Annotated in this window: 35 protein-coding genes (2 of these 35 cut by a window edge); 16 read left to right on the top strand and 19 right to left on the bottom strand. The window is 69.3% G+C overall.

Annotated features, from left to right (window positions below; genetic code table 11):
- Positions 1 to 501, bottom strand: the 5' portion of a protein-coding gene (locus tag K340_RS0116810; protein ID WP_029137565.1) for a bifunctional 4-hydroxy-2-oxoglutarate aldolase/2-dehydro-3-deoxy-phosphogluconate aldolase. It extends 120 nt beyond the left edge of the window; 501 of the gene's 621 nt are visible here — the first part of the coding sequence; its start codon is at positions 499 to 501; its stop codon lies beyond the left edge, outside the window.
- 143 nt (positions 502 to 644) lie between these two features.
- Positions 645 to 1,652, bottom strand: coding sequence for a sugar kinase (locus K340_RS0116805; RefSeq protein WP_051266623.1), 1,008 nt, complete (start codon positions 1,650 to 1,652; stop codon positions 645 to 647).
- A gap of 124 nt (positions 1,653 to 1,776) precedes the next feature.
- On the opposite strand from K340_RS0116805, the gene K340_RS0116800 reads away from it, so the two are divergent.
- Positions 1,777 to 3,849, top strand: a complete 2,073-nt coding sequence (locus K340_RS0116800; protein ID WP_029137563.1) for a beta-galactosidase — start codon at positions 1,777 to 1,779, stop codon at positions 3,847 to 3,849.
- Positions 3,850 to 3,877: 28 nt separating this feature from the next.
- Here K340_RS0116800 and K340_RS0116795 read toward each other — a convergent pair whose 3' ends face one another.
- Both K340_RS0116795 and K340_RS0116790 read right to left on the bottom strand, forming a co-directional pair.
- Positions 3,878 to 6,262 (bottom strand): phosphoketolase family protein, encoded by a 2,385-nt coding sequence (locus K340_RS0116795; protein ID WP_037365197.1) that lies wholly within the window; start codon positions 6,260 to 6,262, stop codon positions 3,878 to 3,880.
- Positions 6,263 to 6,515: 253 nt separating this feature from the next.
- Positions 6,516 to 7,136, bottom strand: coding sequence for a DoxX family membrane protein (locus tag K340_RS0116790; RefSeq protein WP_084614565.1), 621 nt, complete (start codon positions 7,134 to 7,136; stop codon positions 6,516 to 6,518).
- A 260-nt stretch (positions 7,137 to 7,396) separates the two neighbouring features.
- Between K340_RS0116790 and K340_RS0116785 the strand changes: the two genes are divergently transcribed.
- From K340_RS0116785 to K340_RS0116775, 3 genes are read left to right on the top strand one after another with little or no spacing between them, the layout of a single operon-like run.
- Positions 7,397 to 7,864 carry a universal stress protein gene (locus K340_RS0116785; RefSeq protein ID WP_029137560.1) on the top strand — a complete coding sequence of 156 codons (468 nt, stop codon included), beginning with the start codon at positions 7,397 to 7,399 and terminating at the stop codon, positions 7,862 to 7,864.
- Between the two features lie 28 nt (positions 7,865 to 7,892).
- On the top strand, positions 7,893 to 9,809 hold the full coding sequence (locus K340_RS30880) for an ABC transporter ATP-binding protein (RefSeq protein WP_211229496.1): 1,917 nt from the start codon (positions 7,893 to 7,895) through the stop codon (positions 9,807 to 9,809).
- Entirely contained in the window at positions 9,806 to 11,791 is a 1,986-nt protein-coding gene (locus tag K340_RS0116775; RefSeq protein WP_084614563.1) for an ABC transporter ATP-binding protein, read from the top strand. Before K340_RS30880 ends, K340_RS0116775 begins: the two co-directional genes overlap by 4 nt.
- Positions 11,792 to 11,863: 72 nt before the next feature.
- On the opposite strand, the gene narI is transcribed toward K340_RS0116775, so the two are convergent.
- The 5 genes from narI to K340_RS30865 are packed head-to-tail and all read right to left on the bottom strand — an operon-like array spanning position 11,864 to position 19,914.
- Complete coding sequence (gene narI / locus K340_RS0116770) at positions 11,864 to 12,571, bottom strand: respiratory nitrate reductase subunit gamma (RefSeq protein WP_029137558.1); 708 nt, start codon at positions 12,569 to 12,571, stop codon at positions 11,864 to 11,866.
- Positions 12,568 to 13,284 carry a nitrate reductase molybdenum cofactor assembly chaperone gene (gene narJ / locus K340_RS30875; RefSeq protein ID WP_037365195.1) on the bottom strand — a complete coding sequence of 239 codons (717 nt, stop codon included), beginning with the start codon at positions 13,282 to 13,284 and terminating at the stop codon, positions 12,568 to 12,570. The genes narI and narJ overlap by 4 nt, the downstream gene beginning before the upstream one ends.
- The gene (gene narH / locus K340_RS30870) at positions 13,281 to 14,963 is read right to left on the bottom strand and encodes a nitrate reductase subunit beta (RefSeq protein WP_037365193.1); all 1,683 of its coding nucleotides are present in this window, start codon (positions 14,961 to 14,963) and stop codon (positions 13,281 to 13,283) included. The genes narJ and narH overlap by 4 nt, the downstream gene beginning before the upstream one ends.
- Positions 14,963 to 18,715: a nitrate reductase subunit alpha gene (locus K340_RS0116755; RefSeq protein WP_029137557.1), complete on the bottom strand. Its 3,753-nt coding sequence runs from the start codon at positions 18,713 to 18,715 to the stop codon at positions 14,963 to 14,965. Before K340_RS0116755 ends, narH begins: the two co-directional genes overlap by 1 nt.
- A complete protein-coding gene (locus K340_RS30865; RefSeq protein ID WP_084614571.1) occupies positions 18,712 to 19,914 on the bottom strand; it encodes an MFS transporter in 1,203 nt (400 codons plus the stop codon). Before K340_RS30865 ends, K340_RS0116755 begins: the two co-directional genes overlap by 4 nt.
- A 389-nt stretch (positions 19,915 to 20,303) precedes the next feature.
- Here K340_RS30865 and K340_RS30860 point away from each other — a divergent pair, with 389 nt between their 5' ends.
- From K340_RS30860 to K340_RS0116735, 3 genes are all read left to right on the top strand, one after another.
- Positions 20,304 to 24,863, top strand: a complete 4,560-nt coding sequence (locus tag K340_RS30860; RefSeq protein WP_154674313.1) for an isopeptide-forming domain-containing fimbrial protein — start codon at positions 20,304 to 20,306, stop codon at positions 24,861 to 24,863.
- Between the two features lie 65 nt (positions 24,864 to 24,928).
- Complete coding sequence (locus K340_RS0116740) at positions 24,929 to 27,754, top strand: ATP-binding protein (RefSeq protein WP_245599593.1); 2,826 nt, start codon at positions 24,929 to 24,931, stop codon at positions 27,752 to 27,754.
- 172 nt (positions 27,755 to 27,926) lie between these two features.
- Positions 27,927 to 28,682 (top strand): SDR family oxidoreductase, encoded by a 756-nt coding sequence (locus tag K340_RS0116735; protein WP_029137555.1) that lies wholly within the window; start codon positions 27,927 to 27,929, stop codon positions 28,680 to 28,682.
- Between the two features lie 48 nt (positions 28,683 to 28,730).
- Here K340_RS0116735 and K340_RS30855 read toward each other — a convergent pair whose 3' ends face one another.
- The 4 genes from K340_RS30855 to K340_RS30845 form a co-directional block, all read right to left on the bottom strand.
- The gene (locus tag K340_RS30855) at positions 28,731 to 29,072 is read right to left on the bottom strand and encodes a winged helix-turn-helix domain-containing protein (RefSeq protein WP_051266616.1); all 342 of its coding nucleotides are present in this window, start codon (positions 29,070 to 29,072) and stop codon (positions 28,731 to 28,733) included.
- Positions 29,069 to 29,704, bottom strand: a complete 636-nt coding sequence (locus tag K340_RS0116725; protein ID WP_029137554.1) for a hypothetical protein — start codon at positions 29,702 to 29,704, stop codon at positions 29,069 to 29,071. The genes K340_RS30855 and K340_RS0116725 overlap by 4 nt, the downstream gene beginning before the upstream one ends.
- Positions 29,705 to 29,784: 80 nt before the next feature.
- A complete protein-coding gene (locus K340_RS30850; protein ID WP_161632128.1) occupies positions 29,785 to 30,873 on the bottom strand; it encodes a HoxN/HupN/NixA family nickel/cobalt transporter in 1,089 nt (362 codons plus the stop codon).
- 129 nt (positions 30,874 to 31,002) lie between these two features.
- Positions 31,003 to 35,472 carry a LamG-like jellyroll fold domain-containing protein gene (locus tag K340_RS30845; protein ID WP_051266611.1) on the bottom strand — a complete coding sequence of 1,490 codons (4,470 nt, stop codon included), beginning with the start codon at positions 35,470 to 35,472 and terminating at the stop codon, positions 31,003 to 31,005.
- Between the two features lie 392 nt (positions 35,473 to 35,864).
- Here K340_RS30845 and K340_RS0116710 point away from each other — a divergent pair, with 392 nt between their 5' ends.
- Positions 35,865 to 36,686, top strand: coding sequence for a hypothetical protein (locus tag K340_RS0116710; RefSeq protein WP_029137553.1), 822 nt, complete (start codon positions 35,865 to 35,867; stop codon positions 36,684 to 36,686).
- Entirely contained in the window at positions 36,686 to 37,594 is a 909-nt protein-coding gene (locus tag K340_RS0116705) for a cobalt transporter (protein ID WP_037365191.1), read from the top strand. Before K340_RS0116710 ends, K340_RS0116705 begins: the two co-directional genes overlap by 1 nt.
- A 21-nt stretch (positions 37,595 to 37,615) precedes the next feature.
- Here K340_RS0116705 and K340_RS30840 read toward each other — a convergent pair whose 3' ends face one another.
- Positions 37,616 to 39,043: a DHA2 family efflux MFS transporter permease subunit gene (locus K340_RS30840; protein WP_084614561.1), complete on the bottom strand. Its 1,428-nt coding sequence runs from the start codon at positions 39,041 to 39,043 to the stop codon at positions 37,616 to 37,618.
- A gap of 71 nt (positions 39,044 to 39,114) precedes the next feature.
- Here K340_RS30840 and K340_RS34450 point away from each other — a divergent pair, with 71 nt between their 5' ends.
- On the top strand, positions 39,115 to 39,759 hold the full coding sequence (locus tag K340_RS34450; RefSeq protein WP_051266610.1) for a TetR/AcrR family transcriptional regulator: 645 nt from the start codon (positions 39,115 to 39,117) through the stop codon (positions 39,757 to 39,759).
- A 105-nt stretch (positions 39,760 to 39,864) separates the two neighbouring features.
- On the opposite strand, the gene K340_RS0116690 is transcribed toward K340_RS34450, so the two are convergent.
- Together K340_RS0116690 and K340_RS0116685 are read right to left on the bottom strand one after the other, a co-directional pair.
- Positions 39,865 to 47,328 carry a DUF5979 domain-containing protein gene (locus K340_RS0116690; RefSeq protein ID WP_161632127.1) on the bottom strand — a complete coding sequence of 2,488 codons (7,464 nt, stop codon included), beginning with the start codon at positions 47,326 to 47,328 and terminating at the stop codon, positions 39,865 to 39,867.
- Positions 47,329 to 47,459: 131 nt separating this feature from the next.
- Positions 47,460 to 48,698 (bottom strand): Nramp family divalent metal transporter, encoded by a 1,239-nt coding sequence (locus K340_RS0116685; RefSeq protein WP_029137550.1) that lies wholly within the window; start codon positions 48,696 to 48,698, stop codon positions 47,460 to 47,462.
- A 110-nt stretch (positions 48,699 to 48,808) separates the two neighbouring features.
- Here K340_RS0116685 and K340_RS0116680 point away from each other — a divergent pair, with 110 nt between their 5' ends.
- The 4 genes from K340_RS0116680 to K340_RS0116665 all read left to right on the top strand — a co-directional run bounded on the left by K340_RS0116680 (position 48,809) and on the right by K340_RS0116665 (position 53,492).
- Positions 48,809 to 49,960 (top strand): Gfo/Idh/MocA family protein, encoded by a 1,152-nt coding sequence (locus K340_RS0116680; protein ID WP_029137549.1) that lies wholly within the window; start codon positions 48,809 to 48,811, stop codon positions 49,958 to 49,960.
- 183 nt (positions 49,961 to 50,143) lie between these two features.
- On the top strand, positions 50,144 to 50,848 hold the full coding sequence (locus K340_RS30830) for a TetR family transcriptional regulator (protein ID WP_161632126.1): 705 nt from the start codon (positions 50,144 to 50,146) through the stop codon (positions 50,846 to 50,848).
- A complete protein-coding gene (locus K340_RS30825) occupies positions 50,845 to 51,822 on the top strand; it encodes an ABC transporter ATP-binding protein (protein ID WP_037365189.1) in 978 nt (325 codons plus the stop codon). The genes K340_RS30830 and K340_RS30825 overlap by 4 nt, the downstream gene beginning before the upstream one ends.
- Positions 51,819 to 53,492: an ABC transporter permease gene (locus tag K340_RS0116665; protein ID WP_029137548.1), complete on the top strand. Its 1,674-nt coding sequence runs from the start codon at positions 51,819 to 51,821 to the stop codon at positions 53,490 to 53,492. Before K340_RS30825 ends, K340_RS0116665 begins: the two co-directional genes overlap by 4 nt.
- A 350-nt stretch (positions 53,493 to 53,842) precedes the next feature.
- On the opposite strand, the gene K340_RS34445 is transcribed toward K340_RS0116665, so the two are convergent.
- Positions 53,843 to 55,735 (bottom strand): HNH endonuclease signature motif containing protein, encoded by a 1,893-nt coding sequence (locus K340_RS34445; RefSeq protein ID WP_051266606.1) that lies wholly within the window; start codon positions 55,733 to 55,735, stop codon positions 53,843 to 53,845.
- A 140-nt stretch (positions 55,736 to 55,875) separates the two neighbouring features.
- Between K340_RS34445 and K340_RS30815 the strand changes: the two genes are divergently transcribed.
- Positions 55,876 to 56,211, top strand: a complete 336-nt coding sequence (locus K340_RS30815) for a hypothetical protein (protein ID WP_037365186.1) — start codon at positions 55,876 to 55,878, stop codon at positions 56,209 to 56,211.
- Between the two features lie 30 nt (positions 56,212 to 56,241).
- Entirely contained in the window at positions 56,242 to 56,463 is a 222-nt protein-coding gene (locus tag K340_RS0116650; RefSeq protein WP_029137547.1) for a hypothetical protein, read from the top strand.
- Between the two features lie 50 nt (positions 56,464 to 56,513).
- Here K340_RS0116650 and K340_RS30810 read toward each other — a convergent pair whose 3' ends face one another.
- Positions 56,514 to 57,326, bottom strand: a complete 813-nt coding sequence (locus tag K340_RS30810; protein WP_051266604.1) for a class I SAM-dependent methyltransferase — start codon at positions 57,324 to 57,326, stop codon at positions 56,514 to 56,516.
- 29 nt (positions 57,327 to 57,355) lie between these two features.
- A protein-coding gene (locus tag K340_RS0116640) for a dihydrolipoyl dehydrogenase family protein (RefSeq protein ID WP_051266601.1) crosses the window boundary here: on the bottom strand, positions 57,356 to 57,671 show its 3' end. It continues 1,115 nt past the right edge of the window; only the last 316 of its 1,431 coding nucleotides appear in the window; its start codon lies beyond the right edge, outside the window; the stop codon is at positions 57,356 to 57,358.

Here is a 57,671-nt window from a genome sequence, read left to right as displayed (position 1 = left end):
GCGGGCGTTCTCCGGGGTCACCCCGCCGGTGGGCACGATCGGCAGCTGCGGCAGCGCCGCCCGCACATCGCTGATCCAACGCGGGGTGTAGTTGGACGCCGGGAACAGTTTCACCGCGGCGGCGCCGGCCTCCAGCGCGGTCAGCATCTCGGTCGGGGTCGCGGTGCCGACCACCGTCGGCACGCCGTACCTGGCCGCCGCCCTGATCGTCTCGACGGACAGCGTCGGCGAGACCAGGAACCGCGCACCGGCCCGCACCGCTGCCACCGCTGACGGGCCGTCCAGCACGCTGCCGGCGCCGATCAACGCATCCGGGTGCGCGCCGCGCAGGTTTGCGATCGCCTCCAGTGCCGCGGGATTCGTCAGCGTCACCTCGACCGACTCCAGGCCGGCGCGGAGCAAGGTCTCGGTGGCCGCGACCGCCGATGCCGCGTCGGCGGTCCGCACGATGCCGATCACCCGCTGTCGGGTCGCCTGCTCCATGATGTGCCACCCGAACACGCTGATTCCCTTCGCCGGCGGACGAGTTCGGTCCCGAGAACCTTCCCAGAACCCTTTGCCAAGACTAGGCGGCGCCTCACCCGCACCCCGGCGGCGGGCCGGTGGGAGCGAGGGTCCCCAGGCGATCGAACTTCGGGCAACCGTCAGCGCAACACCTGCTCGACGCCGCCGTCCAGCGATGCCAGGAAGCCGGCCAGCTCGGCCGGCGTCGGGTAGTCCTCGGTGTCCGACCAGCCGCCGACCGCGAACGCGGCCACTGCGGCTCCCTGCCGCAGGCACTCGGCCGGCCCGTCCCCGGCGAGGAAGCCGGTCAGGTACCCGGCCACCAGCCCATCCCCGGCACCGACCGGGTCGACCACCCGGCGGGCCAGCGGCGGCTGGGTCAGTACACCGTCTGCCGTCACCACCGTGCAGGTGTGGTCGGAGTTCTTCAGTACCACCGCCTTTGCCCGCCGCTCGCACAGGCCACGGGCCACCGCGAGCGGCTCACCCTGCTCCACAAGCGCCAGCTCCGCCTCCCCGGCGAACACCAGGTCGGCGCGCCCGGCGAGCTCCGGGATCACCGTCCGCCAGGCATCCAGCGGGGCCAGCCGGGTGCGCAGGTTCACGTCGAAGCTCACCGGCACCCCGGCATCGTCGGCCAAGGTCATCAGCTCCCGGACCGCATCCAGCGAGCTGCCCGACAGCAGCCCGGTGATTCCACTGACGTGTGCCGCCCGCGGTACCCCCTGTGCCCAGGCGCGCCGGACCAGGTCGGCATCCAGCCGTGACCCGGCGGATCCCGCCCGGTGGTAGCTCACCGAGATTGCCCCGTCGGCGGAGGAGTTGCGGATGAGCATCCCGGTGAAACCGTCCACCACCCCGACCCCGTCGACGTCCACCCCCTCGGCGCGTAGCCGCCGCAGCACATAACTGCCGGCGTCGTCGGTGCCGACGTTGCCCACCCACGAGGCGCGCAATCCGAGTCGGGCCACCGCGATCGCCACGTTGCCCTCGGCACCGCCGATGGACGAACGGAACCGTTCGGCCCTGGCGACCGCGTCGCCGGGCTCGGCGACGAATACCCGCATCACCTCGCCGAGGGTCAGTAGATCCGGCCCGGCGGGCGTAGCGCCCTCGGCAGCGGCGGGCAGGTCAGGCACAGTCGTCACCTTGGCTCCTGAACTGGTCGGGGGGTCGAGCCTAGCGATTGTCGCTACCCGCGGTGCGGCCGGCACCCGGGCCCGGATAGCCTGTCCCGCGGCGCGACGCCGGATCAACCTGGAAGGACGCTTCGTGGCACTGGACTTCCGGTCGGTCAGATACGGCGGCGACTACAACCCCGAACACTGGCCGGTCGAGAAGCTCGACGAAGACGTCGAGCTGATGCGACAGGCCGGGGTCAACCTGGTGTCGGTGGGCATCTTCGGCTGGGCCACCGCCGAACCCACGCCCGGCGCGTTCGACTTCTCCTTCTATCGCACCGTGCTGGATCGCCTGCACGCCGGCGGGATCGGCGTCTGCCTGGCCACCATGACGGCATCGCCGCCGCCCTGGCTGAGCCACCGCCATCCGGAGATGCTGCCGCAGCGGATCGACGGGGTCACCCTGTCACCGGGAGCGCGGCAGCAATACTGCCCGTCCTGCCCGGTGTTCCGCGATGCCGTCGGCTCGCTGGTCGAAGCACTGGCCGCCGAGTTGGGCGATCACCCCGCCGTGCAGCTCTGGCACCTGCACAACGAGTACGGCTGCCACCTCAAGGGTTGCTGGTGCGACGTGTCGGCGGCCGCGTTCCGGACCTGGCTGCAGCGCCGGTACGGCAGCATCCAGGAGCTGAACCGGGCCTGGACCACCACGTTCTGGTCGCAGGGCTACTCCGACTTCGCCGAGATCCTGCCGCCCCGGGTCGCACCGACCTTCCCGAACAACGCGCAGCAACTGGACTTCGCCAGATTCTCCAGCGACGAACTGCAGGACCTGATGCGGGTGGAGGTCGACATCCTGCGACGAGTCACGCCGAACGTCCCGCTCACCACCAACTTCGCCGCAGTGACGCCTTCGCTGGATCTGTGGAAGTGGGCGCCGGACCTGGACGTGGTCTCGTTCGACAACTATCCGGATCCGGCCGACCCGAGCTCGTTCCGGATCGCCGCGATGGACTACGACATCGTCCGCAGCCTGCGTCCGGACCGGCCGTGGCTGCTGATGGAGCAGGCGCCCAGCGCGGTCAACTGGCGGACGCGGAATGCGCCGAAGCCGGCCGGAAAGATGCGGACGAGCAGCTGGCAGGCGGTGGCACACGGCTCGGATTCGGTGATGTTCTTCCAATGGCGCGCCTCCCCCGGCGGCGCCGAGAAGTTCCACTCCGCGATGGTCGGGCACACCGGCCCGGACAGCCGGGTGTTCCGCGAGATCACCGCCCTGGGAAGCGAGTTGGCCGCACATCAAGAGCCCACCGGTTTGCGAACCCGGTGTGACACAGCACTTCTGTTGGACTGGGACAGCTGGTGGGCCGGCGAACTGGACTCGCACCCGACCGGCGACCTGAAGCTGCGGGACCAGATGCTGGACTGGCACACGGCTCTCGGCGCCAGTGCGGTGCCGACCGATGCCGTGCACCCCGGCGGCGACCTGTCGCGGTTCCGGCTACTCATCGCGCCCAGCCTGTATCTGATCACCCAGCGGTCCGCGGACAACCTGGCGGACTGGGTCGCCGCCGGCGGAACCCTGGTGCTCAGTTACTTCTCCGGGGTGGCCGACGAGCGGGACCGGATCCACCCCGGCGGCGCCCCTGGCCCGCTCCGGGACCTGGTCGGTGCGACGGTACAGGAATGGTGGCCGCTGCAGCCCGGCGAGCAGGTACGGGTCAGCCTGGACGGTTTGCCAGACAACAACAACGGCGCTGACGGCGCCCGGACCAGCACTGCCGCGGACCCCGCCGCGGCCGCCGGCGGGTACGCCGCGGAGGTGTTCAGCGAGGACCTGGTGCTCCGCGGTGCCGAGGTGATCGGCCGCTACGTCGACGGTGGCCTGGCCGGCGGCCCCGCAGTGCTGCGCAACAGGGTCGGCAACGGCACCGTCTATTACCTGTCGTGCCGACTGGACCCGGCGGGCACCCGAGCCGTGCTGGACGCCGCACGCACCGACGCCGGGGTGCGGCCGCTGCTGTCCTGGCTCCCCGACGGCGTCGAGGCGGTCCGCCGCGGGGACGGCGCCGACGCGTTGTTATTCGTCATCAACCACACCTCGGAGCCGGTCGCCGTGGCGCTGCCGGAGCCGATGTCGGATCTGCTCACCGACGCCTCCGGCCCGACGGACACGGTGCGGCTCAACGGATACGGCGTGGCGATGCTGCCCATGCCCAACTGACCAACCTGGACACTTCCGCGCGATCAGGTCAGTGCGGCCAGCTCCAGCCGGAGATCGCGGGATCGTCCTCGCCGTGTGCCCTGGTGAATGCCCTGGCGGCCAGCCGGGCATCGACCATCTGCTGGCGCAGCGTCGCCGCCCGTTGCCCGAGTTGTGGCACCCGGTCGATCACGTCCATCACCAGATGGAAACGGTCGAGGTCGTTGAGCATCACCATGTCGAACGGCGTGGTGGTGGTGCCCTCCTCCCGGTACCCGCGGACGTGGAAGTTCGCATGCCCGGTGCGCCGGTAGGTCAGCCGGTGAATCAGCGTCGGGTAACCGTGATAGGCGAAGATCACTGGCCTGTCGGTGGTGAACAGTGCATCGAACTCCCTGTCCGGCATGCCATGTGGATGTTCGGTGTCCGGCTGCAGGCGCATCAGGTCGACCACATTGATCACCCGCACCCGCAGTTCCGGCAGGTGTTGGCGCAGCAGGTCGACGGCGGCCAGCGTCTCCAGCGTCGGGATGTCGCCGGCGCAGGCCAGCACCACGTCCGGGTCGCCATCGCCGTCGTTGCTCGCCCAGTCCCAGATGCCCAGACCGCGGGTGCAGTGGGCGATCGCCGAGTCCATGTCCAGGTAGGTCAGCGCCGGCTGCTTGCCGGCCACGATCACGTTGATGTAGTTGCGGCTGCGCAGGCAGTGATCGGCCACCGAGAGCAGCGTGTTGGCGTCCGGCGGCAGATACACCCGCACCACCTCCGCCTTCTTGTTCACCACATGATCGATGAAACCCGGGTCCTGGTGCGAGAAACCGTTGTGGTCCTGCCGCCAGACGTGCGAGGTGAGCAGGTAGTTCAGTGAGGCGATCGGCCGCCGCCACGGGATGCTCCTGGTGGTCTTGAGCCACTTGGCATGCTGGTTCACCATCGAGTCGATGATGTGGATGAAGGCCTCGTAACAGGTGAACAGACCGTGCCGACCGGTCAGCAGATAACCCTCGAGCCAGCCCTGGCACAGGTGCTCGGACAGCACCTCCATCACCCGGCCGGTGGAGGCCAGATGGTCGTCACCGTCGACGATCTCGCCCTCCCACACCCGGTCCGTCACCTCGAAGACGGCGCCGAGCCGGTTCGAGTTCACCTCGTCCGGGCCGAACAACCGGAAGTTCTCCGGGTTGGCCGCAATCACGTCCCGCAGCCACACCCCCAACTGTCGGGTCGCCTCCGCCGTGGTGGTGCCGGGAGTCGGGACGTCCACCGCGTAGTCGGCGAAGTCCGGCAGCTCCAGCGGCCGCAGCAGCAGCCCCCCGTTTGCCCGCGGCGTCGCGCTCATCCGGAAGTCACCCGCCGGCGGCAGCTCGGCCAGCTCCCGACGCAGTCGACCGTCGGCCTCGAACAGATCCTCCGGGTCGTAGCTGCGCATCCAGGCCTCGAGCTGCGCCCGGTGTTCGGCGTTCGTGCGCACCTCGCTCAACGGCACCTGGTGAGCCCGGAACGTGCCCTCCACCGGCAGCCCGTCCACCACCTTCGGGCCGGTCCAGCCCTTCGGCGACTCCATGATGATCATCGGCCAGCGGGGCCGCTCGGTGTCGGTCCCGGCCCTTGCCCGCTGCTGGATCCCGGCAATATCGGCCAGTGCGTCGTCCAGTGCCGCCGCCATCTGGCGGTGCATCAGAGTCGGATCCGACCCGGCGACCAGGATCGGCCGGTAGCCCAGCCCGCGGAACATCGCCAGCTGTTCGTCCCGCGATATCCGGGCCAGCACCGTGGGATTGGCGATCTTGTAGCCGTTCAGATGCAGGATCGGCAGCACCGCGCCGTCGGTCACCGGGTCGAGGAACTTGTTCGACTGCCAGCCGGCCGCCAGCGGGCCGGTCTCGGCCTCACCATCGCCGACGACGCAGGCCACGATCAGCTGCGGGTCGTCGAAAGCCGCGCCGAAGGCGTGCACCAACGAGTAGCCGAGCTCACCGCCCTCGTGGATCGACCCCGGTGTCTCCGGGGCAACATGGCTGGGGATCCCGCCGGGGAAGGAGAACTGCCGGAACAACAGCCGAAGTCCCTCCAGGTCATGGCCGATGTGCGGGTACACCTCGGAGTAGGTGCCCTCCAGGTAAGCGTTGGCCACCGCGGCGGGGCCACCGTGACCGGGCCCGGCCATGAAGATCATGCTCAGCTCGCGGCGCCGGATCTGCCGGTTGAGGTGGGCGTAGACGAAGTTCAGTCCGGGGGTGGTCCCCCAGTGCCCCAGCAGCCGCGGCTTGAGCTGGTCGGGGGTCAGCGGGTCTCGCAGCAACGGGTTGTCCATCAGGTAGATCTGCCCGACCGACAGGTAGTTGGCGGCACGCCAGTACCTGTCGATAAGGGTGAGTTCCTCATTGTCGAGATGTGCGGTCGAATGGGCCGTCGCCTCGGTGATGTCGGACACTACGGGCTCCCTGAATGTCGGCGGAATTGTCTCAACCATCACCGCACTGATCCGACAGCGCAACCAGGGCCGATGGGATTCTGTCCGTGGGACTTCGGTCCCAACATCGGCGGAGTCGGTCGGTGGAGCCCGATCACGGCGATGGCGGAGAGCACGGCGGCGGCCGCGGCACTCCGGCTCCGACCTACAGCCGGGGCGCCGCGACCGGCGTCATTCTCGATACCGTCATTCTCGATACGTCGCGGGCAGCTCGTCAGAGCAGGAACTTGTGGTCGGCGACAACCTTCCGCTGGGACCACCAGTGGCCAAGGCCCCAGGTGGATGCGATGCCGAAGACGGCCACCGCGATCATCCCGAGCGCGTAGATCAGGTGGTAGTCGATGAACGGGTTGGTCGAACCGGACGGATCGCCGGCCGAGGTGAACCGTGCCAGTGGCCATTCGGCCGCCCACATCAGCACCATCAGGATGGAGCCGACGACGGCGGTGAGCCGTAACACGACACCGGTCAACAACGCGACGCCGACACCGAGTAGCGCCAGCATGAACAGCCAATCGACCAGGCCGTTGCCCGCCATCGAGCGGAACATCGACTGGGTCGGCCCGACCTCGACGTGGCCGAGGAAGCCGTTGGTCGGCGATCCACCGTTGAGCCAGGACCGCGCTCCCGCGGTCGAGTAGCCCAGTCCGAACAGTTTGTCCACGAAGGCCCACAGGAACACCAATCCGAGCGCGATCCGCAGGACGTCGATGATGCGATGACCCGGCACGGCTGCCGCAGCCGAGGCCTCGGTCGTCGCCGGAACCCGATCCGGCCGCGGCGAGACGACGTCGGCGGGCACGACTTCGCGGGCCCTCGGTGTGCTGGTGGTCATGGCTGTTCACTCCTTCCGATCGGGAGGCTCCCGGGCGCTTGTCGCCCGACGTTCTGCTCCCTCACCGCTGAGTCTGGGCGCGTACGCCGGGTCGTCACCAGGGCCATTGGTCGCCGCAAGACAGCCGACGGATGCACGAAACGCTGTCGACACCGGGACTTTCGGCCCTGTTGAGGGGCCGCTCCCCGCTCCTACAGTCAAAGTCTGGAACGCATCCGGTCGCCCCGGCCGATCGCGGACCTCCCGGAAAGGAAACGACCATGACGGACAAGCCCGCCCGCACCATTGTGATCGGAGTGGACGGATCGAATGCCAGTGTCGGAGCTCTGCGGTGGGCAATGCTCAAGGGCCAGGAACTCGACGCCACCGTGCAGGTCGTGCACTGCTGGTACCCGCATTCGTTGCCGGAACTGCTGTTGGGTTCGGTTCACGAGATGCGCACCGGGTCGGAGTGCATGCTGGCCAACGAGGTCACCGCGGCCCGGGCCGACACCGGCGTCTCCACCCAGGTGATCACCTCGAGCGTTCAGGGCCGGCCGGCGCCGGTGCTGTTGGCACACGCCGAATCTGCGTTGATGTTGGTACTGGGCACGCACGGCAAGTTCGGCCTCAGAGAGCTCGTTCTCGGGCAGACCGCGGCGCAGTGCCGGCGAAAGGCCAACTGCCCGGTGGTGATCGTCGACGCCGATGGCCGGCGGGTGCTGGACGAAGCTTTAACCGATCGCTGATCGACCGCCGGCCTCCTACAGTAGGTCGGTGATCCGCGACTTCCCGCCGGTGGTCGACGCCTACCGCCCGAACGCCATCGACCAGCCGGCCACCAGAACACCCGGTGCCTTCCTGCGCTGGCTGCTGCGATCACAGGCGGACGTGCTGGCCGCCAACGTCGTCGCCGGGGTGCTGTGGTACATCCCGGCAACCCTCGGGCCGTTGCTCCTCGGCAAGACGATCGACGAGGGAATCCTGCCGGGATCGACGTCCGGCACCATCTTCTGGGGAATGACGCTGCTGCTGGTGACGGTCCTCGGGTCGCTGTGCGGAGTCCTGTTCCACACCGTCGTGGTGCGCGGTTGGCTCATCGCGCTGTACGGGACCCTGAAGCTGGTCAACCGCAAGACCGTGCAGCTCGGTCACGTCCAGGCCCGCCGGTTGCCGACCGGTGAGGTGCTCAGCGTCGCCTCGTCGGACTCCGACATTTTCGGGTCACTGATCGAGGTCACCGGCCGCGCCGTCGCCTCGTTGATCGCCTTTCTCGCGGTCGGCGCCATCGTGCTCGGCATCTCGACCGACCTCGGTCTGCTGGTGTTGATCGGTCCGCCGGTGCTGGTGGCGGCCGCCTACCCGCTGCTCAAGCCGATGGCCAAGCGGCAGATGGTGGAGCGCAGCGCGAACGCCGAACTCACCGGCATGGCCACCGATATCGTTGCCGGCCTTCGCATTCTGCGCGGCATCGGCGGCGAGAAGACCTTCGGCGACAACTACGCGGGGCAATCGCAGCGGGTCCGATCCGCCGGTGTTGCGGCCAGGGTCTGGCAGTCGGTGACCGACGCTGTCGCCGTGTTGCTGCCGGGCATCTTCCTGGTGCTCCTGATGTGGCTGGGTGCCCGCGACGTCCTGCAGGGCCGTCTGCAGACCGGACAACTGGTCGCGCTGTTGGGCTACGCGATGTTCCTGACCGGCCCGGTCACCAACTTCTTCCAGTTCTTCCAACGCTGGACCCGTGGCATGGTCTCCGCGCGCCGTGCCGTTGCCGCCCTGCGGATCGACCCGCCGTGGCGCGATCCGGACCAGCCCCGCGCGCTGCCGGCCGGCGTCGCCGTCACCGACGAGGTTTCGGGCTTCGTGGCCCCACCCGGCGAGCTGACCATGGTGGTCAGTGCGGTGCCGGACGACTCGGCGGCGCTGGCCGACCGACTCGGCCGCTACCTGCCGACGCTGGCCGATCCGGTGCCCACCGTCGATGATGCGGCCAGCGGCCGTAAGGCCAAGCGCGAGCACCGCAAACGCCTTGCCGCGCAAGAGGAGATCGCCAAGGCCGACCGGGAACTCAGCGGCGGCCGATGGGGCGTCCGGGTCGGTGACGTCGACCTGGCGCAGGTACCGCTTGCCGAGGTCAGGAAGCACATCGTGGTCTCCGACACCGCCTCAACGGTGTTCTCCGGCACCCTGCAGGAACTCGTCGACCCGCACGCGGCACTGACCCGTCAGCAGGCGGAGGCGGTGCTGCACACGGCAGCCGCCGAGGACGTCTTCGACGCCGTCCCCGGTGGCTGGCAGGGCCGGATCGACGAACGCGGCCGCGGGCTGTCCGGCGGCCAGCGGCAGCGGCTGGTGCTGGCCAGGGTGCTGGGCCTGGACCCGGAGGTGCTCGTCCTGGTCGAGCCGACGTCGGCGGTCGACGCGCACACCGAGGCCGCCATCGCCGGTCGGCTCGCCGAGTTCCGGAAAGGGCGGACCACTGTCCTGATGTCGGCGTCCCCATTGCTGTTGCATCACGCCGACACCGTCGCGCTGCTGGCCGACGGCAAGATCAGCGCAGTCGGCAGCCACGAGCGGCTGTTGCGGACCACGCCGGCCTATCGCCGGGTGGTTGCCCGGGATCTCGATGCCCAGGACTCCGAAGCCGGGCACCCACCGTCGGATCGACCGTCGACCAACGGTGACCGGCGATGACCGCTGATCTCGACCGCGCCGGTCTCCCGCCCGGCGACCCGTCAGCGGAGACCGAGGAGTTGTTCGCCGGCTCCCGGCAGACCTGGCTCCAGGACCCCGAAGCCGCTGCGCCGCCGGTGATCCCACCGGAACTGATCCCGCCGACCGCCGGCACCACGACGGTCGAACGGGTCCGCGCCTGGCACCGCCGTCACCTGGTGCGCACCGAGCGGGCGGCCCGCTACTTCGCCGGCTCCCGCAACCCGGAGAACGGCCTGCCGGTCGCCGAGAACTCCGCGGTGCTCTCGTTCCTGCGCGGGCTGATCAGTACCCGCAAGGTCAAGTTCGGTGCGCTGATCGCTTTGAACATCGCCGCGGCAGTCACCGGGCTACTGGTGCCGCGGCTACTCGGGACGCTGGTCAACGCCACCACCACCGCGGACACGCCGATCAGCCACATCACCGGCATCGCCATGGTGGTGATCGGCATCGTGCTGCTGCAGAGCCTGTTCGTGTTCGCGGCGAACGTCAGTTCGGCGGTCTTCGGCCAGGATGTGCTGGCCGCCGCCCGCGAATATGTGGTGCGGGCCGTGCTCCGGCTGCCGCTCGGGACGGTGGAGCGGGCCAGTACCGGCGACCTGGTGACCAGAGTGACCCGGGATGTCGGGACGATGAGCGACTCGGTGCAATGGGCGATGCCGCAGGCAATCATCTCCGGCCTCACCGTGGTACTGACCTTCGTCGCGCTGCTGGTGAACGCGCCGATCCTGGCGGTGCCGTCGTTGTTGTTCGTCGGACTGGCCGTTCCCCGGGTCAAGGGCTATCTGCGCAGGGCACCGAAGGGCTACATCACCGAAGGCGGCACATACTCGCGGATCAACGCGACGATGACCGAGACCGTTGAGGGCGCACGGACTATCGAGGCGCTCGGCCTGCAGGAGCAGCGGATCGGACGCACCGACGACGACGCCACCGTCTCGGCACAGGCCGAGCGGTACACCATGTCGCTGCGGAACCTGCTGTTCATCGTGATGGACGTGGCGTTCAACGCGCCGCGCGGAGTGACCGTGCTGCTGGGCGCCTTCGCCTATGCCAAGGGGTGGGTGACGATCGGGCAGCTCACCGCCGCGATGCTGTACATCGAGGGCCTGTTCGGTCCGCTCGACCAGTTCATCTCGACCGTCGACCGGCTGCAGGTCGGGGCCGCGTCGACCACCCGGCTGCTGGGTATCGCCGGTGTTCCCGCCGACCGCACCCCCGGCGACCGGTTGCCCGCCGGCGACCATCTGGTGGGCGAGGATCTCCGGTTCGCCTACCGCCCGGACCACGACGTGCTGCACGGCATCGATCTGCATCTGGCCAGGGGCGAGCGGTTGGCCATCGTCGGACCGTCCGGCTCCGGCAAGTCGACCCTCGGCCGGCTGCTGGCCGGGATCAACGCGCCACGGACCGGGTCGGTGACGGTCGGCGGCGTGGACCTGGTGAAGCTGCCGCTGCCGGTGCTGCGCACCGAGGTCGCCCTGGTCACCCAGGAACAGCACGTCTTCGTCGGGACGGTGCGGGACAACATCGTGCTGGCCAAGGAGGGCTCCGACGACCAGGCGGTGCGCGCGGCGCTGGTCGCCGTGGACGGCTGGGACTGGGTCAGCCGGCTACCGGACGGCCTGGATACCAAGTTGGGGTCCGGGAACACCTCGCTCACCCCTGCGCAGATCCAGCAGATCGCCTTGGCCCGGTTGATCATCGCCGACCCGCACACGCTGGTGTTGGACGAGGCGACCTCGTTGATCGACCCGCGGACCGCCCGTCATCTCGAAGGATCGATGAACGCACTGCTCACCGGCCGGACCGTTGTCGCCATCGCCCATCGGCTGCACACCGCGCACGACGCGGACCGGATCGCCGTGGTGATCGATGGCAGGATCACCGAGCTGGGTAGCCACGACGAGCTGCTGGCGTTGAACGGCGAGTACGCCGCCCTCTGGCACGCCTGGACTTCCTGAGTCTCGCTCGCCGGCGCGCGGCCGGCCCGCACGCAGCCCTCGGCGATGTGCGCTGGGCGTCAAAGGGCTCGGTCACCAACCGCGGCGGGCCGGCCGGTTCCCGGCCGTTGACGGCTTCGCGCTGCGGTACACGATGTACGGCCGGGTCAGGTAGCCCAACGGCGCGCTGAAGACATGCACAAGGCGAGTGAACGGCCACAGCGCGAACAAAGTGATCGCCGCCAATCCGTGCGCCTGGAACGTCCAGGGCGCTGCGGCCATCAGCTCCGGGTAGGTCTGGAAGCGGAAGATGCCGCGGAACCAGATCGACACCCCCTCCCGATAGTCGTAGCTGCCGACCAGGTTGGCCACCACGGTGTTCGCCAGGCCGAGCACGATCACCAGGGCCAGTAGCGCGTACATCACCTTGTCCATCGACGTGGTCGCCGAGAACACCGGTCCGGTGGTGCGTCGGCGATAGATCAGGATGGACATCCCGACCAGCGTGCAGATGCCGGCAATCGCGCCGACCGTCACCGCGAAGAAATGGTAGAGCCCCTCCGAGATGCCCACCGCCTCGGTCCACGACTTCGGTACTCCCAGGCCCATCACGTGCCCGAGGAACACGGCCAGGATCCCGAAATGGAACAGCGGACTTCCCAACCGCAGCAACCGGTTCTCGTACAGCTGCGACGAGCGGGTGGTCCACCCGAACTTGTCGTAGCGGTAGCGCCAGATGTGCCCGACCACGAAGATGGTGAGACAGATGTAGGGGTAGACGACCCACAGGAACAGCGTCATCGGCCGGCTCCTTGGAACGACGGCATCGGCAGATCGACCGATCCACCGGCGGCCGGTGGTCGTTCCGGCATCGCATACGGGGACATCCCGACCTCCTCGTCCGGTGGACCCTCGGCGGCCAGCCGGCGGATGGCCTCGTCCTCGTCACCGCGGAGCGGCGGCAACGTCGCCGACACCGCCTCCAGCACCGGTGCCCAGCGCGAGTCGCTGTCCCGCAACGAGATCCGCAGCAGCTCCAGCCCGGCCCGGTGCTCGAGCAGCAGCTCACGGCCCCGGGTGCCATCCACCGTCGCCGCGTACTCCAGCACCACGCACAGGTGATCGGGCAGCTCGGCGTTCTCCCCGCTGTCCGGCAGGGCGAATCCGGACTCGCGGTAGGTCTGCTTGAAGCGCAGCAGCGCGGCGCCGCGTTTGCGGGTGTCGCCGTAGAGGAAATAGGTCAGGTAGAGATTGCACCGGCGACGGCTGTCGAAGGTCTCGACGTAGTCTGCCTGCAGCTCGGGCAGCGCCGCGGCGGTGAGCCGCTCGCACACCACCCCCAGCGGCTCGCCCAGCGGCCGGGCCAGCCGGGCAGCGGCCGCGGACACCACGGCTAGGTTGTCCAGCAGCGTCTGGTCCGGGTAGCCGAGCAGCAGCGACGCACACTGCCAGCCGGTCGCCAGCTGACCTGCACTCCACGGACCGGGAGCCCTCCGCGAAACGGTGCGTCTCACCGGCTCTCCCCTCCAGGACTGTCGGAGCCGCCGCGCCGCCGGCGGAACATTCCCTTCGGCGAGCCCTTGCCGTCCCAGCTGACCAGGGTCACTGCGTTCCCACCTGCCACCCCGCCCAAGGAGTCCGCCTGCTGTCGCTCCTGCAGCACGGCGAAGTTCTCCACCGCCACCGGCACCGACTGCTGCCCCGAGCCCTCGCCGAACGGCCCTGACCCGCCCATCCCCGGTCCACCGTCGAAGTCAAGTGCACACTCGGTGGCGAGTTCCTCCAGTCCATGCGCTTGCTCGGCGTGCGCGGGCGGGATCACGTACCGCTCGTCGTACTTGGCCAACGCCAGCAGCCGGTACATGTCGTACATGTCCTCCTCAGACATGCCGACCGCCGCCGGAATGCCGCCGTCCGGGTCCCGACCGAGGTTGATGTCGCGCATGTACGACCGCATCGCGGCCAACTTGCGCAGCACTCCGTCGACCACCGGCACCGAGCCGGCGGTGAACAGTTCGGCCAGGTACTCGATCGGGATCCGCAGCGCATCGATGGCGGCGAACAGGTTCCGGTGGTTCTCGGCGTCCTCGCCGGTCTCGGCCACCACATCCACCACCGGCGAGAGCGGCGGGATGTACCAGACCATCGGCATCGTGCGGTATTCCGGATGCAGCGGCAGCGCCACCTTGAAGGTGTTGATCAGGGCGTGGATCGGCGAACGCTGGGCCGCAGTGATCCAGTCGTTCGGGATGCCCTCCCGCTCGGCCGCCCGGATCACCTCGGGGTCATTCGGGTCCAGCAACAGCGACCGCTGCGCCTCGTACAGATCCTGGTCGTTCGGTGTCGACGCGGCCTCCAGCACCCGGTCGGCGTCGTAGAGGATCAGGCCGATGTACCGCAACCGGCCGACGCAGGTCTCTGCGCACACGGTCGGCATGCCGACCTCGATCCGCGGGAAGCAGAATGTGCACTTCTCCGCCTTGCCCGTCCGGTGGTTGAAGTACACCTTCTTGTACGGACAGCCGGAGATGCACATCCGCCAACCGCGGCAGCGGTCCTGGTCCACCAGGACGATGCCGTCCTCGGACCGCTTGTAGATCGCCCCGCTCGGACAGGAGGCCGCACACGACGGATTCAGGCAGTGTTCGCAGATCCGCGGCAGGTAGAACATGAAGGTCGACTCGAACTCCTGCTTCACCTGGGTGGAGACCTTCTTCAGGATCGGGTCGTTGGCGAAGGTCACCGCCGATCCGCCCAGGTCGTCGTCCCAGTTCGCCGACCAGGTGATCTTCATGTCCTTGCCGGTGAGCAGCGACTTAGGCCGGGCCACCGGCAGATGCTGCTGGGCCGGCGCGTCGGTGAGCGTCGAGTAGTCGTAGGTCCACGGCTGGTAGTAGTCGTCGATCGACGGCATGATCGGGTTCGAGAAGATGGTGGCCAGCTTCTTCAGCCGACCGCCGCCCTTGAGCGTCAGCCGGCCCCGGCTGTTCAGCGCCCAGCCGCCGCGCCAGCGTTCCTGGTCCTCGTAGGTGCGCGGATACCCCTGTCCGGGACGGGTTTCCACGTTGTTGAACCACACGTACTCGGTGCCGGCCCGGTTCGTCCAGGCCTGCTTGCAGGTCACCGAACAGGTGTGGCAACCGATGCACTTGTCGAGGTTCATCACCATCGCCATTTGCGCCATGACCTTCATCAGTACGTCACATCCTGACTGCGCCGACGGATCACGGTCACTTCGTCACGCTGGTTCCCGGTGGGCCCCAAGTAGTTGAACGCGAAGCACAGCTGGGCGTACCCGCCGATCAGGTGGCTCGGTTTGATCATCAACCGGGTCAGCGCGTTGTGGATGCCGCCGCGCTTGCCCGACGTCTCCGACAGCGGCACGTCGATCAGCCGGTCCTGGGCGTGGTACATGTACACCGTCCCCTCCGGCATCCGATGCGAGACAATGGCTCTCGCCACCACCACGCCATTGCGGTTCACTGCCTCGATCCAGTCGTTGTCGGCGATCCCAACCTTGGCCGCGTCCTTGTCGCTCATCCAGATGTTCTGCCCACCGCGGGACAGTGACAGCATGAAGAGGTTGTCCTGGTACTCCGAATGGATCGACCATTTGTTATGCGGGGTCAGGTATCTCACCGTCACACCCAGCTCGGAGACGTCGCCGAGCTCCGGCTCGGAGAACAGCGCTGCCATGTTCAGCGGTGGCCGGTACACGGGGAGCCCCTCGCCGAGCTCGGCCATCCAGTCGTGGTCGAGGTAGAAGTGCTGACGGCCGGTCAGCGTGTGCCAGGGCTTGTTCCGCTCCACGTTGACGGTGAACGGCGAGTACCGCCGCCCGCCGGTCTCCGAACCGGACCACTCCGGCGAGGTGATCACCGGGACCGGCGCCGCCTGGGTGTCGGCGAACGTCACCTGCTTACCCTCGTGCTCGGCGGCCAGGTCGTGCAATAGGGTGCCGGTACGTTTCTCCAGCGTCCGGAAGCCCTGGGTGGCCAGCAGGCCATTGGTGGTTCCGGACAGTGCCAGGATCGCCTCGCACACCTGGTCGGCGCGTTCGATCGACGGCCGGCCGTTCGCGGCGCCCCCCCTGGCCACCCCGTTCTTGTGGCGCAGGTATTCCAGCGGGGCGGTCAGGTCGTAGGTGATGCCCTTGGTGGTCGCGCCGAGGGTGTCCAGCAGCGGGCCGAGCGCGACCATCTTGTCCGCCACCGCACCGTAATCACGCTTCACCTCGACCAGCTTCGGCATGGTGGCACCTGGAATGGGTTCGCAGTCACCGTGTTTCCAGTCGCGGACCACGCCGTGCGGGTTGGCCATCGCGTCCGGGGTGTCGTGGGTCAACGGCAGCGCCACCACGTCGGTACGCTCCCCGAGCCGCTCGGCGGCAAGCTCGCTGAACTTTCGCGAGATGGTGAGCCAGATGTCCCAGTCGGTCCTGGTCTGCCACGGCGGCGCGATCGCCGGGTTGAACGAGTGCACGAATGGATGCATGTCGGTGCTGCTCAGGTCGTGCTTCTCGTACCAGGTGGCGGCCGGCAACACGATGTCGGAGAACAGCGTCGTGCTGGTCTGACGAAAATCCATGGTGAGCAGCAGATCGAGCTTGCCCTCCGGCGCCTTCTCCCGCCAGTTCACCTCCTTGGGTCGCAGGGCGGGCGGAGTCTCGGTGGCCCGGACCGCGGAGTCGGCGCCCAGCAGGTGCTTGAGGAAGTATTCGTCGCCCTTGGCCGACGACCCGAGCAGGTTCGCCCGCCAGATCGACAACACCCGAGGGAAATTCTTCTCGTCGTCCGGATCCTCGGCAGCGAACCGGATCTCGCCGGACTTCAGGCCGTCGACGATGTAGTCGGCGGTCGACCGGCCGGCCGCTGCGGCCTCGTCCGTCAGGTCCAACGGATTCCGGTCGAAGGTCGGATAGGAGGGCATCCAGCCCATCCGCGCGCTCTGCGCGATCAGGTCGGCGGTGCTCTGCCCGGCAAATCTGCTGCCGGCGCTCCGGTGCGCCGACAGGGTGTCGGCACCGAAGTGGTCGTAGCGGTACTGGTCGGAGTGCAGATACCAGTAGGCGGTCTGGATCATGTTGCGGGGCGGCCGGTTCCAGTCCAGCGCGTTGGCCACCTGGGTGTACCCGGTGAGCGGTCGCACCTTCTCCTGGCCCACGTAGTGCGCCCAACCACCGCCGTTGCGGCCCTGACAGCCGGTCAAGGTGGTGAGTGCCAAGAAGGCCCGGTAGATGGTGTCGGAGTGGAACCAGTGGTTGGTGCCGGCGCCCATCAGGATCATCGACCGGCCGCCGGACTCCTCGGCGTTCGCCGCGAACTCCCGGCCGATCCTGGCCGCCGCGGCCGCCGGCACCCCCGTCAGCCCCTCCTGCCAGGCCGGGGTGTACGGCGCCGACGGATCGTCGTACCCGTCGGGCCACTCGCCCGGCAGTCCGTCCCGGCCGACCCCGTACTGGGCGAGCATCAGGTCGAACACGGTGGTCACCAGCTGATCACCGATCCGGCGCACCGGAACGCCGCGCAGTGCCGCGTCCGCCTCGCCACCCGGACCGTCGAACCGCGGCAATTCCACCAGCACCGCGTCGGCGGTGCCGCCCGCCCCGTCGGTTCCGGTGGCGCCGTACAGCGTCAGCTGCGGGTCGAGGTCGCCGAGCTCCAGATTCCAGCGGCCCTCGTCGGCCGGGCCGAACCGGTGCCCCAAGGATCCGAGCGGCACCGCCGGCCCGTCGGTGGCGCCGTCCAGCACCACCGTCTTGAAGTGCGCGTTGTCCTGCGCGGCGAACTGCGGAAGATCCGCCGCGGTCAGGAACTTGCCGGGCCGGTAGACCGCGCCAACGGCACCGTCAGCATCGGTGGCACCTGCGACCGGGTCCAGCTTGATCAGGTACGGCAGGTCGGTGAATCGTCGGGTGTAGTCGGTGAAGGCCGGCACCTGACGATCGACGAAGAACTCCTTCAGGATCACGTGGCCCATCGCCATCGCCAGTGCGCCGTCGGTGCCCGGCCGGGCCGGCAGCCATTCGTCGGCGAACTTGACGTTGTCGGCGTAGTCCGGCGACACCGCGATCACCTTCTGCCCGCGATAGCGGGCCTCGACCATCCAGTGGGCATCCGGGGTCCGGGTCACCGGAACGTTGCTGCCCCACATGATCAGATAGCCGGCGTTCCACCAGTCGCCGGACTCGGGGACGTCGGTCTGGTCGCCGAACACCTGCGGCGAGGCCACCGGAAGGTCGGCGTACCAGTCGTAGAAACTCAGCATCGAGCCGCCGATCAGGTTCATGAACCTGGCGCCGGAGGCGTGCGACACCATCGACATCGCCGGAATCGGCGAGAACCCGGCGACCCGGTCCGGACCATAGGTGGCGATGGTGTGCACGTGGGCGGCCGCGACGATCTCGGCGGCCTCGTCCCAGGAGGCCCTGACCAGGCCGCCCTTCCCGCGGGCGGACTTGTACCTGCGGGCCAGCTCCGGGTCGCCGACGATCGAGGCCCAGGCCCGGACCGGGTCACCCTCGTTGCGCCCCTTGGCCTCTCGGTACAGCTGCAGCAACACCCCGCGGATGTACGGGTAGCGCACCCGGGTGGGCGAATAGGTGTACCAGGAGAAGGCGGCGCCACGCGGGCAGCCGCGCGGCTCGTACTCGGGACTGTCCGGCCCGGCCGATGGGTAGTCGGTCTGCTGCGTCTCCCAGGTGATGATGCCGTCCTTGACGTACACCTTCCACGAACAGGACCCGGTGCAGTTCACTCCGTGGGTGGAGCGAACGATCTTGTCGTGGCTCCAGCGGTCCCGGTAGAAATTGTCCGCCTCCCGTCCGCCGACCTTCTTCATCGTGCGCAGATCGTCGGAAACCGTTGCGCTGGTGAAGAATCGGCGGGTACGTAACAGCGCGTCGGTGAGCGGTCCGTCCAGCCCGGGTTGCTGGGTAGTGGTCATGGAGTTCCTTCCGTTGCGGCGGTGGTGGCGCCGACAGTGGTGGCGCCCAGCGCCGTGCGACGGACGACCGTGACGGTCAGCAGCAGGGCGAGCACCGCGGTGACCGCCAGCAGGATGAGGCCGATCGCGTACGACTCGGTGCGGCCGTAGACGTATCCCATGATCAGCGGCGGGACGAAGCCACCCAACCCGCCGGCGGCACCGACGATGCCGGTCACCCCGCCTACCCGGTTCGGTTCGGTGGCGGAGGCGATCAGGGCGAAGGTGGCGCCGCTGCCCGCGCCGAGAGCGGCTGCCATCGCCAGGAAGGCAACGGTGCCGACATGTTCGAGCAACGGCGTCGCCGAGGCGACGGACGCGCCGGCTGCGACCACCACGAAGCAGGTTGCCAGCACCCGGATGGCGCCCAGCCGGTCCGACAGCCAACCGCCGACCGGTCGCATGACCACCGCCACCACGACGAATCCCGCCATTCGGTTGGCGGCATCGCCTGGAGTGAGCCCGTAGGCGATCTTCAGGTACGAGGGCAGGTAGACGGAGAAGGCCACGTAGCCGCCGAAGGCGACCGCATAGAGCACGCTGGCCTGCCAGGTGATCGGCAGCGCCGCGTTGCCGCGCAACCGGTTCCACAACGTTCCGGACGGCGCCGTCCGGCCCGGCGCATCGCGCAGCACCAGCCAGGACACCACCGCATAGACCAGCAGCGCCGCCGCGGCGTACAAGAAAGGCGCGGTGTGGCTGCCGGTGTACAGCGTGACCGTGGTGAGCGCACTGATCGCGGTCCCGCCCATGCCGGCCCCGAAGATGCCGATGGCCAGCCCGCGGCGCTCGGGCGGGAACCAGGCGTTGACGAACGGCACCCCGACCGCGAATGCGGTACCCCCGATGCCGAGAAAGAAGCCGCCGATCAGCAGCAGAGTGTAGGAATTGAGGCCGACGAAGGCCTCGAACAGCACCGGCAGCACGGTCGCCGCCGACACCAGCGGGAACATCACCCGACCGCCGTAGCGATCGGTCAACGCACCGACGATGATCCGGCCCAGCGATCCGACGATCACCGGAACCGCCACCAGGAGGGCAACATCCGATTCGGTCAGCTCGCCAAGGGCCCCGGTCTGCCGGAACAGTGGGCCGAGCGGGCTGAGGAGTGCCCAGGCCCAGAAGTTGACCGCGAACCCGATCGTCGCGATCGCGAGCATCAGCCACGGCTTGCCGGACCCGGCCCTGCTCGGGAGTGCGTCGGTCCGTTCCACTGCGGCACCCACCTCGTCGTGAGCCATCGAACCTCCCGCCAGATCGGCTCTGGACCGATCTCGCCTGCGCAACCTCGCCTGTCGATCTTGACGCTAAGGCCTACGACCGGCAACCGGAAGGGACCAAGGTCCCGATCACCGTGGGTCGCCTGACTGCACAACCTGACGCTTGCTGAGGGTCGAACCACCTGGTCAACCCACGTTCGTCGATATATCGTCGCTGTCGGAGAACATGTCCGATCCACCGAAGCCTGTCTTTCACGGGGGCGTTCGTGTCAGTGCGATCGATTCGGCCCCGAGCAGGCCGTGGGTTCCGGTTGATCTGTGCGCTGACGGTGGCGCTCCTGGCAGCCTCGCTGTTGCCATTGGTCGTAGCCGGACCGGCCGCTGCGGCGTCCGCCCTCGGACTGCAGAAGGTGGCATCGGTCTCCAGCACCCAACCCGGAGCCGACTTCAAATACACCCTGACGCCCCGCTGTTCAGGGCTGACGGAGGCCTGCGAGAACGCGACCGTCAGCGACGTGCTCCCGGCCGGCATCGAGGTCACCGCGCTGCCGCAGAGCAATGCCGAGCGCACCGTGAGCTACGACGCTGGCACCCGCCGGTTGACCATCGCCTTCATCATCCCGCTCAACCCACCCAGCCCGGCCGGTGCGGTCGGGCTACCGGCCGGGTCGTCCCGAAACGTCGAGATCGGCGTCCGGGTTCCGGCCGACAGCGCCGTGACGGACGGCACGGTGATCACCAACGAGGCGACGGTCACTGCCGACAACGCTGCCACCGCAACGGCTTCGGCGGATGTCAGGGTCGACGTACCGCGGGTGGTGCGGCCGGTCGCGACCAAGACCTGGACCGATGGCGGCGCGGTCGCCGGATCCGGCGAGGCCGGCACCATCACTCTCGGCGTCCGCAACTCCTCGTCCTCCACCGCCCAGCTCAGTGAGCTGGCCATCCAGGACGCCACGCCCGCGGTGTTCGACAGGTTCGACGTGACCGACATCGGACCGGTGGTCTTCCCACCGGGTGCCGACCGGGTGGTGGTCGCCGCTTGCACGGCGGCGCTGTCCTCCTGCACCGTCGCCGATTACACCAATTCGCCGGCCCAGGCCGGACCAACGCTGTCGCTGCCGGGCGGAGTCACGGCCGGTGAGGTGACCGGGCTGCGGTTCATCTTCAGCAACGCGGCCGGAACGCCGATCCCGACCAGCCCGAACGCAGGATCCGTGCAGATCGGCACCGTGCTGCGGGACACCCTGCGCTCCACCGGCGGTACCTACAGCCCGACGGTTCGTGATGATGTGGCGAACTGCGTGGTGCCCAGTGGTACCGATCCGGTACTCGGCGAGGTGAGCGGCCCACCTGTCTGCGCCACGTACGCAGTGCAACCCGCCCAGGCGACCATGACGCTGGACAAGACCTTCTTCTCCGACACCAACGCCGACTACACCGCCGACGGCCAGGCTGTCGACGGCCGCAACTCGCTGGTGTCCGGGATCGTCAAGGCCACCAACACCTCGCCGTTCCCGGTCGCCACCATCACCATCACGGACCCGTCGACCAGCTCGCCCAGCGAGTACAGCAAGGTCGACGTCAGCAACACCAGGATCGTCTTCCCGGCCGGCGCCACGGTCGCCGACGTCAGCTTCGATTGCGCCGGAACCACGATCAGCAGGCAATTCCTGCCACCGCCGACCACCGTCGACGTCCCGGTGCCCTGTACCAGCGGCCGGGCCGATTCCGTGACCGTCACCTTCACCGGGCGCGACGCGGCCGGCAATGGCACGATCGCCGCCGGCGCTGCCGGATCGCTGGGGATCCAGGGCCGGCTGAACGACACGGTGACGCCGGAGGATCTGGTCGGCGGCTCCTCCGCCGGCGTGCAGAACTGCGCCTCGGGGACCGCCACCAGCTCCGACGACGGCGTCGGTTCGGCCGCCGCGGCAGAGTGCGCCTCGGTCGCGGTGCAACCTGCCTTCGCCCAGGTCAACGGGGTCAAATCGGCGCAACTGCCGACGATCCTGCCCGGGCTGCCGCGCACCTTCACGCTGTCGTTCATCAACCGGGGCACGGTGCCGGCCACCGGCGTCACCCTCAGCGACCCGGTGGATCCGACCGCCGCGAACAACCCGTTCGACTCGCTGCGACTGCAGTCGCTGACCCTGCCGGCCAGCCCGGCCGCCTCCGCAGAGGTCTATGACCCGGACGCCGGCGACTATGTCCCGTACGTCGCCGGTAATGCGGCGTTGCTGGAGCGGGCCAAGGGATTCCGGGTCACGGTCACCGACCCGCTGCCGATCAACGCCCGCTTCTCGCTGACCGCGTCGGTGTTCCTCCGGGATGGAGTGGACACCGGCAGCCGAATCCAGAACTGCGCCGCCGTCGGGTCCGATACCCAACCACCGGCCCGGTTCTGCGCGCCGGCCATCACCGCCACCGAGCCGAGTGAGGGCGCGAGCGTGCAGAAGTCGCTCAGCCCGGCGGAATCGGTCCGGCCACAGCCAGGACTGCCGGGCAGCACTGTCCAGGTCAGGCTGGCGGCCCAGAACACCGGCACCCTGTGGCTCAAGCGGCTGGTCGTCACCGATACCGACCCCGACTTCTTCGACGCGGTCGACCTGGCCGCGCCGGCCGGGAACATTCGCACCAACTTCCCGCCGGGCGCCGACCGGGTGCGGGTCGATGCCTGCACCACCGGTTGCGCTGCCGGCACTTTCGTCGAAGGCACGCCGACCGCCGACCGCACCCCCGGTCTGCCGGGCGGGCTGACGGCGGCTGAGGTCCGTGGCCTGCGCTTCACCTTCCTGACCGCCGACGGCAGCTTCACCATTCGTCCCGGCACCAACTTTCCGAGTAGCGGCGCCTGCACCGCGGCCAGCGTCTGTTTCGACGTGACCACCAGGGAGAACCTGCACTCAGGGCCGGCGGTGCCGGACACCCTGTCCGACACCGCCAACGGCGGCTACGAGACCACCCGGCAACAGGGCACACTCGCCCTGATCCCGGACACCACCGCCACCCACGTGCTGGGCGAGGGCACCGCGCAGCTGCTGTTCAGCAAGACGCCGGACTCGTCGGTGGGTCCCGGCGATCCGATTCCGTTCACCTTGACCATCACCAACACCGGAACCGGGCCGCTTCCCGATCCACAGATCGTCGATCCGTTGCCCGACCAGTTGGAGTTCGCGCCAACCGATCCGACTCGGCCGTACACCTTCGAGATTGTTCAACCGGATGGCGCGCCAGCTCCTGCGGGGCCGGTCTTCACGACCACCGAGTCCCCGGCCGGCCGGGTCAGCGCCCTGCAGTGGAGCTTCCCGGGCCTGGTGTTGCTGCCGGGCGGCAGCATCACCGTCACCTTCCAGGCCCAGCTAGCCCCCGGGGTATCGGCGGACAGCACGATCGAGAACCGGGCCGGCGGCACCGCCGACCGACCGGACCTCGGGTGCGCGGCCGGGGCACCGCGCCCCGGGAGCGAGACCGACAACGAGGCGTACGGCGACGGTCTGTACTGCACCTCGGCGTCGGTGGTGACCACCTTGGCCGGCAATGCATTCCGCGCCGACAAATGGGTGGCCGGCGACGACACTCTCGGCTGGATGAACAGCATCACCGGCGAGCTGCTGCCGATCGGCGACGGCTCGTGTCCACGACTGACCGTCGACGGCCGCGATTACACCCGCTATCCCTGTGTAGCCAGGGTCGCGCCCGGCCGCGCTTTCGACTTCTATCTGCGGCTGGTCAATGCCGGTACCAATCCGGCGAACGAGGTCCGGATCGTCGACGTGTTCCCCGCTCCCGGCGACACCGGCGTGATCCTCACCGACGAATCCCGCGGCACCCAGTGGAGCAGCCCGCCGAGCCTGCTCGGGCCGGTCACCCTGCAGGGTCCCGGCGAGCTGAACGCCGCGTACACCACCGACACGCCGGCCTGCACAGGCGATCTGCAGGAACCGCCGCTGGTTCCGCCGGCCGACGGCGCCTGTACCGACGGCGACTGGGATGACGATTTCGCCGGGTCCTCCGCGTTCCGCGGATATCTCACCTTTGCCGGCGGGCTCCCTCCCGGCGGAGCCACTTCGCTGCGATTCCGGATGGTGGCGCCGGCCGCTCCGCCGAACCCCTCGCAGAACGAAATCGCTTGGAACTCGTTCGCGCACACCGAGTTCTTCACCGAACCCGGCGGGAGCATCACCCAGCTGCCGCCGACCGAGCCGATCAAGACCGGCGTCGCCCTGGTCTACGGCCAGCTGACCATCGCCAAGAAGGTGCTCGACTCCGACGCCACCGGTCCCTACGGGTTCGCCTACTCGTGCTCCGTTGTCCCGGAGAACCTGGACGGGTCGGACGGTGCTCCGGTGCCGGCCGGTGAAGGAGCGCTCGCCCTGGCCGCGGACCAGTCGTTGCCGATCGGTCCGCTACCCGCCCGCGCCCGGTGCCGGGTCTGGGAGACCGACACCGCCGGCCTGATCGGTGATGCCACCGGCGAGGCGAACGCAAAGGTCGTGACGATCCCGGTCGACGGGACGGCGGCGGTGCCCACGGTCACCGTCACCAACCGGCCAGCGCCGGTCACGCCCACCACGCCGACGACTCCCAGCTCACCCACCACCTCGGGCGGACCGCCCGGATCTGCCACGACCTCCACCACGACATCCACACCGCCCCCCGCCTCGACCGCGACATCGGGCCCCGCCACCACCGGGAACACATCGCAACCATCCGGACCCGGCGATCCGGAGACAGATCAACCGCCGGGCAACGGTTCCGCGTCCCCTCCCCAGGCTCTGCCGAACACCGGCGTGCCGGCAACCCGGCTGGTCGAGTGGGGGCTGTTGCTGCTCACGGTCGGAGGCGGGCTGATTGTCTGGGGTCGACGTCGCGGCAGGCTCCACTGACCTCTCGGAGTCCGGTGCGCGATGTCCGATCGGCAGCCGCGAGCAGTTGCGGGAGGTAAGTAGTCTTGGCAGAGCAACTCTCACCGCGACCCGCCGCGCGGCGGCATCCCCTGTGGAGCCCGCTGCTGCGCGGCCGGCAGCAGGAGTGCGCCGCACTCGACGGTCTGTTGCACGATCTGACCCGCGGGCAGAGCTCCGTGCTGGTGTTGCGCGGCGAGGCAGGTATCGGTAAGAGCGCCCTGCTCGATCACCTCGCCGAACGAGCAACCGACCGTCGGTTGGTCCGGGCGGTCGGCGTGCAGGCCGAAATGGAGCTCGCCTACGCCGGCCTGCACCAGCTGTGCGCGCCGCTGCTCCAGGACCTGGGCGAACTTCCTGTGCCACAACGCGATGCGCTGCGAGTCGCGTTCGGGCTGCAACCCGGTGCCACACCGGACCCCTTCCTGGTCGCGCTCGCGGCGCTCGGCCTGGTGTCGCAGGCCGCCGGCCCGTCCGGCCTGGTCTGCCTGATCGATGACGCCCAGTGGCTCGACCATGCCTCGCTGCAGGCGCTGGCGTTCGTCGCCCGGCGGTTGGGCAACGAGCCCGTCGTGATGGTGTTCGCGCTGCGCGGCGAGGGTGGGGCGGCCGAGCTCGGCGGCCTGCCCGAACTTTCCATCGGCGGCATCCCGGACCAAGACGCCCGATTGTTGCTGGCGGCCGTTGTCCCCGGCCGGCTGGACGAACGGGTGGCCGATCGCATCGTCGCCGAGACCCGCGGCAATCCCCTCGCCCTGCTGGAACTTCCGCGCGGGATGACGCCTCCCGAACTGGCCGGCGGTTTCGGGTTGCCGGACGCCGGAGCGTTGGCCGGGCATCTCGAAGGCATGTTCGCGCAACGGGTTCGGCAGCTGCCCGCGGGCACCCGCCGGCTGCTGCTGGTGGCCGCCGCCGAGCCGATGGGCGATGTCACGCTGCTCTGGCGCGCGATCGGCCGGCTCGACCTCGGACCGTCGGATGCGGCGCCGGCCGAGGCGGCGGGGCTGGTCGAGTTCGGCGTCAGAGTTCGGTTCCGCCATCCCCTGGTGCGCTCGGCGGTGTACCGAACGGCCGAGCCCGATGAGCGCCGACAGGCCCACCGGACCCTCGCGGCCGTCACCGTCGATGATCCGGACAGGCTGGCCTGGCACCTGGCGCATGCCGCGGCCGGGTTGGACGAACCCGTTGCCGCCCAACTGGAACATTCGGCCGATCGAGCCCGTCAGCGTGGCGGCGCCGCGGCGGCCGCTGCGTTCCTGCAGCGTGCCACCGAGCTGACACCGGACCCCGCCCGCCGGGGGGCTCGAGCCCTCGCCGCCGCCCGGGCACAGCTGGATGCGGCCGCACCGGATGCGGCGTCCGAGTTGCTCGCCACCGCGAGGCTGTGCCCGCTCGAGCCGTATCAGCGGGCGCAGCTGGGCCTGCTCGGGGCGCAGGTCGCATTCCTGCTCCGCCGCGGCAGCGATGCCCTGCCGCTGCTGCTGGCCGCGGCTACCCGGCTGGCACGCTTCGACACCGCCCTGACCCGCGAGACCTACCTGGAAGCCTTCGCCGCGGCCATCTTCGCCGGCGATCAGGGGGACGCCCGGGCCCTGCCGGCAGTGGCGGCCGCCGCGCTCGTCGACCGGCCCAGCACCGCGACACCGGCGCCCACCGAGATGCCGTCACCCACCGAGATGCCGCCGGCGGCGGACGCCGCGTCGCCGATCGACGGCCTGGTGCGCGGACTCGCGACCGTGTTCACCGACGGACTGCCGGCGGCCGTCCCCGCTCTGCGGGCGGCGCTCGAGTCGTTCCGACTGGCCGACGACACCGCCACCGAGGTCAACCGCTGGTTGTGGCTGGCCAGTCGGATCGCTTCGGATCTGTTCGATCGTCAGACCTGGGACGAGCTGTCCGCCCGCGGCGTCCGCGTCGCCCGCGAGACCGGCTCGCTCAGCGTGCTGCCGATCGCGGCGAGCTATCGGGCCGGCGTGCATCTGCACGCCGGCGAGTTCGAGGCGGCGTCAGCCCTGATGGACGAGGCCGGGGCGATCAGCGTCGCCACCGGCACCGCGCCGCTGTTCTACACCACGCCGCTGCTGGCCGCCTATCGTGGCGACGAGGCAGTTGCGCTGCCGATGCTGGCGGCCGCCGAACGGACCGCAGCCGACAGCGGCCAGGGGCTCGCCCTGAGCATGCTCGGTTGCGCCCGTGCGGTGCTGTTCAACGGTCTCGCCCGATACGAGGAGGCACTCGCCGCCGCCGAGCAAGCGGCCGCCCATGACGGGCTGGCAACCTACGCCCCATCCCTGATCGAGGTGATCGAGGCAGCGGTGCGCTCCGGACGGCCGGCGGCCGCCGCCGGTGCACTGGACCAGCTCGCACAGCGGTGTCAAGCCGGTGGCAGCGACTGGGCGCTGGGGCTGCTGGCCCGTTCGCGCGCCCTGCTCAGCACCGACCGGGCGGCCGAAACCCTTTACCAGGAAGCAATTTCCCGCCTCGAGGTGGCGGGCGTCGCGCTACACATGGCCAGGGCACAGTTGGTGTACGGCGAATGGCTGCGCAGGGAGAACCGGCGGCTGGACGCCCGGCGGCAGCTGACAACTGCCATCGAGTTGTTCGACGGCTTCGGCGCGCTTGCCTTCGCCGAGCGCGCCCGTCGCGAACTACTGGCGACCGGCGAGACGGCGCGGCGGCGGCACGACGACACCCGACAGTTGCTGACTCCGCAGGAGGCGCAGATCGCCCGGTTGGCCGCCGACGGGCTGACCAATCCGGAGATCGGGGCCCGACTGTTCATCAGTGCTCGGACGGTCGAGTACCACCTGCACAAGGTGTTTCCCAAGCTCGGCATCGGCTCACGCCGCGAGCTCCGGCGCACACTGGGCTGACGGGGCCAGGGCAACGGGCCCCAGGTCACCGGGATCCCCACCACACCCGAGTCGCCGTCCGGTGCTGGCGACTGGGGTGTTCCACAGATTCGAGCGTGGCCGGCGACCGGCAGTATCGGCATCGACCGCAGACGCAGCAGGCGACCGCGGCACCGACGGAAGGCGAAAGTCCATGAAGATCATCGTGATCGGCGGCACCGGGCTGATCGGCAGCAAGGTGGTGGCGAACCTGACCGCCCGCGGGCACCAGGCGGTGGCCGCCTCACCGAACAGCGGCGTCAACACCTACACGGGTGAGGGTCTCGGCGCCGCGCTGGCCGGCGCCGACGTGGTCGTCGACCTGGCGAACTCACCATCGTTCGAGGATGACGCGGTGCTGGACTTCTTCCGGACCGCGGGCCGGAATCTGCTCACGGCGGAGGTCGAGGCCGGTGTCGGGCACCATGTCGCGCTCACCATCGTCGGCGCCGAACGGGTGCCGGACAGCGGGTACATGCGGGCGAAGATTGCCCAGGAGCAGGTGATCGAGCAAGCCGGCCAGCCCTACACGATCGTCCGGTCGACCCAGTTCTTCGAGTTCCTGCGCTCGATCGCCGATGCCGGCACCGACGGCGACACCGTACTGGTGCCGACCGCCGCCCTGCAGCCGATCGCCGCCGTCGACGTGGCGGCCGCCGTCACCGAGGCCGCGCTGGCGGACCCGATCAACGGCTCCTACGAGATCGCCGGGCCCGCGAAGATCGGTTTCGACACGCTGATCCGCGAGGTCCTCGCCGCCGACCACGACCCGCGGACGGTGGTGGGCGACGAGCACGCCCGCTACTTCGGCACCGAGCTCACCGACGGCTCGATCACCGCCGGCCCGGACGCCCACCTCGGTGCCACCACCTTCGCCGAGTGGCTGGCCGCCAACCCGAAGCAGAAGTAGCGGTCAGGGATCGCCGGCTTCCGGTGCGGCGTTCGAGCACCGGGCTGATCAGCCCGGTGGGAGGTCCTCGTCGAGATCCTGGCCGGGCACCGCATCCTGAAGCGCCAGCAGGGACCTCAGTACCGTCATTTCGTTTCGATAGGCCCGTCGACCGGCCTTCGTGATGCTGACCCAGGTGCGCGGTCGACTGCCCTGGTAGCCCTTCTCCACCAAGATCAGTTGGGCCTGGACCAAGGTCGTCAGATGGCGGGAGAGGTTTCCGGCGGACAAGGCGAGTGCTTCCCTGAGGTAGCTGAATTCCACCCGGTCCCCGCCGGCGAGAATCGCCAGGATCCCGAGCCGGAACCGTTGATGCACCACGTCGTCCAGCGCTGCAGCGGGATGACTCATGCGATCCGTCGCAACCGCCGCGTCGCCACCCGGTGGGCAACTGCGAACGCGCCGGCCCCGACCAGCAGCACCACTGCGACCGCGCCCAGGTTCGCGATCTGTTCGGCGTACGCAAACGACGGCACGCCCATCCGGTACAGGATGTTCTCCATGTTGTACAGGTTCGCCAGCAGAGCAAGAGGCACCAGTGCGGTAGACAGGATCCACAGGCCCGGCCGGTTCTCCAGCATCGCCCACACCAACACACCCACCGCGAGCGCCAGGACCGGCACGTTCCCGCGGATCAGCAGATCACCTGGGGCCAGCCAACTCATCACGATCACGACAGCGACCAGCAGCGCTGCCGCACCAGCCAACGCCAGCGGGCTCCGATCGACCCAAATTCCCCGTCGGTGTCCTTGGCGACGGGCGATCAGGATCATCACCAGATAGGCCGCCAGACTGGCGACGACCCAATACGTCAGGCGGGCCGGGTCCGCGAAGTAGAAGCTTGTCGGGCCGGCTTGGATGAACGTCATTGCGATGCCACCGATCACCACTGCGGCCAGTAGTAACAGCGGGATCGCCGGGCTCGGCCGATCGGCCCGCAGCCGGCTGCGGGCGAACTCAGCATCGTTCAGCACGTCGCTCATGCCAATCAGTTTGCATCGCCAACCGAGAGACGTCAACCACGCTCCAGATCACCCTCGCCCGGCGCTGCGGGCTCAGTTGCTCACCTGGTAGCGCCTCGGTCGGCTCGGCGGCTGCGCCAGCGCAGGGCCGCGACGGTCCCGATCACCGCGAAGATGCCGGCCAGGATGTAGCCGAAATACTCGGTGTCGACGCCGGCCATCGCGGTGAGCAGACCACCACCCACCCCGGCCTCATCGGCCAGCAGGCTGGCGGCGGCCAGTACACCGACAGTCAGTGCGGACAGCACACTGATCCCGGTGACCACCAGGTTGTAGTTGATCTTGCGCAGCGGGTCGGCGTCCGCGGACTGGTACATCTTCAGCATCATCAGACCGTTGATGGTGTCGCCCAACGTCATCGCCGCCGCGAACAACAACGGCAGCGACAACAGCGCCAACGGCGGCGCGCCGGCAATCCCGGCCGCCCCGGTCACCATCACCAAGCCGATGGTGGAGGCGGTGTCGAAACCCAACCCGAACAGGAAACCCAGTCCGTAGATGTGTCGCGGGTGCCGCACCCGGCGCAACGGAGCGGCCATCAGCCGCGCCGCGGGTCCCCGCGGCGTGAACGCGTCCGCCGGCACCGGGAACTCGGGATCGGCCCTGAGACCGCGGCGCAGTGTCCACGCCGCCCAGAACGTCACCGAGTTGTTGACCGCCACCAGCAACAGATACAGCCCGGACACCGACAGCCCGACGATGCCCAATATCCTTGCCGTCACGCTGTTCTCGTCCAGCAGGGTGCTCACCAGCCCTGACCCGGACACCACCAGGATGCCCATCGCCAGCACCACCGTGCTGTGACCGGCTGAGAAGGCCAGCCCGACCGAGGCGGGCCTGCGACCCTCCGCGACGAACTTTCGGGTGGAGTTGTCGATCATGCTGACATGGTCGAAGTCCATCGAATGCATCGCGCCGCGGCCGTAGGCGAACAACGCCGCGCTCAAGGTCACCGCGCCGGCGCCGGTACCGAAGGCGTTTCCGAACAACAACCCGAGCGCCACCAGATGAATCGCCGCGATCACCGCGAAGGTGAACCCGAGCCGGACCCGGAACGGTCTGGACTCGCCGGCCGCAACGGAACCGCCCGACAGGCCGAGGGCCGGCCGGGGCGGTAGCTGCCGGCTCATCGGCATACCGGCGCCGAAGTCGCGTTCCGAACAGACATGTCGCCTCTTTCTACCAGGGAAGGCTGGGGCGGGCGAGTGGTTCAGCGGCCGGTGTCGCCCCCACCCGTTCGGGGCGACACCGGCCGGTGACTACCTGCGGATGATCGGGGTGCGATCGGATCTGACCGACGTGTCGGTGTAGCCGGCAGCGTGGCCGGTCACCACCACCGACAGCGCCTTGCCGCGATCGGTGCCGGCGACCCGGTACGTCGACTTCGTCGCCCCGGCGAGCTTGGCCGCACCGGCATACCACTGGTAGGAGAAGGCGGCCGCCGGCTTCCACTTCCCCACCCTCGCGGTGAGCGTGGATCCGACCTTCGCCGGACCGGAGATCTTCGGCTTCGGCGCGCGGATGAAGCTGCCCTTGGCCACGCTCAGCACGAACGACGCGTCGGACGCGCGGTAGGTGTCGTCACCCGAGTAGAAGGCAGTGACGGAGTAACTCTGCCCGGGCGACGGCAGGGCCCGCACGACGCAGGACGCGACGCCCCTGGAAATGGTGGCCTGGCACCAGGTTTCCTCGCCCGTCAGGAAAGCGACGGTGCCGGTGGCCGCTGCCGGGACGACCGTGGCCGTCAGCTTCACGTCCTTGCCGAAGGTGGCCGCGATGTTGCGGACCTTCACCGATGATGCCTTCAGCTCCGGCTCGGTCGGCGCCGTCACGGTCACCACCCGCGGTGCGACCGCTTGGTTTCCGTTCGTGTCGGCCACCAGGTAGGTCAACGGGTAGGAACCCGGTGTCCGGGTGTCGACCGAGCCGACCACGGAGATCGCACCGGTCACATCGCCGTCGGTGTTGTCGACCGCCGTCACCCCGGCGAGCGGATCGAAGGTGTCACCCACCGACACACTCGTCTGTGCCGGCACCGTGAGCACCGGCGCGACGGTGTCGGTGCCGGCCGCGGTGGCGACGAACACCCCGCCGACCTGGTTGATGGATCCGACCAGGTCGCCGCTGCCGGTGCGGCTGGTCGACGTCCAGGCGTAGACCTGCCCCTGCGTCAGCCCGGACCAGCTGACCGAGGCCGGCCAACCGGAACGGGCGGTCGCCTCGCCGATCACCGTGTCGGTCGGGCTCACCACGGTCAGCCCGTCGGTGGCGAAGCTGGTGGTGCGGGAGGTCAGATCGACCGGCAGCACCATGTTGTCCTCGGCACCGTTGTAGCGCTTCTTGGTGTCGTACTCGGTGGCGCCGAAGTTGTCCAGCAGCGGCGAGTAGGTGTCAACGCTCATCTCGGAGCGAGCGACGTCGAACTGCAGCAGACGCAGGAAGCTCGCGCCGAACTGGAGCTGGTCGGTGCCACGGTGATCGGCGACGCCGTCACCGTTGAGATCGACGTCCCCATTGCTGGTCAGCTTGTCGGGGAACAGCTCTGCCGCCGACACCGTGTAGAACTGGTAGTCCGCGAGCAGCTCGACGACGTTGTGCGAGACCGTGACCCCGACATCGGACTTCAGGTTGGTACCGACACCGTGTTCGTGGCCCGCCAGCACCAGGAACACATTCGGGTTGGCCGCCACGACCTGGTCGTAGAGCCGGGAACCGTCGGTGGAGAAGCCGGCGCCGCGGCCGTCCGCATTGTTCGACGGTGCCAGGTAGGCGTGGGTGATCAGGATGCCGTTGCGGTCGTGGTAGCGCTGGAAGATCGATGTCGCCCAGGTCGCCTCGTCCGCGGTCACGCCGTAGGACAGACCGACGGCCACGAAGTCCAGCCCGCCGGCCGAGAACAGCACGTAGTTGTTCTGGTTGTCCTTGCCGCGGGTGACGGTTGTGCCATTGGCATCAGTGGTTTCGTCCCAAGCATGGTAGGAGGCGTGCTCCTGTGCCGGCCATTTCTGCGAGCCGTCGTAGTACCGGTTCGCGCTGAACGTCTGGCTGAACCGCGAGGCCGATCCGGTCTCGTTGCCGCTCTGGTTGTCGTGGTTGCCGGCGATGACCTGGTTGACCATGCCGGAATCGTCCAGCGTTTGCTGCGCGATGGAGGCGAACGCCAACTCCTTGTCGACCTGGGCGTTCAGGCCGGGACGGGTGCTGGGATCGGAGATGTCGTTCTCGATCACGTCGCCGGTGTGCGCGGTGTAGGCGATCTTCTTGTCGGCGGCGTTGTCGGCGATCCACTTCGTGCTGGCGTGGTAAGCCTGCGCCCAGACTGCCTGCTCCTCGGCGAGTTCGACGTCAGACGTCTCGGTGACGCCGTCCCAGTCGTCGTAGGTTCCGCCGGCCGCACCCTCGGAGATGTACTGGGTGTCGGTGAAGTGCACCAACGAGAAGTCGTAGTCGTCCGGGTCGTCGAAATGATCCCGGCTGACGGCCTCGCCCGCGCTGGCGTCCCGCGCCGAGATGTCGTCGGCAAAGGGGTCTTCACCGGTGATCAGCACGTGCACGGCTGTTCCGTCGACCAATGCCGGACGCACCGTGGCGACCAGGGTGGTGTCGCCCTCGGCGGCGCCCCTGGCCGTCGCGAGTTCCACCCACTGCGCGGCCGTCGGGTTCCAGGCCCGCAGGCTGACCGACCGCTCGGGGTCGACGATGCCGCTCCAGGACAGCTGCCGCTCACCGCCGTCCGCCGGAACCTGCACATCGAAGCGCTGGAAAGGGATCTGCCCGGTCGACGGGCTGGTGGCCGTCACCCCGTCGGTGATCTGCCGGCCGGTGAGGGTTGCGCCTTCGGTGTAGGTGAACTCGAGCGCGGACGGCAGCACCGGAACGACGCCGGAGAATCCGCCTTCGGCGACCGAGGCGGTTGCCTGGTCGAAGGTGGTGGTGACCTTCCCGCCGTCGGGGTCGGTCGCGATCGCCGACAGGGTCACCGTGCCGTGGCCCTGTCCGGTGTCCACGCCACCGCCGACCGGGATGGCCGCCGAGCTGAACGGCACCTCCCAGCGCAGCGCCTTACCGAAGACATCGGCGGCGGTGATCACGATGCGGTGCTTGCCGGCCTTGAGACCGGCGCCGATCCGTTGACCGGGGGTGATGACCTGGTCGTCCAACAGGTACGTCCACCCCGTCGCATTCCCCGGATTCGTGACGTCGACCGCGAAATCAACCGGTGAGGTGAGGTTGGTGCCCCCCGCCGGGACCGTGCCGACCAGTTCGACGCCCGCGTCCCGGTATTCGCCGAGCGCCGCGATGTTCAACGCGCCGATCTCGGTCGCCGTCAGCGCCGTGCTGAACACCCGGGCGTTGCGGATCGTTGCCGGCGCGTAGAACTGGTTCAGCGAGTCCGCACCCACGAAGAAGAAGTTGCGGGCCGGGCTGGACGGCAAACCCAGGGCGCCGGCCAGTGGCGCCTCCTTGGCCAGCTCGCCGTCGACGAAGAGGCGTTCGGTGGTGCCGTCCCAGGTGCCGACCGCGTGGTACCAGCGACCCGGAACGATCGTGGTGGCGACCGCGTGATAGCCGCCGCCGACATAGGCGGTGAAGGTCAGCTCGTCGTCGTAGATCACGATCGAATAGCCACCGGACTCCTTGGAGGAGCACAGGTCTTTCTCCGCACTGGCCGGCAGCGGCCCGTTGTAGCGGAAGGTGCACTCGATCGACACCGAGGTGCTGATCTTGCTCCACTGGTCGCCGAAGGCGTACGCGTAGGAGTCGTCGGCGCCGTCGAACGTTCCGACGTTGGTGCCCAGCGCGCTGTCGTTGCCGATCTGCGGGCCGCCCGAGGTGGTGACGGTGAGGTTCTGCGCACGGTCGACCGGGGTGCCGTCGGCAAAGTCGACATCCAGCACGTCGGCCGCCGGAGTGGCCGGAGCGGTGTTCCAACGATCTGCCAGCACGCCGGCCCTGGCCGCGTCGACCGGACTGCCGTAGACGGCCGCCGCCGCGTAGCTGGAGGCCGGCGCGAGCTGTCCGACGCCCGCCGGTGCCGCGTCACCGCCGACGACGAAGCGCCGCGAGCTGGCCGCCGGCGGCTGCAGGGCGCCGGCGGCGGGAGTCGAGGCCGCCGCGGCCCCGTTCACGTACAGGGTCAACGCATTGCCGTCCCAGACCGATAGCGCGTGGTACCAACGGCCGCTCTTGACCGGGGTCGTAACGCTCTTGTAGGCGCCGCCGATATGGGCCATGGTGCCGAGGTTGCTGCCGTTGAGGTAGATCGAGAAGCCGCCCGACTCCTTGTCCGAACACAGGTCGTGCTCCCCGCTCACCGGTAGCGCGGCATCGACGCGGAAGACACATTCGACGGTGAAGCCGGTGGCGAGGGTGCTCCACGGGTCGACCTCGAAGGACACCGCGTCGTCGACCCCGTCCACCCGGAGGATGCCGGTCGGGGCCGCGCGGAGACTCTGGTCGGTATCGAAACTCGGTGCGCCCCAAGCCTTCGACGCAATGTTCTGGGCTGCGTCGTGCGCCACGCCGTCGGCGAAGCCGATGTCCAGCACATCTGCGGCCGGATCCCCGGCGGCCGGAGCGGCCGCGGTGACCTTCGGGGTGACCGTCGGCGCGGGTGCCGCGGCGGCCGCCAGAGCGGGCTGGAGACCGACTCCGGTGACGATCAGGGCCAGAGCCGCGGCGATGACGCGCCGTCGGCCTCTGGTGGGTGGTTTCGAACGATGTGTCACTGCGTGACTCCTTCTGCTGATGGTCTGCTGGCGACATCGGTGCCCATCCCCGCGGTCTCGCGGCACCGCCGCGATCCGGGCGTTGGTCGGGTGCGTACGTCGACCAGGAGCGCCGTCAGCCGGGCCCCACGCCCGCGGGATGTGTGCACTGTGTGAGTCAGGTGTGAACGCAGCCGCCTGGGTGGCGGACATCGGGTTGTCCCGCAGGTGAAGACTTGGTGTCGGCGGCGTACGGGCGGCCCGCCGCACCTGCAACGGCGGCGTACCCCGACTGTTCACCTTCCCGACGATCGGTGGTCGGCAGCCGGCCGATCTGCGGTCGACTTCGGCGCCGACGCTGACGGCGCCCTGCGGAATCCCGTGCGGTCCCTGCCATTCGCTGAAGGTGTTGCGTGACCCTGGCTCGTGCCGTGCTCCGATCCGCGGTTCTCGTCACCCTGCTCGCGGCTGTTCCCGTCCTACTCGTCCCGGCCCCGCGGGCCTTGGCCCATCCGTTCGGTCCACCGCAGACCGCCACCATCGAGGCGGTCGGCGCCGATGCGGTCCAGGTACGCTGGCAGTTCGGGGCCAAGGACGACATCTCTTATCTGGCAGTCGCTCTGAAGGTGGTGTCTGCCGACCGGGTGACCCTCGACGGTGCGGTGGCGTTCGAGGACGGCGACGCCGCCCTGGTCGCGGCCTCCCCCGTCTTCCACACCTATCTGCTGCAGCACATCTCGGTGAACAACCAGGGCGAGCCGTGCACCGGCACGGTGGGTCCGGCCGGCGCGCTGACCGAAGAAGGCACTACCGTCACCTTCCGCTGCCCAGGCCGGCTCGGTGCCACAGCGGTGCGCATCGACATGCTTAACGACCTGCACCCGGCCTACCGGACGCTGGCGACCGGTCCTGATGGACAGCGCGCCGTCTACGACGGCGAAACCACAGTGCACGACTGGACTCTCGACGCTGCCGAGGCCGGACGACCAACCCCGGCCGGGGCGGTGACGTCCGCCGGGGCGGCGCCGGCGCCCGCGTCCGCCGGTGGCCTCGGCACAACACCGTCCGAAACCCCGGTCGCCACCGGCGTTGTCGCGGCGCAGCCGCCGCCGGTCGCCGCTGCGACCGATCTCGGCCATGGCGCAGCCGTTCAACTGGCCGCTGTCGGCGCGGGCCTGTTGGTGTTGGCGGCCGGCACGCTGGTCTGGCGACGGGGCCGAAGGCGGCGGGTCTGATGGACCTCGCAGATCGGCTGCAGAGCCTGGTGAACGCTTCGGGCTTCGCCCCGGCCGCGTTCCTGTTCGCACTGCTGGCGGGCGCGGCGCACGCGGTCGGTCCCGGCCACGGCAAGACGCTGGCGGCCGCCTACCTGGTGGGCGACAAGGGACGAGCGCGGGACGCCGTCTGGTTGAGCGGCTCGGTGGCACTGATGCACACCGTGTCGGTGCTGGTGATCGCCGTCGGCTGGACCTTCTACTCGCTGTCCGATCTGGTCCGGCTGACGACGCTCACCACCGTGCTGCAACTCGCCGCCGGGCTGCTCACGGTGGGAACCGGGGTGTGGCTGCTGCGTCGGCACCTGCGCGGCGCCCCCGGCGGCGGCTTGCACAGCCACGCCGGGATCACCCACAGCCACAGCCAGATCGACAGCCACAGCCACGGCCACAGCCACGACCACGACCACAGCCACAGCCAGATCGACAGCCACGACCACGACCACGGCCACAGCCACAGCCACGACCACGGCCACAGCCACAGCCACAGCCACGACCACGACCACGACCACGACCACGACCGTCATGGCACTACCACGCTCGGGCGGCCCGGCCTGATGATCCTCGGTGCGGCGGGCGGTCTGATCCCGTCCCCCACGGCATTCCTGGTGCTGATCACCGGGTTCTTCTCCGGTCACGCCGCGTTCGCGCTGCTGCTGGTGATCACCTTCGGCCTGGGGATGGCCGTCGTGCTGCTCGGCGTCGGGCTGCTGGCGCTGGGTGGCAGCTCGCTGATCACCCGCGGTGCCCGGTCCCGACCCATCCTGCGATTGGCCACCCGGGTCGCGCCGGCCATCGGCGGCGCCGCCATCACCGTGGTCGGTGTGGTGATCACCGCGGTGGCCGTTGCCGGGTTGTCCACGGCCTGAGCCGGCGCTACGTCGGCCGGGTCACATCCGGATCTTGGGCAGCAACGCGGTGGGAATCAACGCGATGACGCCCAGGCCGGTGGCCCACCACATGGTCGCCGAGAAGGCCTCGGCCGGCAGGACGGTCGACAGCTGGTGTGTCAGAACCGTTGCCAGCACGGCGGTGCCGAGCGCACCCCCGACCCGGTTCAGCACGTTGTAGGCGCTGGTCGCCCGCGGTATCGAGGCATGCGGCAGGTTCGCGTAGCTGGACGCCATCAGGGCCGTCATCGTCAGCCCCATGCCGAAGCCCCTGAGCAGCAACCCGAGCGCTGGCAGCAGCCAGCCGGATCCGGCCTGCAGACCGATCAGCGGCACCGTGCCGACGATCACCGCGCACACCCCGATCAATGCTCGCCAACGGGAGTGCAGGCCGGCCGGCAACAGGTTGTTGACCGCGGCCGCGAGCCCGGTGCCGATCCCCTGCGGCATCAGGAACAGCCCGGCGCCGATCACCGTGGCCCCCAACACCTGCAGCGACAGCAGCGGCAGCAGGAACATCGAGCTGTACAGCGCCGCCCCGAGCACGAAGCCGATGATCGTCGACATCCGGAAACTCCGGTCGGCGAACAGCTTCAGGTCGATCAACGCCCGCTCCGGACGCCGCACCGCGTGCACCGTGTAGCCGACCAACAAGGCAACCCCGGCCACCAGGGCGATCACCACCCGCACTGCACCGAATCCGTCCGTCCCGGCCTCCGACAGCGCGTACACCACTGCGCCCAGGCCGAGCGGCAGCAAGGCAAGCCCGGTCCGGTCCAGCCGGGACTCCTTCCGCGGCAGGGACTTCGGCAGCAGCCGACGGGCGATCAGCAGGGTGATCAGGCCGATCGGCAGGTTGATCCAGAACAACCAGCGCCAGTCCAGCGCCGACAGGATCACCCCGCCGATCACCGGTCCGAGCGCGGGCGCCAAGGTCACCGGGACGACGATGATGCTGAACAGCCGCGGCGCCTTCTCCTTGCCCGCGGTCTGGATCAGCAGCGCCTGACCGGTCGGCTGGATCAGTCCGCCGCCAAGGCCTTGCAGCACCCGCAGGGCGATCAGCGCCGGTCCGGACCAGGCGAGGCCGCACAGCACCGACGCGCCCACGAAGACGGTGATCGCCGTCAGCCAGACCCGCCGGGCACCGAACCGGTCGCTGGCCCAGCCCGCCACCGGCATCACCACGGCCAGGCTCAGCAGGTAGGCCGCCGAGACCCATTGCAGTTGCGCCAGCGACATCGACAGCCCGCTGCCGATCGCGTCGATTCCGACGCTGACGATGGTCGCGTCCAGCAGCGACATCACCGCGCCGAGCGCGAGCACACCGGCCAGCACCAACAACGGCCGCTCGATCGGTGGTCGCCGAGCTTGCGACGGTGCTGCTGACTTCGCGGTGGAAGGGGGTGAGGCAGGAGCCGAGGTCATGGCAATTATCAAACCATACGGTCCAGTTTGATAACAAGAGATTTTGGACGTTCGGACCTAGACTTGCCGACATGTCGCCCACCGCCGAGCCAGTTCGCCGTCCCGGCCGCCCGCGCTCGGAGGCCAAGTACACGGCGATCCTGGGCGCCGCCGCCGAACTCTTCCTGGCCGACGGCTACACCCGGACCAGCATGGACGGCATCGCCAAGCGGGCCGGGGTGTCCAAGCAGACCGTCTACGGCCACTTCGCCGACAAAGCGGCCCTGTTCAGCGCGGTGGTCGCCGAGGCACGATCGGGCGACGAGTCGGCGCTCGGTCGGCTGCCCGAGACGCCGGGATCCCACCTGCCGGCGATTCGGGCCGAACTCTCCGCCTTCCTGGACAAGAACCTGCAGATCGCATTGTCTCCCAAGGTGTCCGCGCTGCGTCGGCTGATGATCAGCGAGATCGCTCATCACCGTGAACTGCGCTGGTTCTGGACCGAGGGTGCCCCACAGGTCGCCCGAGCCCGGCTCGCCGCCTACCTCGCCACGGCCGACGCCGCGCAACTGCTGCGGGTCGAGGATCCGGACGAGACGGCCGGCCAGATGATTGCGCTGTCGGGGTCCGAGGGCCAGCTCGCCTCCCGCTACGGGACCGCTACGTTCACCGCGGCCGACCGCAAGGCCATCGTCGATCGCACCATCAGGTTGTTCCTGCGGGCTCTCGCCCCGTAGTCCCGGCCCGGACACCGCGGCGGCCGAGGATCCCCGGACACCGCGGCGGCCGAGGATCCCCGGACGCGGTCCTGGCGGGTTGACCCAGAACCGCAACCTCTTGCGTCAGCCGGCTGAGTGCCGCCCGCGCCGCCGCCTGGTCATCACCAACAGTGCCAGGCCGCCGGCCACCAACAGCGCGGCGTAGGTCAGCAGCTGCCCCACCGGCACACCGGTGTTGGGCAGCGGCGCCGCGCTGCCCGGATCCGTCGGGCCGGGTGGGTCCGTCGGCGGGCCGGCCGGGGAGGTGCCCGTCGGCGGCGCAGGGGTCGACGGCCCGGTGGTCGCCTCCGGGGTGGTCGGGGCGTCGAACGTGTTGGTCACCGTGATGGCCAACGTACCGACCTGATCACTGCGTTCGACCACGACGGCATTGTCGTACGAATCGTGATCGACCGCGGTCGCGGTAGCGCCTCCGTTGTCGGTCTCCTCGGCGAAGCAGTGCGCGCCCAACGGGAGCAGCACCGGCTTGCCGTCGGCTCCCTTCGCCACCACCGTCTGTCCGCCGCGCAGCCTGGCGTTTCCGGAGTAGACGCCCAGTCTCTGCCCGTCCGAGGCCTGCACCTGGCAGGTCACCGCGACGGTGAAGATCTTGTTCTTCGCCGCCGCAGCTCCGGTTCCGGTGAGCTCCTTGGTCAGCTGAACGGTCGCCGCCGAGTAGACGTTCACGAAGCCGGCGGTGGCGACCTGGGCGACGCCGTCAGCGACGTCCGGAACGGTCACGGTGACCGGCGGCGGAAGCTCGTCCGCGCCACCGGAATCGGTCTCGGTGATGGTGCAGACCGCACCGGCCGGCAGCCCCGTGATCGGATCGGACGTCAGCGTGGTGGCCGTGCCGGACCGCTCGAGCGTCACCGTGCCCTGATAGGCCTTGGTGTTGCCGTTGAATGCACACTGCACCGCGAAGCCGTACGGACCGGCGCCGATGGCGGCACCCGGACCGGCAATGTCCTTGACGACCCGGACACCGCCCGCCCGGTACTCGTTGTCGATGACGATCTCGGCCGGATCGTCCCCGGTGATGTCGACAGCCGCGGAACCGTCAGCCCCGGCTGCGGCCGGGACGTAGCTGACCCCGGTGGCCGAGCCGGTCTCCGTCTCGATCGCCGAACACGTTGCGCCGACGAGAGTTGCGACCTCGGTCTGTTCGCCCGCGGTGACCGCGACCGACTTCGGGAACCCTGGCAGCACCTTGTCGTCGGCGAAGCAGGTCACCTCGGCGGTGAACGTCTTCGGCGCGTAGGAGGCTGCGTCGCCGGTCACCTTCTTGGTGAGCAGCAGCGTTCCGGGATCGAAGCTGTTCGTGACCTCGACCGTGACCGGATCGCCGTCGCCGACGGTGATCGGCTGATCCGGGCTGATCGTCACCGTGCTGGCTCCGGCATCGTCCGGCTCGGTGACGGTGCATTCGGCGCCGGTGGCGATGTTCTCGACGGTCTTCGACAGCGGCTGGCCACCACCGAGCACAACGGTGTCGTCCCAGACGGTGCGCGAGCCGGAGTCGTCGTCGAGGACGCAGCTCATCGCCAGGGCGAACGGTCCGGCGCCATAGGTGTCGGCGACATCGCCGGTGACGATCTTGGTGAGCGTCACCGGGCCGGCGGCGAACCGATTGGTGATCGCGACCGCATTGATCGCGTCGTCACCGCTTTGCGGGGCAAGCTCGATCGTCGCCTCCGCGCCGTCCGTCGTCTCCGGGTCGCCGGAGCCGATGGTTGCCACGATCTCGGTGCCCGCCGCGCCCTTGTCGTCGGACTCGGTGACGGTGCAGCTGGCGCCGGCCGGCAGCTTGTCGAACCGGACGGTCTGCCCGTCCGTCAGCTCCGCCGTCATCGGCGTGTCCGCCGAATACCCTTCGCCGTACACCGGTCCGCCCAGGAACTGGCAGGAGATGTCGACGGTGAACGGACCGTACGAGATCGCCGTGCCGTCCTGATCCACTGCCGCGCTGTCAACGGTCTTGGTGACCGCCAGCGACGCGTACTCGTAGGTGTTGGTGAGCACCACGGTCTCGACGTCGGTCAGCTCGCGCTGCACGGTCGCCGTCGTCGACGACCACGAGGTCTGGCCGTGGTCGCCCTCGGTCACCGTGCACGCCGAGTGGTACGGCAGATCGGTGACGGTCACCGGTTCGTTCGGCACCAACGTCAGGTTCTTCTGTGCGTCGGTCAGCGGAACGTCCTGGCCGACCGAGGTGCAGACCAGCGTGGCGGTGTAGGAATCCGGCGCGTACTGGTCGGCGGCGTCGCCGGCCAGCTCCTTGACGATCTGCAGCGGGCCGGTGGCCAGTGCTGCGCCGACCCGCGGCGGTTCGGTGGTCAGGGTGTAGCCCTTGGTGGTGCCCGATGAGGTGGTGTTGACCCAGCGGCCGGACATCCCGATGGTGTTGAACGTGATGGTGTCGGCGCCCGCGGTGGGCGAGAACGCCGGAGCCACCATCTGCAGCTCCACGTCGATCGAGGCGGCCGGAGCGAGCATCGGGTCGAGCAGGATCTCCAGCTTGACCCCGGTCACGGTGTCCGGATCGACCGGCAGCACCTGCCCCGCCGGCCACGCGGTCCAGGACCCGTCCGGGCACTTCACCGAATCGGTCCCGAGATCGTTGGTACACGGCAGGGTTGCCGTGCTGTACCAGATGTTCAACGTCTGGCCGGCCTGGCTGAGCGTCGGCCGCGGCCCCTCCAGCAGCGGCCGCCACTGGCTGCCGCGCTTGAGGTCGGGATCGGTGGCCAGCGTGTCGCCGGGCACCGGGAACCGGTCAACCGCAACGATCCGGTCGATCGGCCGGTTGCCGGTGTTGACGAAGTGCAGTCGCCAATCGACGTCCCCACCCGGCTCGGCGACCGGCACACAGGGCCGGGAATAGTAGCCGTCGCTGTCCGCGACACAGGGCTGGTCGAAGTCGACGGCCGGATCGGTGGTGGTGCCCAGGACGTCGGAGCCCTCGGCCTTGACCTGCTTGGTCACCGACAGCGCACCGGCCGACAACACGTTGTTCGTCGCCGTTGCCCGGCACTCACCGCTCGCCGTGTTGAGCGTGCCGTCGCAGGCATCCCACGGGCGGTCGCCGACGATGCCGAAGGAGTTGGTGAACTTGGTGTTTGCCGCAAGCCCTGGTCGGGTCTGCATCTGGAACTTGATGGTGTAGGTGGCACCGATCGGAATGGTGCTGCCCGCCGGGAAGCTGAACTTCGTCCCGGTCGCCGACGACTCGACCGTGACCTCGGCGGCGTCGGTCGGCATCCCGGTCCCGCCGGCGATGGCGAAGCTGAAGACCGCACCCGCGTCCGGGAAGACCACCTGCGGTCCCTGGCCATCGGCCGGGAAGACGTCGGTGATGACGGGGTTGGTGATGTCCACCGCCCCGGTGTTCTTCATGGTCAGCGTGTAGGTGAACGGCTGGCCAGGGTTCACCTCACCGTTCGGGCCCTTGCGGACCTGGACGGCGTTCTGGCCGTGCTGGTATTCCACCGTCGCGGCGGCGTCGTCGGTGTCGGTCAGCGGATCGTTGTTGACGTCCCGGTCCGAGCTGGTGACGCCGGCCGTGGTGGTGTTGCTGGTGGCACCGGCCACCGTCTCACCCGGCGCCGGCGTGCCGAGGTCGGTGCTCACCGGACCACCGGTGTGCAGGGTGTCGCGGCGGGTCGCGGTGAACCCCACCTTCTGGATCGGGTGCGACGGGTTCTCCCAGTTGGATCCGTCCGCCTTGGAGAAGGTGTACCGCAGGCCCTGGACCTGGGCCGGGGTCACCCCGGCCGGCAGGGTCACGGCCGGCCCGGCGACCGTGTTGCCGGGGACCCACTCGCCGCCGCTGACAACAGGTTTGCCGTCACCGCCGATCGACCAGGTGCCGCCGACGTAGGCGTCGACCTTCACCCGATTGATCGGCCCGGTCAGGGCGACCGGCGACAACGCTTGCAGGTCAAAGGCATTGAAGAAGGTCGGCGACTGATCGACCAGGGTCATCTCGACGGCGCGGGACGGGCCGGTCGGCTGGCCCTGCAGCGTCACCGTCACCGGACCGTTCGACGGCTCGGTGATCGATTCCGGAGTGATGCTCTTGGTCGCCTCGACCCCGATCCCCTGCGGCTGGATCTCGATCGAGGCGCTGGCGTCGTCGTCAGCGGTCTTCGGCTCGACAGCGGGGTAGTTCGCCAGATCGGCCGCTTCGACGCCGACCTCGTTGGCGACCCTGCCGGTCTGGGTGGGAGTCTCGGCCGTCCGCAAGCTCGGCCGCAGCCGGGCATCGAAGGTCGCCGACGCCGTCGCGGCCGCGTTGATCCGGCCGGTGTAGGTCAGCGTCATCCCGGTGACCTCGGTCAGCTGCGCCTCGGTGAGCGCCAGCGCCTGCGCCCTGGTACAGGGCGCGGCCTCGGTGCAGACGCTGCCTCCGACGAGTACCACCGTCAGACCCGTTGCCCCGATGCTGCCCGGGTCGGTGATGGCGGTGAACCCGGTGAGGTTGAAGGATTCGAACGGGGTGGATCCGCCGACCGGGTCGGTGATCACCAGACGATCGACCTTGGCCGGGGTGGTGTTCTTGCCGCTGATCGTCACCCGGCTGGTCGGGAACTGGTCCGCCGGTGTCCCGGCTGCTGGCAGCCCGAGCGGGCCGCCGGACCAGGTCTTGTTCGCGCTGACGGTCACCGGAACGTCGATCAGCGCGATGTCGTCAGCGTCGGTCACGGTCAACGTCGGATCAGTGTCCGGGTCGAACCAACCGGTGGCCCGCACGGTGTTGCGGATCTGGCCCTGTTCACCGGAGATGTTGTAGACCCGATCGGCGGTGATCGGCACATTGTTGTTGCTGCGCAGCTCATCCCGCAGTTGGAAGACCGGGTGCAGGCGCCGGTTGTTCCCGAAGGAGGCGGCGATGCCGGTACCGACGGACGGGTCACCGGGACCGCTGATCCGCTGCACCCTGGTCGGGCTCTCCACGTAGGTGAACCGGAAGCCGATCGTGTCGGCACGTTCCGCGGTGGTCAGGTTGAAACCCGGGAAGGTCCCGTCGCATGCGGCCGGGCACAGGTCGTTGGTGGCATCGGTCCAGGCGCCGGCAGCCGGGTCGGTGGATCCGGCCGGCAGCCGGTACAACTCGACCCCAGTGATCTGGTCGAAGGTCAGCACCGGGTCCATCGCCGTGGTGATCGGATCCAGCCGGACCAGATCGAACACGTCGTAGACACTGGCCGGTAGCGCGGTGGTGTCCGGATCCGCGCTGTCGGCAATGGTGCCCTTCTGCAGACCGGTGTAGCCCTGCGTCGACCAGGAAATGGTGATCCCCGACTGCTGCCCGGACCGGGCGTTGAGCAGGTCCTTGTCCCAGTTCTTGTCGATCGGGTCGATGGTGCCCGGGTCGATGGGAATCAGCTGGACATCGTCGCAGGCGGTGGGATCGGCGGCGCCGGTAATGCTGCCGTTGGATGCCGACGAGCCCGCGCAGTTGGTGATCGTCGCATCGGAATTGGCCATGCCGGGCCGCAGCGAACTGACGAAGTTCGGCGCGACCGCGGTGCCGGGCGCGAAACCTTCCGGCTCCGGCAGGGTCGACGTGTAGACGAACCGCAGACCCTGCGCGTTCTCCTTGACCGCATCCGGCAATTCCTGGTTCACGATCGTCGGACCGGCGATGTTCGTCATCCCCGGCACGCTCACCCATTGCGTCCCGTTCCAGTACTCGACGGTGAGCGTGGAGTCCGCGGGAACGGCCGTGGCGGTGACGCTCTGCGGCTGGAACGCGGCGAACCACTCGTCTCCGGCGATCGGATCCGGGTCCTGCACGACGATCTGGTGCGCGTCCGTCGTCGAATCCGGGAACGGCTTGAGGTGGCCGTTGAGCGCAGAGGTGGCGATCTGGCCCGGCAGCGACGGGATCTGCGCCGGGTGGATCTTCTTGCTCACCTCGATGGCGAGCCGGTCGGTGATGGAGGTGATGTCGTCCGAGGCGTTGGCGGTGCCCTCGATCGAGCCGATGGTCCCGGTGACGTCGATCGTGTTCGACCGGGTGTAGGTCTCGTCGGCCTGATCCTCGTCCGTCTGCACGGTGAACGGGATGGTCGCCTCGGCGCCCTGGGCGATCGGCCCGTCGAAGGTGACGGTGAAGCCGGTCACCGGGTCGCAGCCGGCCGGTGGTGCCGGCAGGGTGTTGACGGTGCTCGTCTGCTGAGGCGCGCCGGCCGTTCCGCCACATTGATAAGTGATGGTCGCGCCGGTGGCGCCCCGCGGCCAGACGATGCCGGCACCGGCACCGTCGGTGCCGAGGCCGGTGAAGGTCAGACCGCCGTCGGTGAACGGGTTCGTGCTGCCGGTCCCCGGCTCCGTGATGGTCAGCGAGTCCAGCTCGTTGTCGGTGGTGTTCGTCGCGCCGAGGGTGACGGTGCTCGGGTCCCCGGCCTTGACGGTGTCCGGGTCGAACGACTTGGAGGCCCCGACGCTGACGTCGGACGGCGGGATCCGGTAGGTGTCGGAGGCCGGCGGCGAGGTCTTGCTCTGGTCATCCAGCGTCACGGTGGTGTCGGCGGAGTTGGTGATGATCAGCGGCTTCGGCGCATCGACGACCGCCTGCGTTTGCTCCAGGTCCATCGCGACGCCGGCCACCGCACCCGGGGTGATGCCCGCGCCGGCGGTGCTGATGAAGACGAACTGCAGGCCCTTGACGTCCGCCGGATCGACCCCGGCCGGCAGCGTTCCGGGCGGGCCGAGCGGACCGTCCACCCAGGAGCCGCCCACGAACGCCCGCACCCGTACCGCCTCGGCGCCGTCCGGCAGGGTGATGTTGCCGAGGCCGGTCAGTGCGAGGTAGTCGAAGGGGTTGGGATCGGCGGTCGGGTCCACCGGATCGCTGATCACCAGCCGGTCGACCGGCACATTGGACGTGTTCGTTCCGGTGACCGTCGCATCGGCGGGCGTTCCCGGTTCGGGCACCGCGCCGGGCTGGGTGATGTCCTTGGTGGTGGCCGCGTTGAGGACCGGCGGGACGTTCGGGATGACCTCGGCCGTCGACTCCTTGGGGTTGGCGTTGTCGGCGGTGATGTGTGCGGTGTTGTCGAGTGGGGTGCCGCTGAGCTCCGGCGGATAGGCCGGATCGAGCCGGACCGGGACGGTGATGGTGATGACCACGCCCGCGCTGAAGCCGGGAACGCCGCCGGCCAGGCTGTCGGTGAAGGTCGCGGTGAAGCTCGTGTCATCGTGCGTGACGGTGGCGTTGCCGCCGCCCGCGCCGTTACCGGAAACGGTCGGATCGCCGACGATGGTGATGCCGTCCGGCATCGTGTCGGTGATCGCCGCGTTCAGGCAACCGGCCACCGTGCCCGCCGTGCACTGCACTTGAATGGTGTAGTTGAACTGCTGACCAGGGGTGATCTCGGAGGCGCTGGACGCCTTGTTGATCGTCATCGACGCGGTCGGATCGGCCGCCGACGCCGGGACCGTTGCCGCCATCGGCAGGCCGAGTCCGATCGCGATCGCGACCGCTGTCACCCCGAGGCGGCGCCAGAGGGTCGGTCGATTGATCCTGTGCGCGTGACGCATGTAGAACTCCCGGCGCCCCAACTGGGACGTATCGGCGGACATGGGAACGGCACTAAGAAGGACATAGCGACCAAGATCATTTGATCACAGAGTGTGCGGGGTCGCGACCGTTGGGGCTAACGCTCGCCCGTTCATCCGATGAAGAAGGACGCCACCAGGTAGAGATTCAGCGCGCTGATCGCGATGGTCACCGCCCAGGCCAGCGCGCTGGTCAGCCGGCTGTTGGTGGCGTCAGCCATCAGGCGGCGATCCGCGGAGAACCTCACCAACGGGACCAGCACGAACGGCAGCCCGAAACTCAGGATGACCTGGGAGATCACCAGCACGCCAGTGGGTTCGGCGCCGACGGCCAGCACGATGAAAGCCGGGATCAACGTCACCGCGCGGCGGGCCAACAGGTTGATCTTGCGTTTGAGCAGGCCCTCCATGATGACGCTGCCGGCGTAGCAGCCGACCGAGGTGGAGGCCAGTCCCGAGGCCAGCAGCCCGATCGCGAACAGTAGCGCGATGCCTGATCCGAGCGAGTCGGAGACCGCGGCATGCGCGCCCTCGATGGTGTCGATGTCGCCGGTGCCCTGCAGCGCCGACGCCGCCAGCAGCAGCATGCTGATGTTGACCGCCCCGGCCAGCAGCATTGCGCCGGTCACGTCGAACCGGGTGCCGGCGAGCAACCGCTCCCGCTTCGGACCGGGCTCGACCCGGCCGAACCGGTCGCGGGACAACGCCGAGTGCAGATAGACGACGTGCGGCATCACCGTGGCGCCGAGCATCGCGGTCGCCAACAACACCGAATCGGTGCCGGCGAACCTCGGCACCAGGCCGGACGCCACCCCGGAGGCCGACGGCGGCGAGACGAAAAGGCCGGCCACGAACCCGATCGCGATCACCAGCAACAGCCCGGTGATGACCCGCTCGAACGGCCGCTGCCCGCGCCGGTCCTGGATCAACAGCACCAGCAGAGACACCACCCCGGCGATCACCCCGCCGAGCAGCAACGGCAGATCGAACAGCAGGTTCAGCGCGATCGCACCGCCGATCACCTCGGCCAGATCGGTCGCCATCGCGACCGCCTCGGCCTGCAGCCAATAGGCGATCCGGCCGCGGGTCGAGGTCCGGCCGGCCACCAACTCGGGCAGCGAGGCGCCGGTGGCCAGGCCGACCTTCGCGCTCAGGTACTGCACCAGCCCGGCGGCAATGGTGGCCAGCACCAACACCCAGACCAGGAGGTAGCCGTAGCGGGCACCCGCCTGCAGGTTCGCCGCCACGTTGCCCGGATCGACATACGCCACCGCGGCCACGAAGGCCGGCCCGAGCATCGACCAGAGCCCGGCGCGGGTAGCGCCGGGGGCGGTCGGTTTGGGCGCGAACATCGCCTCATTGTTGCCTACCGGGGTGACACATCTGCTCACCCGGCCGACCTGCGGGCCGGCGGCCCGGTGCGCGTTCCCGGGCCGACGCCTCCCGGGCTAACTTGTCGGGCATGACGACCGACGCCGCGCTCACCGCGCTGCCCACCTCTCGCGTGCCCGATCCGGCCGACGCTCCCCCGCTGCGCTGGGGCATCCTGTCCACCGGCGGGATCGCCGCCTCGATGACCGACGCGCTGCTCAAGCACACCAGCCAGCGGGTGGTGGCGATCGGCTCGCGCTCGCCGGAGTCGGCCAGGGCGTTCGCCGACCGGTTCGGTATCGATCGGGCGCACGGGTCGATGGAGGCGATGCTGGCCGACGACGAGATCGACGTGGTCTACATCGCGTCACCGCACTCCGAGCACCACCGGCAGGCCATGGCGGCGATGGCCGCCGGCAAGAACGTCTTGGTGGAGAAGGCTTTCGCCCGCAACGCGGGCGAGGCGGCCGAGATGGTGGCGGCGGCCAGGGCCGCCGGGGTGACGGCCATGGAGGCGATGTGGGCGCGTTTCCTGCCGCAGGCCGACATCTTGCGGCAGCTGTTGGCCGACGGCGCGCTCGGCGAGGTGGTCACCGTCATCGCCGACCACGGCCAGTATTTCGCGCCCGACCCGGAGTTCCGGCTGTTCAACCCGGATCTGGCCGGCGGCGCGCTGCTGGACCTGGGCATCTATCCGGTCTCGTTCGCGTCGATGGTGCTGGGCGCACCGACCGCGGTGACGGCCCGCGGCAGTAAGGCCTTCACCGGGGTGGACGGGCAGGTGTCGCTGCTGCTGGAAGCCGGTGACTTGGCCGGCGGCGCGGCCGGTGACGCGGCCGGCGGCGCAGCCGGTGACGCGGCCGGTGACGCGGCCGGTGAGGCGGCCGGTGACGCCGGCCGCGACGCCCGTGGCGGAGCGCAGGCGCTGGTGAACACCACGCTGTTCGCCGCCACCCCGACCACCGCGACCGTGTCCGGAACCGTTGCCCGGGTGGAGATCAGCGGGCCGTTCTACGCGCCGGGCACGCTGACCTACCTGCACCGCGACGGCAGCAGGCTGGAGTTCGACGGCGGCCCGATCCGCGGCCACGAGGCCCTCGCCTACGAGGCCGCGCACCTGGCCCAGCTGATCTCCGACGGTCATCTCGAATCGCCGATCATGCCGCTGGACGAGACGATGTCGATCATGACGACGCTGGACGAGGCCCGTCGTCAGCTCGGCGTCGTATTGCCTGGCGAGTAGCCCGCTACCGGAGTGGATCAGCCGGCGCCATAGCCGACCCCCGGATCCCCGTTGCGGGGATCTACTTTTCCCGTTCTGTGACGGATGGGACAGAACGCAACAGTCTGACCCTCGTAGGCGAAGTCGATCCTCGCCGGGAATGGGGGTTGCGGCGAGGCTGAACGCGCGTTTAGCATGTTGACCGTGCGTTCAGCCGAGGATGACCTGACGGCGCGGGCCCGGATCCGGGACGCGGCGACAATGCTGATCGCCCGGCAGGGCTTCGCCTCCACGACGGTCCGCGCGGTGGCGACAGCGGCGGGGGTGTCCCCGGCTCTGGTGCTGCACCACTTCGGCTCCAAAGCGGGTCTGCGGCAGGCCTGCGACGACGCGGTCTGGGACGAGTTCCACGCGGTGATCACCTCCACCGCGGACGACGTCAGCGCCGGCGAGCTGCTACGGCAGTTCTCCATCAGGACGAACCACTCGCCCGCGGCGATCTATGTCACCCGCGCCCTTCTCGACGGCGGCGAGTTCGCCCACCGGGTGTTCGACGGGATGGTCGCCGACGTCGAGGGCTACATGGCCAACGCGGTCCGGTCCGGCATCGTTCGTCCGGCCCGCGACGAACACACCAGGGCATTGATGCTCACCAGCTACTCGCTCGGCTCGATGCTGTTGGGGCGCTACATCGTCGGCGAGGACGTCGACCCGATCGAGATCCCGGACCGACTCATAGATCTGTTCACCGACGAGGGCCTGGATGTGTACACCGACGGCCTGTTCACCGATTCTCGGATCCGCGACGCGCTGCGTACCGCCACGGCCGCCGAGAAGGCGAAGGGACCGGCCGCCCGCAGCGCCGCGAACGCCACTCAATCAACGAATCACCCGAAAGGCATGTCATGACTGCACCGACCAAGACCGACCTGGCCATCGAGATCGCCGGCGTCACCAAGACTTTCGGGCCGGTCACCGCACTGCACGACTTGGACCTGAACATCGCCACCGACGAGGTGCACGGCTTCCTCGGGCCGAACGGCGCCGGGAAGTCCACCGCCATCCGAGTGCTGCTCGGCCTGCTGCGGGCCGACAGCGGCACCGCGCGGCTACTCGGCGGCGACCCGTGGACCGATGCGGTGCAACTGCATCGTCGGCTGGCCTATGTCCCGGGCGACGTCACCTTGTGGCCATCGCTCACCGGCGGCGAGGTGATCGACCTGATGGCCAAGCTCCGCGGCACCGTCGACACCGCCCGCCGCGACGACCTCGTCGAACGGTTCGAACTCGATCCGCGGCGCAAGTGCCGCACCTACTCCAAGGGCAACCGGCAGAAGGTGGCGATCATCGCCGCGCTGGCCTCCGACGTCGAATTGCTGATCCTGGACGAGCCGACCAACGGGCTGGATCCGTTGATGGAGGCGGTGTTCCAGGACTGCATCCGGCAGGCCAGGCAGCGGGGCACCACCGTGCTGCTTTCCAGTCACATCCTGTCCGAGGTGGAGGCGCTGTGCGATCGGGTGTCGATCATCCGCAACGGCACCGTGGTTGAATCCGGCACGCTGACCCAGCTGCGGCATCTGACCCGCACCACGGTCAAGGCGGATCTGGATCGGGTGCCGGATGACCTGCAGGGGTCCACTGGCGTACACGACGTGAAGGTCAACGGCAGCCAGGTGTCGCTGTCGGTGGACACCGAACAACTCGGCGATGTGCTCGGCCGGATGTCCCGCGCCGGGGTGCGCGCGCTGAGCAGCCAGCCGCCGACCCTGGAGGAGCTGTTCATGCGGCACTACAGCGCTGACGGGAGGGCCGCTGACGGACAACGTGCCGACCGGAGCGCCGGAGAGCGGGGGGCAAACGGAACCGGTGAGCGGCGATGAGTGCCCTCGCCACCACGCCCTCGCCGCGCCCCAGGACGGTCCGCGCCGCGGCCGGCCGGTCGTCCGGACTCGGCGGCAGCCCGACCGCCGGCACCGCTGCCCTGCTGAAGTTCGGGCTGCGTCGGGAGCGGATTCCGTTGGCCGCCTGGATCTACGGGGTGCTGGCCATCGTGCTGTCCACCCTGCTCGCGTTCGCCGGACTCTACCCGGACGCCGCCTCCCGCGCGCAGTTCGCCGACAGCCTGGCCAACCAACCGGCGTTCGCCGTCCTCACCGGGAAGATCTTCGACTCGTCGCTCGGCGGGCTGACCGCCTGGCGCACCACCCTGCTCGGCGGCGTGCTGGCGGCCCTGATGGGCATCTTCACCGTGGTCCGCCGGACCCGGACCGACGAGGAGGCCGGCCGCACCGAGCTGTTGCTGTCCACCGTGGTCGGCCGGGCCGCGCCACTGCTGGCCGGCCTGGGCACCGCGCTGGTCGGCTGCTCGGGCATCTTCGTACTGACCGCCGGGGCGCTGATCATCAAGGGCGAGAACGTCACCGGATCGTTGGTGCTGGGGCTGAACCTGGCCTGCGTGGGGCTGTTGTTCGCCGCGGTGGCGGCGGTCGCCGCGCAACTGTTCGACGGCGCCCGGCCCGCGCTGGGCATTTCCGGTCTGGCGCTGGGTGTCTCGTTCGGCATCAGGGCGGTGGCCGACGCCGGAGGTGACGGCAGCGCGTGGGTGCGCTGGTTGTCGCCGCTGGGCTGGGCGGAGAACGTGGAAGCCTTCGCGGCCAACAACTTCGCGGTGATCGCGCTGATGCTGGTGACGACGGCCCTACTGGTGCTGTTGGCGCTGCGGCTGCTCGGCCGGCGGGACGTCGGGCTCGGCCTGTTCCCGGCGCGACTCGGCGCCGGCCGCGGCACCATCGGCACCCCGCTGGGACTGGCCCGCCGGCTGCAGCTGCCGGCGGCAATCGGTTGGACGGCGGCGCTGGCGGTGTTCGGGCTGGTGATCGGTGGCATCGTCGACAGCACCAAGGATCTGTTCTCCGACAGCCCGCAGATGACCGAGATCCTCAAGGACATGGGCGGTCCGGGCGCGATCACCGATGCGGTGCTCAGCGCGCTCGGCGGGATGGCCGGCATCCTGGCCGGCATCGCGGCGATCTCCGCGGCCGGCCGGATGAACGGCGAGGAACAGTCCGAACGGGCCGCCCTGCTGCTCGCCACCCCGGTCCCCCGGCCGCGCTGGCTGGCGAGTCACGTCCTGTTCGCGCTGGTCGTCCCGACGGTGATGTTGGTCGCCGCGGGCATCACGACCGGCGTCCTGCACGGTGCCCGCTCCGGCGACTTCGCTAATGGCTTCGGCGATTCCGTCAGAACGATGCTCGCGCAACTACCGGCCTGCTGGGTGGTCGGCGGCATCGCCGTCGCGATCTTCGGCCTGCTGCCCCGGCTGTGGGTGACGTCCTGGATCGTGCTGGTGGCGGCGGTGTTGATCGCCCAACTCGGCCCGGCACTGCAGCTGCCACGATGGCTGCTGGATCTGTCGCCTTTCGTCCATTCGGGGACGGTCGCCACGTCCGGGATCCCGTGGCTGGCAATGGGTGTCCTCACCATGATCGCTGCGCTGTTCCTGGCGATCGGCTTCGTCGGATTCCGTCGCCGGGACCTGATGTCGCGCTGACGCGCGGCACTCCTCGCGCTTGCTCGGCACTCCGCGCGCATGCTCGGCACTCCGCGCGCATGCTCGGGCGTGGGCAGAACCCGAAGAGTAGAAGTCTGGGCCGCCACCGTCACGCATTGATCCTGGTCGACACCCTGCCAATGGGTGACCGGCGCGGAGGCAGCGCACCGCATTCTGGGTATGCCGTCGCGGCACCGGTGGACTGCCGGTGCTGGTATGCGCAGCTCCGCTCGGGTCGGACGCGCGGTCGGGTGCTCGGTTCGGACGCGCGGTCGGGTGCTCGGTTCGGACGCGCGGGTCGGGCGCCCGACCCGCGGTCGGGCGCGCGGTCGGGCGCGCGACCGGGCGGCTCACTGGCGCCGGCGCAGGGTGACCTGCACGCCGATCCGGACAGCTGGCCACACCCGGTCTATCGGTGGCCGGCATCGGCTGTCCCGGTGCCGGCGGGCCGGTGCTGTCCGCCGGGGGTGCCGCGGCCGGGGATCGGATGAGGGTCCTTGTCCGGCCGAGCGGTCGTCGACCCACCGGGCCGGCACTCTCGTCGGCCGGTCTCCGGCGCACCCGGACGGCGAGGTCGACGGCCGCAGAGACTTCAGGGACCTGGGGTCACGGCGTAGCCCGGCGGATCTCGGTATCGCCTCGGGTGCAGAGGTATCGGTCGGGGATGGATCCGGCGCCCGGCCGGACTCGGGGTCTTCGGACTTACCGCCGCCAGAGCCAGAGCCACTCGACTCAGCGGCGCCAGAGCCAGAGCCACTCGACTCAGCGCCGCCAGAGCCAGAGCCACTCGACTCAGCGCCGCCGGGATCGGGGTCACCGGACTGGGTGTCGCCGGAACCAGGCCGACTCGAGTCGGGGTCACCGGACTTGGTGTCGGCAGGGCCGGCAGTCCCGGTGAAGTGGCCGCCCGCGGTGAACAGGTGATTCCGGCGGGGCCGCTGGGCCGGATCCAGCCACCTGGGCGGGATGAACTCCGGGCGCCCGTCGGCGCCCATCCGACACAACCACCGACCACGGTGGATCTCCGTATGGTGAAAACCACAGAGCAGCACACCGTTCTCGGGCACCGTCAGCCCGCCGTTGGCCCAGAAGACAACATGGTGCGCGTCGCACCACCCACTCGGCGCATCGCATCCCGGCCAGGCACACCCGGCACCATCGCGAATTTCCAACGCTCGCCGCAACGCGGGTGGGAACGACCGCCGCTTCGTCCACGCCTCCAACGGCAGCGCCTCCGAGGACAAGAGGATGGGGCGTACATCGGCGTCACAGGCAAGGACCCTGGCGATCCGTGCCGACACCGTGCCCACGAAATCCAGCGTCGCGATACCGCGACCATCGATCAGATCCGCCAGGCCGACGGTCACCGTCGCCTGCGGCCGCACCCCACCATTGGTCGGTCCGTCACCGGCCTTCAGGAACCGCCGACACACCTCGACCAGCGCCTGCCCCCGCCGCACCCCGGCCGGCCGCAGGTCCGGCAGATCCGGCCCGGCCGGACGGGGCTTGGCCAACGGTTCTACCGCCTTACGGAGCAATTCCGTGCCCAGGTCGTCCAACAAGCCACGAAACGGCGTCAACCCATCACCGCGGCGACTACCGATCGACAACTCGACCCGATCCGTCGCATCCAGATCGTTCAACGACCCGTCCGGATCGGTGATGTTGCGGATCTGCTCGGCGACATCCTTCAACTGGTTGGCGTCCCGGTCCTTGGCCGCCTCCACCAACACCCGCTCACACAGTCGCCGCAGCTCCTCGTCCACCTTGGTCGGAATGCCCCGCATCGCGGTGATGATCACTCGACTGTGATCGAACCCGACCTCACCGGCATCGACCGCTGCGCTCAAGTGCGGTAGCTCCGCTACCGCCCCGGCATCCGGGTCCGTCACCGACCGGGCTACCTCTTCGGCGGACGCCTCCGGCGCCAGAATGCTCTGCGCGGCCAGCACCCGACCCCGCGCCTCCCCCGGCGTGATCGACAACAACTGGCTTAGCAGCTTCGACGTCGAGGACACCGCATGCGACTTCGCGACCCCGCGTACCTCCAACTCCGCCGCCAACCGCACCTGCACACCAAAAGCGCTCCGCAGCAACGCCTCCACCTGCTGCGTCGCCGACAACAACCGATCCTCACCCAACCGCCACCACGGCAAATCCCGCAACCCGGCGACCACCGCAGCACCGGAGGCGAGCAGCTCATCGAGCTCTCCCACCGTGTCCGCGCCCCAGGCCTTCCCCATGCCAACAACCCTAGAACCCGGCACCGACAGTGCCCTCTGATCGCCTGCTTCCGGTTGAATTGCTGAGTAGCCTCGCCTATGCGCGGGGCCCATCTCGGGGCGGAACAGCGCGAAACGACTACGACGACAGGACGGTGGGCATGGTCTCGAATCGAACGATCTGTTTTCTGGGCGGGCTGCTGGTCGGAAACTGCGGGCCGCACCTGGCTTCCGCGGTCACCGGGCGTCGGCATCTCACCCCGCTGGCGGGCAAGGACTCCTCACCGGCGGTGAACGCGGTGTGGGGGCTGCTGAACCTGACCGGCGGCCTGGCCCTGGTGGGTCGCGGCGCGCGCACCGGGGAGACCCGCTGGGACCGGCGCCTGGTGGCCTTCAACGCCGGCGTGGCGACCTTCGCGGTCTGGATGGCCGGCACCGAGGCGGCGATCCCGATCAACAGTGGCGCTCGGCAGACGAACGGCGCCATCGCCATATAGCGTGCTGCTGCCTGGGTTTCGTCATCGTCGATGGAGCGCCGCTATCGGACCTGGAGCAGACTGCGGGCGGCGGTCGACCGCCGGGTCGTCGAGGTGTTCACCGAACTGATCAACGCGCTCGATGTCGACCTGCTCGGCAGGTCTGCCATACAGCTCTGGCCTGGCAGCCTGGACGGGGCGTGGTGCGTCGCGGGCAGGACGAGGACGGCGCCTTCGTCGACCCAGGCCCAACGGCAGCGCTACGTCCACTGACGCATTTGAACGCCGCAAGAGCCGGCGGGTCCCGGGCATCCTGGCCGCTGTCAGGCACGCCCGGCGGCGCCCCGCCCCGCGGCCCGCCTCGGCGCGGTCGCCAGCACGTACCGGAAGATGTTCTCGAAGCGATAGCTGCCGTCATCCAGCCGGTAGGGCGCGGCCGCTCGCTCGACGGTGGTGGCGACCAATTGGTCGGTGACGTGCTCGGGAAGCACGTCGGGCAGCTCGAAGGCGAAGGCCTGCAACAGTTCCCGCTCGTCAGCCAATTCGTACGGAACCGGCACCTCGCCGGCCGCTGTCACCCGCAGCCCGGCCCCTTCCAGCAGTTCCTCCAGCACACCGGCACTGCGCACGTCCGGGTCGCGCACCGACGGTCCGGCGCGTTCCGGGCCCAATCCAGCGACCGCGTCGTCGACCTCCCGCACCTGCTGGTGCTCGCGCTCGGCCCAGTTGCAGACCGCCAGCACGCCACCGGGCGCCAGCACCCGGACGGCCTCGGTGACCGGTACCGTCACGTCGTCGGAGAACTGGAACGAGTTGACGGCGGTCACCACGTCGAACGAGTCGTCGGGCCACGGCAGCCGCTCGGACGAACCCTGCCGGATGTCGGCCCGCGGCACGGTGTTCCCGGCGATCAGCACCATGTTGTCGGAAGCATCGACGCCGCTGACGTCGGCTCCCAGATCGGCCGCCATCGCGGCCAACTCACCGCTACCGCAACCGACATCCAGCAGCCGGGTGCCTGGGCCGACCTTGGCCAGCGACAGCAGCACGTGCCGGGCCGGGTCGGCCAGCGAGCTCCACCACTCCTGCCACTGCGCCGCCCTGGCATCGAAGGTTCCGGCGTCGGCCATCGTCATTCACTTCCTTCTTCAGGTTCGAGCGCGCTTCAGGCTCGAGCGCGGCCCAGCCGGGTGGGCACGAGCGTGCCCAGCACCTCGTTGAGCCCTTCGGTGGTGGAGGGATGCGTCCAGATCGAGTCCCGCAGCGTGCTCGCGGTGACCCCGGTACGGATGGCCAGCGCCAGCAGGTTGATCACTTCCTGGCCGTCCACCGAGAGCCAGGCCGCGCCGAGCAACTGATCGGTGTCGGCATCGACCACCAGCTTGAGCAGCCCGCGCGGTTCGGCGACCGCCTTCGGCCGCGGCATCGCCGCGACCTCCGCGACCTTCTTCTTCCCGACCAGCACCTCGTGTCCGGCGTCG

The sequence above is a fragment of the Nakamurella lactea DSM 19367 genome, from assembly GCF_000426645.1.
In the GTDB taxonomy this organism is placed as follows: Bacteria; Actinomycetota; Actinomycetes; order Mycobacteriales; family Nakamurellaceae; genus Nakamurella; species Nakamurella lactea.
This window is presented reverse-complemented; position numbering and strand designations above follow the sequence as displayed.

Bases quoted from the DNA above. Each gene is read 5' to 3' on its own strand.
- K340_RS0116785 (WP_029137560.1), top strand. From the start codon at position 7,397: ATGACGGACAAGCCCGCCCGCACCATTGTGATCGGAGTGGACGGATCG.
- K340_RS34445 (WP_051266606.1), bottom strand. From the start codon at position 55,735: ATGGGGAAGGCCTGGGGCGCGGACACGGTGGGAGAGCTCGATGAGCTG.
- K340_RS0116705 (WP_037365191.1), top strand. From the start codon at position 36,686: ATGGACCTCGCAGATCGGCTGCAGAGCCTGGTGAACGCTTCGGGCTTC.
- K340_RS30865 (WP_084614571.1), bottom strand. From the start codon at position 19,914: ATGCTCGCGATCGCGACGATCGGGTTCGCGGTCAACTTCTGGGCCTGG.
- K340_RS0116755 (WP_029137557.1), bottom strand. From the start codon at position 18,715: ATGACCACTACCCAGCAACCCGGGCTGGACGGACCGCTCACCGACGCG.
- K340_RS0116725 (WP_029137554.1), bottom strand. From the start codon at position 29,704: ATGAGCGACGTGCTGAACGATGCTGAGTTCGCCCGCAGCCGGCTGCGG.
- K340_RS0116790 (WP_084614565.1), bottom strand. From the start codon at position 7,136: ATGACCACCAGCACACCGAGGGCCCGCGAAGTCGTGCCCGCCGACGTC.
- K340_RS30825 (WP_037365189.1), top strand. From the start codon at position 50,845: ATGACTGCACCGACCAAGACCGACCTGGCCATCGAGATCGCCGGCGTC.
- narH (WP_037365193.1), bottom strand. From the start codon at position 14,963: ATGAAGGTCATGGCGCAAATGGCGATGGTGATGAACCTCGACAAGTGC.
- K340_RS0116735 (WP_029137555.1), top strand. From the start codon at position 27,927: ATGAAGATCATCGTGATCGGCGGCACCGGGCTGATCGGCAGCAAGGTG.
- K340_RS0116690 (WP_161632127.1), bottom strand. From the start codon at position 47,328: ATGCGTCACGCGCACAGGATCAATCGACCGACCCTCTGGCGCCGCCTC.
- K340_RS0116650 (WP_029137547.1), top strand. From the start codon at position 56,242: ATGGAGCGCCGCTATCGGACCTGGAGCAGACTGCGGGCGGCGGTCGAC.
- K340_RS30810 (WP_051266604.1), bottom strand. From the start codon at position 57,326: ATGACGATGGCCGACGCCGGAACCTTCGATGCCAGGGCGGCGCAGTGG.
- K340_RS30815 (WP_037365186.1), top strand. From the start codon at position 55,876: ATGGTCTCGAATCGAACGATCTGTTTTCTGGGCGGGCTGCTGGTCGGA.
- narI (WP_029137558.1), bottom strand. From the start codon at position 12,571: ATGACGCTGTTCCTGTGGGTCGTCTACCCCTACATCTGTCTCACCATC.
- K340_RS30850 (WP_161632128.1), bottom strand. From the start codon at position 30,873: ATGAGCCGGCAGCTACCGCCCCGGCCGGCCCTCGGCCTGTCGGGCGGT.
- K340_RS0116775 (WP_084614563.1), top strand. From the start codon at position 9,806: ATGACCGCTGATCTCGACCGCGCCGGTCTCCCGCCCGGCGACCCGTCA.
- K340_RS30855 (WP_051266616.1), bottom strand. From the start codon at position 29,072: ATGAGTCATCCCGCTGCAGCGCTGGACGACGTGGTGCATCAACGGTTC.
- K340_RS0116665 (WP_029137548.1), top strand. From the start codon at position 51,819: ATGAGTGCCCTCGCCACCACGCCCTCGCCGCGCCCCAGGACGGTCCGC.
- K340_RS0116680 (WP_029137549.1), top strand. From the start codon at position 48,809: ATGACGACCGACGCCGCGCTCACCGCGCTGCCCACCTCTCGCGTGCCC.
- K340_RS30840 (WP_084614561.1), bottom strand. From the start codon at position 39,043: ATGACCTCGGCTCCTGCCTCACCCCCTTCCACCGCGAAGTCAGCAGCA.
- K340_RS0116685 (WP_029137550.1), bottom strand. From the start codon at position 48,698: ATGTTCGCGCCCAAACCGACCGCCCCCGGCGCTACCCGCGCCGGGCTC.
- K340_RS34450 (WP_051266610.1), top strand. From the start codon at position 39,115: ATGTCGCCCACCGCCGAGCCAGTTCGCCGTCCCGGCCGCCCGCGCTCG.